Here is a 57,671-nt window from a genome sequence, read left to right as displayed (position 1 = left end):
GAAATGCAATTAAATTTTTTGCCTTAACAACTTTCTTCACGAGTGAACTCCTTGTGTATATGGGTACATTGCAGTATTAAATTAATAATAGGGATGCAGATTTTTTTTTAAAGGGTAGCTTTGTGTGGTTTTTTATAAAATAAATAATTTGTATTTTATATCAGCAATAATTGAATAAATAATAGCTAAAATTGAAGATGAAATTAACCCGTATATTGAAATGAATATTCACATATCTGTCTGATTTTTATTTATTTTAATTGAATTTTTTAGGGTGTTTGGAGATAGAAATATTTATACACAATTTTCAATGTAGCTTAAATGTTTCTATATTTGAGCTGTTTTTGGGGGATTGTTTAGAAATACCGAGCTGAAGCGGGAAATCATTATCATTTTATAAGCGACTAAGGATGAGTCAAAAAAATCGCAATGCTTCCGATATTAAAAAAAGATAAACTGTATTGCACCCATGCAGGATGAATGTTTTGTATTTTGTCTGCTATGCAATGTTTATTAAGATGATGATTAGATTGAAATGACGACAGAAACCATTGAACAAAATGTATTGAATCAAATTCAAAATATGCAGCAACAAGATTTAGTCCCTGTTGCTGTCATGTTAGGACATGAAGATTGGCTGATCTTCGCGGAACAATCAAAAGTGTCTTATACGCCTTTTGGCAGTGCTCGCCGTTATCAACCTGCTTTAGCTGGCTTGCTATTGGTTCGTGTTGATGAAATGAATATGACCCGTGTGGTGACTCAAATTGAGCTGGATGCTTATGCTCAAACGCATCAGATTTTATAAAGCTTCCATATTCGCTCCATATTAAAAATTATCTTTTAACTCTCGTAGGCGTTGGAATTCATCAACGCTTTCAACTCTTAAAAATGGATTGGTATCTAACTCTAACTCAATGGTACTCGGTAGTGTGCATTGACCGAGCATACGTTGTGCTTCGACTTTTTCGAAACGCTGTTGAATCGCCAGATTGTCGGGTTCTGCCTGTAATGCAAATTTTGCATTTGAAAGGGTGTATTCGTGTGTGCAATACACTTTGGTTCGTGCAGGTAAAGCGGCTAAGCGATTAAGCGAATGATACATTTGCTCATATGTGCCTTCAAAGACTCGCCCACAGCCCATCGCAAAAAGCGTGTCGCCGCAAAAAACAACATCTAAAGCATCAATAAAATAGACGATATGTCCCAGTGTATGACCAGGTACAGCAATAATCTCAACATCTAAATCATGGAAAGTAATGTGGGCTTCATGTTGCAGGGGATGGCTAATAAAAGGAACTTTAGTTAATTCTTCACGTGGACCATAAACAGGAATATTGCGATTGAGTAAAAGTGCAGGTACGCCACCGGTATGATCTTTATGCCAATGAGTCAGCCAAATCTGACTCAGCTTCAAATTGTTTTCTATACAGTATGTTTCTACCAAATGCGCTTCGGTGGGATCAATTGCGACCACTTCCTTACTCGGTGTATGTTCTAACAACCAGATATAGTTTTGTAATTGATTTTTGACATCAATCATGTGAATTTGAAAAGTCATGAGATAGGCGATCAATGAGAGAGATATGGATAAGCTATCGTTAAAGTCGATTTTTTTCTAGTGCAAGAGCGAAAATCTATACGGATGATTAATTTTCAACAAAGCCGTGAATATGGGGGATGTCAAAAAGTGATCTATAGAAAATATTTTTAAAATCTTTTTCTCTATTCAAGTTTTTCAATCGCTAAAATGGCGACTAATAAAATGGGATAAATTGATATGAAAATGTATCAGGTGGATGCGTTCACAAATGAGCTGTTTAAGGGCAATCCTGCAGCGGTGATTGTGACCGAGCAATGGCTGGATGAAACATTGATGCAAAATCTTGCCTTGGAAAATAATTTGTCTGAAACGGCATTTGTGAAAATCATGGATGCAGAGAATTATGAAATCCGCTGGTTTACGCCGACCACAGAAGTGGACTTTTGTGGACATGCCACTTTAGCCAGCAGTTTTGTGCTGTTTAAAGATTTTACATCTGCAAAAGTCATTCAATTTCATGTGAAAAATCTGGGCATCTTCGTAGTTAGCCAAGAGGCTGATGGAAAAATCAAAATGAATTTTCCTATTCGTCGTGCGGAGAAAGTTGAAACTTATCCTGAAATTTTAAATCAAGCTTTAACCAAGCCCTTTAAAAATGTCTATCTGAATAGCCAAGCTTATATTGTGGAATATGAAAACCCGCAAGATATTGTTGATGAAACTCCAAATTTGGAATTGCTCAAACATTTGGGGCGAATTCGAACGGCAATTACAGCGCAAGGGACATGTGTGGATTTAGCCTTAACTGCACAAGCTGAGCAATATGACTGTGTTTCGCGTTATTTTGCACCCGCCAATGGTATTGATGAAGATCCGGTAACGGGTTCAATTCATACCGCTATTGCGCCACTTTGGGCTGAAAAGCTGGGTAAAAGTGAAATTCTGGCTTATCAGGCATCAAAACGTGGCGGAGAATTGCATTGTGTTATGCTTGAAAATGAACGTATTGAAATTTCAGGTTATGCAAAGTTGTATATGCAGGCAGAGTTGTATCTATAAAATCTGTAAATAAATTTGCTACAAAGCCGTTGAAATAAACGGCTCTTTTTTCAAAAAACTACTACTAAAAATCAAAAGCATTTCCTAAGATGTCGTGGGTTATAAAAATTCATATTGTTGAATAAAATTGGAATAATTATGTTAATGCGGTTTAAACAACTTACCATCTCTTTATTATTTGTCGGAATTAGTGCAACCGCTTGGTCACAACCTATTTTAGTAAAATCTCAACAAAAGATTGAAGAATATAAATTAGATAATGGTTTGCGTGTGCTACTTGCGCAAAATGACAAAGAAAATAAAGTGTTTATGAATACCGTTTATCTCACGGGTTCATTAAACGATCCACAAGGTAAAGGGGGATTAGCGCATTTATTAGAGCATTTGGCTTTTAAAGGGACACAGAATATTAAAGGCGAAGAGTTTCAGCGCCGTCTGGATCAATACACCTTAATGACCAATGCCAGCACCGATTATTACTCGACTAAATATACCAATATTATTCGTCCAGAACAGAATGCAATAAATGAAATGATTCATCTTGAAGCGGAGCGGATGGATAAACTGGTGTTGCAAGAAAAGTTTGTACCTTCTGAAATTTCAATTGTGAAACGCGAACGTGAAGTTCGGATGGATCAGCCTTTTTCCGTGATGATGGATCAAATGTGGAAGTCGGCTTATGGCAATCGATATCTGGGACGTCTGCCGATTGGCGACTTAAACGAATTACAGTCGATTAAAATGGACGAATTGAATAAATTTTACCGTACCTGGTATGCACCGAATAATGCCGTGATGGTGATTTCAGGTAAATTTGATAAAGCTGAAGTGTTAAAACAGATTGATAAAAACTTCAGTCCGATTGCAGCACGCCAAGTTCCAGCGCAAACTAAAGTTCCAGTACTTGATTCAGCCAAAATTCAGAACAGAAACTTTCTGGTACAAAAGGGCAGTGATCTGGCCAAATTCAATATTTACCTGAATGGCAAGAATGAAAAGATTAAATCTACACTCGCCTTAGCACCGTATTTATATACCATGCAGCCGAGCGGACATCTTTACCAAAGTGTGGTCGAAACAGGGGTAAGTACCGGGGTTCAGTCCACCACGTGGTTAGATCAGGACTTTAATTTGGTTTTCATGGGTGCTGTTTATGCCCCAAATCATGATGCGAAGAAAGTTCAATCTGAATTGGTTTCAGGGGTTGAAAAAAACAAGCCATTTAATGAAACCGAGCTGAATCGGGTAAAAAATCTGATTCAGAATCAGGCAGACAACATTCAGAGTAATGCCGCAGCATTGGGTGGGCGTTTGAGTGATTATTATGTCTCTTATCAAGGGAATTGGTCACAATATTTTACTGATCTGGATAATGTGAAAAAACTGAAGCTCTCTGAGGTCAATCAAACTTTAACCCAGTTTTTAGTCCCCGAACATCGTATTTCCGGGGATATCAAACCGACACCTGAAGATCAGAAAAAAGCACTAGAGCAGAAGCAAGCATCTGAACAGCCTAAGACTTTAGCTCAAAATGAGATTAAAGAAGAACCTTTAAAAGATAGTAGCGTCTATAAAAAAGAGGTTGCCGAATATGTCAAAATCTCAAAACAGTATTTAGTCGATACTGAAAAGAAAATTCAACGCGGAACATTGAAGAATGGCATTAAATACGCGTTGTATCCAACATCGACACGTGATGACAAAACCTATGCCACCATTTCTGTCGATTTTGGTACGGAAAAATCCTTATTTAATAAAGGTGAAGTACTCGATTTGATGGCGTATTTATTATTACGTGGATCAGACCAATATAGCTTGCAAGACATTGCCGATAAATCTATTGAAGCAGGTGGTGGCGCGACTGCAACAGCATCAGCCAATAGTATTACCATTCAAATTGTTGCGAAAAAAGAAAAGTTTGATGATTATTTTAAATTTATGATGCAGGTTTTGAAAAAGCCGAAGTTTGAACAGTCACAATTTGATTTGATTAAATCGCAAACTTTATCTGCATTGGATCGTCCTTATACCGAGCCGGAAACTGTTGCTGCGCTGACCATGACCCGATTACTGGAAACCTATCAACCGGGTGACTTGCGTTACCATTTTGAGCCGGATCTTGCCACGCAACAAATTAAAGCGGCAACAGTTGAGCAGGTGAAGAAGTTGTATCAGGATTTCTTCGTCAGCAACCATGCACAAATCGCGATTACGGGTGATTATCAAGCCAAACCGATGCTCAACTTAGTACAAAAGGAATTTGCGGGTTGGAAAGCACAGTTGCCATATCAACGTCTAAGCTCCGATTATCAAGCGTATCCAGCACAGAAAATTCATGCTTTGTCCGAACAGCGTGAGTTCGGCAGTTATCAATCTATTTTGACTTTCCCTGCGGGTGCAAATCATGCTGATGCTACAGCGTTAATCGCATTCAGCTATATTTTAGGGGATTCACAACTTTCTTCACGTTTAGCGCAAGAATTACGTGAAAAAAATGCACTGGTTTATGGTTTTGGCAGTGATGTTGAACTGGATGATTGGGTTGATTCAGGTGCATTAACCATTGAAGCCAATTATACGGCAGGTAAATCGGCACAAGTTTCACAAGGCGTGCGTAAAGTCTTAAATGACTTGCTGACAAATGGTGTGACCGAGCAAGAACTGGAAGCAGCAAAAGCCAATATTTTGAAAAAACGGGTCACCACTTTGGAAGATGAGCGCAATATTCATCAAATGTTAACGCCACAATTAGAACGTAATCGTGATTTATTGTTCCGTGAGAAACGTGATCAGGCGCTCGCAAAATTGACCAAAGCCGATGTGGATACCGTGATCAAGAAATACATGAAGCTGGATCAACTGGTTGAAGTCATGGCGGATCAGTATGGTAAAAAAGTAAAATAAAATGCTCGAACTTTTCTTAAGTGAAAATTTTAAAATCCTCCATGAGTGGGGGATTTTTTTATTCTTGTTTCAATATACTCAATTACGTTGCCCGATAGCTAAAGCCAATTCCACCGATGATGCCTGCAAGAACTGCCAATTGAGGATGCCATCCGTAGATTAAAAATAAGAATACATAGACACCGAAGCCCATTAAAATAGAGCCAATGGCGATGTCTGTATCAAATGGATGTTTGATGATTTGTTGATAATAGTAGGAAGTAATCCAACCACAACTTAGGATTAAACTAACACACCAAATTTTTTGACTTAAGCTGATATCGGTAATCTCAAACATGATGGGGTGTTCTTTAAAGCCGATAAAACTGCTTCGCATTGTGATGAAAGACTTGTTCTAATGCATTCGGGTCATAGGCTACAACTGCATCGCTAAAGGCATCAATAATATTCACCAATGATGAGCTGACACGATCCATCGGGAAGTTGGAAGCAAACATCACCCGATATGTACCAAAACAGTTGAGTACATGGCTAATCAGTGGCATGGCTAAATCATAAATTTCCTGTTTGCTGGCTAGACGATCCTGCTTATGGAATTGATGACCTAAGACAGGCATCAACAAGCCTGACATCTTGGTATAAACATTTGGACAGGTAGCCAGTTCAGCCATATCTTCTCGCCAGCGAATGAGAATGTTTTCCCGGGCTATTTTTGTCATTCCTGTCAGTGTTCCGACTTGACCAAAAAGCCCTGCAGGTGTTCCAAAATGATCCAGCACAATCGAGGTTTCAGGGAATTGTTTGGCTAAGGCAATCACATCACTGAGTTGAGTTGAATAGACCCAGGCATCAAAAGTTAAATTGGATTGTGCCAAGGCTTCGAAGCCTTTGAGAAACTTTTTATTCAAATATAAATGCGGCTCATCTGCCCAGGCATGAATGTTTTTGTCTTCATGCACTGCTGCCATTTTACGAATGCCTTTAAAACGCGGTGAGGCTTTTTGGTGTAGCTGTAAAATCTTTTTAAAATTACTGTCTCGTGGATCTGCTGTTGCAACAATACCGCCCAGTTTTACCGTCCCTAGGTCAAAGGGCAGAGATTCAATGAATTTTGTTTCACCTATCACACCTTTGCCTTTATTTTTATGCCAGTTGGCTTCTACATGTACCACTTGTTCGACCTGATAATGCCCAATATCTTGCATATAATTTTCAGGTAAATAAGGAGCGGTAATATGATTGGTGAGTCCGACCGTTTCAATGAGATCATCCGATTTCACCAGACGAACGAATTTATCGAGCAAGTAAGGATGCTTGCCCAGTAATTTAACTGCCAAAGCCGCTGCATGGGGCGTGTTATAGGGATCCCATTGGTGAATATGCGCATCAATAATTGCAAAATCCAATTGTCGCATGGGGTTATCCTTAATTCGGCAGCTCTCTGTTATAACCATACTGCAAAGTGGCATGGCTTTGAATGACCTTTTATCCAAAAGTAGCGGCGTAAAAAAAGCCCTTACGGGCTTTTCATTACATGATCAGTGTTTATGATCATCGTCATGCTTGTTGGCATGAAATTCTTCGTTATGACGGAAGCGAAGATAGTTTTCAAACTGTTCGCAGTATTCGTCATAGTTATCATCAAGCATCATCTGGAACTGTTGCATGATGTAAGACATGACTTGGTCTTTGGCATCACGCATTTCATTGCCATCTTTAAAGTTGTTGGCTGCCACCCAGGTATTAAAGCGGGCAGTACCAAACAACATTGCAGCACTGACTTGACCGCGCATTTCAGCTGGTTTGACTTGTGAACCTTTTTCAACACGACAAAAGTCATTTGCTTGTTTGATAAATTCATCAGCACGTTCAAAAAAAGCAGCATTTAACGCTTCTTCTTCGGTTACATCTGTTGCTTCAATCTTTTGAACCATGAACTTTTCCTGCAAAAACGATCTAATGGCATATTATAGGCAAAGCCTTGCAGAAACTAAACCTTTGGATTAATCTAAAAATAGCCTAAGCATAAAAATGGATAATTCAATGCAAGATGCCATTGCGGTACAAAGTCTAAAAAGTGACATTGCCTTATTGCGTCAAAACATTTGGCCACCGGCAAATTTGGCCAATGTGGAAGGCTTGCCGATTTATTATGGCTCGAAGTCAGAAGTCGAAGAATATTACCGGCAATGGACGGGCTTGATTGAAAGGGCGCAAGATTTGTTTCAACCCTTTATGGAAGATGAAACACTCGATGCAGTTCATTTACCCAGTCATTTAAATTTACCGTTGTTTTATTTTCATGTGGATCGAATCCGGATTAATAAAACCCGTGCCAAAGAGTCGAAAACCTTTCGCGGCATTGCTAACCTGATCGACAAGTGCGGACAATTTGAGCCTGAACAAATTCAAGCCATGAGACTCTGGTTAGACAGTGATGATACCGCTGCCTTGGTTGCACACCGTGAATTTGTTGATTTGCGTACCTATGTGTTTCAGCATGGGCAAAGTGAATATACGCGTACACGGTTTTATGTGAATGGCATTGTGTTAAGCACCGAGTCGCATTTTGAATTGGTCGATGCCCGAGATAAGCCTCGCAAACAGCGTAATGACAGTTATAGCGATCCACTGGCGGATAACAATACCTGGAAAATCTTTGGCAAATATCGCTAAGCAAATATGATATCGGAAATTTAAATTTCCAGTGTTACCAGAAAGTATCGGTTTTAGAATAAGTCTCTAAATGTTCTTGAGCTTGTTGCAGAATGTATTTCTTCTCATTCGCAATCCAGCCCAATATAAACCACACTTTTTGTTTGCGTTTAACCAAGTCTTGAAACATGACTTCAGCCACATTTAAATCATTAAATTGCCCCAAGCTTTCTTGAGCAGGTTTTAAATCTTTCAAGTAATTCTTTACCTCTTTGCCCGGATAGAGCGAAGCAATAAATTCGATGCAATAACGTAAGCGTTTGACCCGTTTACGAGTGCGATGCTGGGAGGGAATATCCAGATCCAGAAATTGATCGGCATCTTTGCAAATTTGTTGATGCAATTTCTGAAGTTTTTTTGCGATATCTTTTTTTAATCCAGATTTTTTCTGGTCTTTACTGGGCTGGTGTACAAATTGCAGTAAAACCAAGATTAAGTTGATCGAGTCTAAAGAACGCAAAGACTCCTCAATAGGAATGCTGTTTTCTTCAGGGGCATCCGGAAGTTGTAAAAAAGGCGCACCTGCTTGTTGCAGCTGAGGTAAAAGTCCTTCACTTAAAGCATCGCGGTCTCGGGTTGAACCGAGTTGACGAAACAGGGTGGTGAGTTGTTCTTGCCAATCAGGATCGACATCTGTTGACCAATCGCCGAAAATACGTAAGGCACTTCTTAAACGACGAATTGCGACGCGAGTTTGGTGAACATGCTCGCTATTATACTGTTCAGCTGCAATAGCTGTCGCATTCGGCAAAAGGTGTTGCAAGGCATTATTGACGATCTGTTTTAATGCACTATCTGTTGAATCTTTTTGATTTAGTTGTAATGGCATTGCAAATTGAGTGGGAAAAATCTCTAAATTTTGTGCCAGTAAATCTCCGCGTTGAGCTTTGCTTCTAACATCTAGCCATAAATGATATTGTTTAACCCAGGGCTGAATAAATTTGATTAGGTCTTTGATAGATCCTTGTTTTAGCTCAAATTCAATCTCATAAATTGCTTGTGTTTGATTGTCATGACGGATTTCACCGCGATCTAGACTGACTTCAATTTCGGCACGATTATAATGAACCACATACACCAGACGTTCTACTTCTGTTTCAAATTGCTTGATTAAATTTTTGGCCTGTTTGCCTAATACCTGTTGCAGCAATTTTTTTGCCTGAGAATTGGATTGATAAACCTCAAGATCTAAAGCAGGATGATCTAATTCACCTAAATCATTTTCTAATTCAAAACGTTCTAAATGATGACCGCTCGGAGCTTTTAAAGTTTGTATCCAGTGCGTGTCTTCAAGGCGTTGACGCAATGAGATTTTTTGCTCGGCTAGGTGCCGTTCTGGCGTATCGTAGTATTTTGCATATAAAGAAATCGGGCGAGCGTTCTTGGACAAAAATAATTGATAGATTTGTTTTTGTTGAGACAGCGGGATCTGAAATTTTAATTCTACTTCGAGCATGTCAAAACTCCTGGCGCTTTATCATTTCTGTTGTTATGACACTAATTGTAAGCCAGTTGTATAAAAAGAGCAGTGTGCGCTTGTAAAGAGATAAAGCGTATGCCTGAGATATAATGGAGATCATTAAAATATCGTGCAATACGCTTTGATTTAACTCTTTTATTTATTACTTAATAAATTTACGACTCACTAAAAATTGTTCTGTCGCTTCAAGTAAATTTTGTGCATAAACTTCCTGTTTCGCCGTCAGCCAGCCCAAAACGAACCAGTCACTGGCTTCAAGTTCAGTTTGCTGAATATAATCCGCAGAAGATGCCAAAATTTGATATTCACTTGCAGCGAGTTGTGCATCATTCAAAGCTTTGCTGTATTTCTGCAAATTTTTGACATCATAAATAGAGGTTAGAATAGGGAAGCTAAACTTTAATTCATGAATCTTGGTGGCTAATTTATCCAGGCTCTCAAAGTCAGCAATGTCGGCACTATTTAAACTGTCCTGCAATTTTTTGTATTGATTCTGCAAGGTATTTTGCGCAAACCATCTTAAGTCGTGAGATTGAGTTTTTTCTTCGGTGTCTAAACTAAACATCAACAATTCTAAATAGTGATGTACATTTTGAGTTGAGCGAACCAGGTTAGACAATTTTTCTTTGGCATATAAAATATCTTTGGTTAAGTTTGATGCGGTATTGGGGTTTTGTAAAAATACACCCAAAGTCGTCTGCATATGTTCCAAATGCTGTAAATGATCAAACTGCTGTTTAAATGCCCCCAGTTGCATGGCCCATTTGTCTGAAACAGCCTCATTCCAATCTTTAAATAACGATAGCGTTAAATTCAAATGATCTAGGGCAATTTGCGCTTGTTGAATATGTTCCTTTTCAGAAACCCCAGCTGAAATAGCGGCAATATTAGGCAACAAATGCTGTAACTGTTGGGCAATCAGCAAGCGTAAATTTTTATTGGCTGGATCTTTTTTGCTTAAAATAAATTCGTTGGCAGATTTTGCCGGACTGACTTTTTGAGTCGTCGCCAAAAGATTGCCGATTTCAGCTTTACTGCGGACATCGAGCCAAAGTTGGTATTTTTTAACCCATTCAAAGCTAAAGGCCAAAAGTGATTGTACCGAACCGGACTTTAATTCAAATTCTACTTCATGCACTTCACGCTGCGAAGTTTCAGTCCGTACTTCACCGACATCTAAACTCACTTCAATGTCGGTTTCTTCAAACTGAATCACGCGAAAGGTGCGCTGCATATCCGTCTCAAATTGTAATTTAAGTTGCTCTTGTGAGTCACCCAAAGCACCTTTTAAGATTTGCTGTGCTTCCGCATCTTGCTCATAAATACTTAGATCAAGCTGTGGGGCTTGTTCAAGTTCACCCAGGTCATAATTATGCTCAAAGCGGTGTAAATGGCTTTTTCCCGCAGCTTTTAAGGTTTGAATCCAGCGTGTACCTTCCAGTCGTTGGCGTAGGGCAACACCATGTTGGGAAAGCAGACGCTCTTCAGTGTCATAATATTTTGCTTTAAGTTGAATAATTTCCGATTTTTTAGGATCTAACGCTTTCAGTAAAGCATTACGTCTTGCTTCAGGAATTTGAAATTTTAATTCAACTTCGACCATGATCTTTCATCCTAATTTTTGATGCTATTTCAGCAATGAAACGCGTCATCTTTACGGTACAAATGCGTTATGAAATCTATTCTTTTATAGCGCTGGAATTGTATTCTTGATTTTAAGTCCCCGATTGTAACGAAAATGATTTTTCATGTAAGACTTGACGAAGCAATTCTTAAGTAATTGCTTTTGAAATGAACAAAAAGTAAGAGTAAACTAAGCTTTTATTTGTGCAAAATATACGCTAACGTAAATAAAAATAATCGGGATGATGACAATGAATGGACTTATCAAGCTAAAATTTGAACACAACCCAGAACCAGAATTTCAGCTTCCGATTCAAAACTATCATGAATTTTATCGGTTTTATTTGACCGAGCACCGCAATATCACCAGTCGCCGTTTGCATGTGTTTGGAAGTAGCGTCGGTGTGTATTTCTTTACTCAGGCCATTCGCCAAAGAAAACCCAAATATTTGGCTTATGGTTTATTGTCTGGCTATGCCTGTGCATGGGTAGGACATTTTATGTTTGAGAAAAATAAACCAGCCAGTTTTAAACAACCCCTGTATAGCTTTATTTCGGACTGGCGTATGTTATCTGACGTATTACGTGGAAATCTGAGTTTAAATGATCGTTCACTGGATAAAATTCCAAGTTAATGAATTAGGTATTTTTGTGGATAACAGTTGCTGTATCAAAAACCAAGTTTTACTTTCAGATAAAATAATACAGAATTTTTAATAACTAAGGCTTGCAAAAATAGAGTGTATATTCTATTAATGATTTTGTGCTTATTTAATTCATTTCTCAGATTGAATAAACAAAGTAATCTTAAAGTTTTCCAAGCCTAGAGCGACCTTTCTCTGGGCTTTTTTTATTGATTTATTTAAGTTGAATTTGATCGTGAATTGAAAAAGAGAGTGACTCTCTAATCCTTCGTTCGCTTCCCCAAGCGCGTTTTATAACAAAGAATTAGAAAGTCAGATCGTAGCTCCAAGTTTTATTCTTATATTGTAGTTGTTGTTTATTGTTATTCTGTAGACTAATTAAATCGTTTAATTCACACATGATCTATCACTGAAAATAGGTATTTTTTCACTTAATGGTAAAAAATATGAGAACTGTGACTATTTTCTAATTTTTTTAAAATTTATCAGTAACAATCCATTTGTATTTGCTTGAGATGAGCTGAATCTTGCTCTTGATATGCATATAATAAGACAGTTCTAGTTTTGGCAGCTTTTTTATGCGCGGTTTATATTTAATTACCAATGATGATCCTTTAGAGCTTTTATTGGCGAAGTTGGAAGGTGCAATGGCCAATGGCGGCATTGCGGTCTTGCAATATCGTCGTAAAAAAATCGCCAAAGAGGATCAAATTTACGAAATCGAGTATATGAAAGCCATGTGTGCTGAATACCGTGTGCCTTTTGTCATTAACGATGATCTTGAAATGGCGGTCAAATACGGGGTAGGTGTGCATTTGGGCCAGGATGATGGCTCTATTGTCGATGCTGTTGCGCGTTTGCCTCAAGGTGTGTTGATTGGCCGCAGCTGTAATAACTCACTTGAGCTGGCTGAACAGGCGATTGCAGATGGCGCAAATTATGTGGCATTTGGTGCGATCTATGCCACCGACAGCAAACCTGAAGCAGGTAACATTGGCTTGGAAACCTTAAGAATTGCCAAAGAAAAACTCAATGTACCCCTCTGTGCGATTGGCGGTTTAACCGTTGAAAATTCCAACGAAGTCATTGAATCAGGTGCAGATTATTGCGCAGTGATTAGTGATATATTGGGACTTCCTATGCATGCCATTCCTGAACGTTTAGATGAATGGTCTGCGCTTTTTCAAGCTACAGCATAAAATATTTTTGATAGATTTAATTTTTAGTCGAGTGCCTTCATGAGCTTATCTCCAAAGCAAGAACAATTGTTCAAACAAGCCAGCAAACATATTCCAGGTGGTGTGAATTCACCTGTACGTGCTTTTAATGGGGTGGGTGGTACGCCTGTATTTATTGAAAAAGCCAAAGGTGCGTATTTGTTCGATGTCGATGGTAAACGCTATGTCGATTACGTGGGTTCATGGGGGCCGATGATTTTAGGACATGCACATCCAGCAATTATTAAAGCCGTTCAAGATGCTGCTGTAGATGGTTTAAGCTTTGGTGCGCCAACAGTTCATGAAACCACACTGGCTGATATTATCTGTGAAATTATGCCATCAATTGAGTTGGTTCGTATGACCAACTCAGGTACGGAAGCGACCATGACCGCGATTCGTCTGGCACGTGGTTATACCGGTCGTGACAAGATTGTAAAATTTGAAGGCTGTTACCACGGTCACTCAGACTCGCTTTTAGTTAAGGCAGGTTCAGGTATGTTGACCAGTGGTGAAGGTGAAGCGACTTCTGCGGGTGTGCCTGCAGATTTTGCCAAGCATACGCTTACGCTTCCATACAATGACATTGCGACTTTAAAAGAATGCTTTGCCAAATTTGGTCATGAAATTGCCGGGGTGATTGTTGAACCGGTTGCAGGCAACATGAATTTGGTGAAACCGATTGATGGTTTCCTGCAAGCGATTCGTGATGTATGTGATGAACATGGTTCAGTGTTTATTATTGATGAAGTCATGACAGGTTTTCGTGTCGGTCTTGGCGGTGCGCAAGCACATTATGGCGTAACACCTGATTTAACCACATTGGGTAAAATCATCGGTGCAGGTCTGCCGGTGGGTGCCTTTGGTGGTAAACGTGAAGTGATGGAATGCATCGCGCCATTGGGTAAAGTTTATCAGGCAGGGACATTATCAGGTAATCCGTTGGCGATGCGTGCCGGTATTGAAATGTTCAAACATTTACGTGCCGAAGGTTTTTATGAAAATTTAACCGCACAATTAGAAAAATTGCTTGCCGGTTTGCAAGCGGCTGCGGATGAAGCAGGCATTCCATTCAAGACTCAACAAGTGGGCGGTATGTTTGGTTTGTACTTTACAGATCAAGAAGACATAACCAGTTTTGATTCAATGTTGAAATGTGATGTTGCTGCTTTCCGTAAGTTTTTCCATGGCATGTTAGACCGTGGTGTGAACCTTGCACCATCTGCATTTGAAGCAGGCTTTATCTCAAGTGCACATTCGGATGAAGATATTGCCTATACGATTCAAGCTGCTAAAGAAACCTTTGCAGAAATGAAAGCTTAAGTTTTAAATCCTCCCTAACCCTCCTTTTCAAAGGAGGGAATTTTAAGTTTCTTAATTTTGAAATTTCCCCTCTTTATTAAAGAGGGGTTAGGGGAGATTTGTAATTCAAAATTTATAATTTACTTATAATACTTTGTATAAATTAGGGATATTTACTTATGCAAACTAAACATTATTTAACTTTGACTGATGCAGAGTTTTTATTAAATCACGCACATCAATATGCGATCGAAAATCAGTTTAATGTCAGTATTGCCGTGGTTGATGAAACAGGTACTTTACTTGCGATGAAGCGTCTGGATGGGGCTTCACCGATGACTGCAAATTTATGTTTAGAAAAAGCCAAATGTTCAGCCATGAGTCGCCGTCCATCTAAGTTGTTTGAAGATATTATTAAGGGCGGTCAAATGGGCTTTCTAACGATGGATAGCTTTTCAGGCATGCTTGAAGGTGGTGAGCCGATTATGTATGAAGGGCAGTTGGTGGGTGCGATGGGTGTATCGGGCGTAAAATCGTTTCAGGATGCGGAGATTGCACAGCAGGCGATTGAGAAGTTTTTGGCACAACTTGGCTAATATTTATGATTTGATTTTGTATGGTTTTCCAAGTTTAATTTAATAAAATCCCGGAAAGTTATATGAAAACTACTCATGGAATGTGATAATTCACAAGAGAAACCCAATTGGGTATGATTGGGTTTTAGTTGTAGGGTTAAGTTGATAAATAAAAATAAGTTGTATGAATAATTCGTGTAATGACCATTATGTTAATTTTAGAACAATTAAACAAATAACAGTATTAACTAACTATTTCGATATCTTTTGAGTTTCGTTTTGCAAATTGATCATCCCAAGTAATCCTAACAGTAAACTTACTTGGAAAATCCATACCTCTTGAATATGAAAGTTTTCCTGAATGTCCTGAGACAATATTCATAGGGAAAATTTCATCGATATCCCAAAAACATCCACGATAAGCACTACCAATTAAAATTTCTAAATAGACATTTTCAGCAGTAGCCTTGCCAGTATTAGTTATTATCAACTGATAATTGCCTTTTGCTCCTATTTTGTATGCTCTAATCTCAGCCTTGTTTTGTTCATTAGAGTGCTCTTTTTCTTTAGTAATCAAAAGACTATTAATCTCTACCTGCTGTTCTAAAATTTTCTTGTTAAGCTTTTTAAAAGAGAAAAAGCTATAAATCGAAAATATTATTGATATACCTGCAAAAATTGCCGAAATTCCAGCTATTGTAATTTCCCAATTAATATTCATTAATTACTTATTTCCATCCTTTACCTTTGAATATATTTTTCATTTTTTTAGCTAAATCTTTTGCTATCTGATTAGTATCTATCTTGTCTGCAATATTATTTTGTTCAATTAGTTCATCTTTATGAAGCTTTAAATCACAAGTACCACACGTAACTATTTCATTTTCATCAATAGAAAAAAAGGTACTATCACAATTTGGACAAACTAAAGTAATCTGTTGATCTGGAATATTGAGTTTCATTTTTATAATATCTTGAATTAAATGATAAATTTATAAAACTTATCCTTTAATAACAAGAGGAAAGTAAAAGCGATACGACATTAAATGTCGTGCATAATATTCTATTTAACATAATTGTCGTTATAAAAAACTATTTTAATGTATCACTCTATAATCATTTGTATCACTACATAAAAGATGAACTAGAATATGAGCAAGTAAGTTGTATCTGTTCCTTTATTTCTAAGAGTCTCCCATGCTGTACCCAATGCCCAAGAAAATTCAACTTGCACCCTCCCAAGCCAAATGGCAACTTGCTGCTGCAAATTCAGTATTGGTACTTGTCGGATTGCAAAATTTGCGGATGCAGGCAGCGATTCAAGATACAGACCTGATGGCAAATCTGATCCAGATCAGCAATAAAGCCAAAGCATTAGACATTCCGATTGTTGATTTGTATGGTGATGACTTGATGCAAGGTATGCAGCAACTTGGGGAATATGCATCATCGAATCCACAAATGATATTTGCAGGACAGGTGAGTCCGATGCTCAAGCAGATATTGCCGCATTTACAAAGTGTGACTGAACATATTTGTGTGGTTGATGATGCAATTTTATTGTCGAATCACGATCAGCATATCCAGTGGATAGAAAATATCTCGGCACAAGGTTTGCACCACATGAATAGCTATAGTTTGGCTCGGCTATGGGATTTAAGTGCGCCGTCAAATTATGTGCTTTCAACCAAGGGGATTATGCTTGCCGTTGCAGAGCAGTTGAACATGGATGCACTTGAAATTGATCCTTATGTCGATTTGAAACAATATGGTTTGGATTCTATCGCCATTGTGACTTTGGTGGGTGTTTGGCGCGTGCATGGTGCAAATGTAGGTTATGAAGATGTTGTAGAACATGCTTCTTTGCATGATTTGGTGGGTTTTATATTGCAATCAGCACATTCATAACGCGAGATTGAAATAATTTTTGAGCAAAATCGGAAAATCCGTCGCCAATTGTAGTATTGCGCATTGTAATTCTGCGCCAAGCTTTCTATCATTGCCGGCTTGTTTTCGCGATCAGCCTGGGATTGAACATTGAGTAATTTTCTAACCGAACACCTGATACATTGTGACGAAGATTTTATGGTGATCCATAAACCTGCAGGTGTACTCACCGTTCCCGGTAAAACTGAAGATTTACAAGATTGCGTGATCAACAGATTATTAAAAATAGAACCCAAAACCTTACTGATTCATCGTCTGGATCGTGATACTTCAGGTATCCTGGTGTTTGGTCTGACCAAATGGGGACAAAAAACCATTTCCCGTCAGTTTCAAGAACGCCAAACAGAAAAAACCTATCAGGCAGTTGTTGCCGGACATCTTGAAGGCGAAGGCACGGTTGATGTCCCAGTGATTTACGATCCTGAACATCCGCCTTTACATATTGCCGCTCCAGATCACAACAAGCCTGCACTCACGCATTGGCAAGCCATCGAACATTTTGAAATTCAAGGGCAGACGGTGACGCGTGTCAAACTTACTCCCGTTACAGGTCGTTCACATCAGCTTCGTGTACATATGCAGTATCTTGGTCATCCGATTGTCGGTGATACGTTATATGCAACACCAGAGCAGCAACAGTTGATTCCTCGACTGTGCTTGCATGCTGAACACTTGAGTTTTTACCATCCTCAAACAGAGGAACGTGTGGAGTTTTATTATCCTGTTCCTTTTTAAGGTAAAAACTTTTTAATCGTCATCGATTTTGCGCACTTTTTAGTGGGCTTTATGTCAAAATATATTGCTTAAAGACCTGTTTTCTTGCTCAAATACTAAACAGGTTTTGAGTTTAAAAATAAGTCTCCTCATTTTTAGATAAAGGTGGAAAAATTGCATCAGTTTGCTATTGGTCAGCGTTGGTTATCAGATACAGAAACAGAGCTTGGATTAGGGGTTCTCATTGATGTAGATGAACGATCGGTTAGCATCTTATTCCCGAAGAGTGATGAAACACGTGTTTACGCACGTAACAATGCACCTTTATCGCGTATTGTTTTTAACATTAAAGATGAATTGCAGGATCAGGAAGGCACCAAGTGGCTGGTTGAGTCTTTTGAAGACCGTCATGGCGTAGTGCGTTATAACGTGATCCGTACCCTGGAAGATGGTACTGAAGAACGTAAAGCTTTAAATGAAACCCGTGTTGGTGCACATATTCAGCTTTCAAAACCGCTGGACCGTTTGCTTGCCAGCCAGGTGGATTATAAAGAATGGTATGACCTTCGTATTGAAGCCTTGATGATGCAAGCCAATATGAAATCTAGTCCATTACGCGGCATGGTAGGTGCGCGTGTGGGACTGATTCCACATCAATTGTATATTGCCCATGAAGTTGGTCAGCGTTTTGCGCCGCGTGTTTTACTTGCCGATGAAGTAGGCTTGGGTAAAACCATTGAAGCAGGCTTGATCATTCATCAGCAGCTTAAAACCGGTCGTTCTGAACGTATCCTGATTTTAGTTCCAGATTCACTGCAATATCAGTGGATGATTGAGATGCGCCGCCGTTTTAATCTACAGTTCTCGTTATTTGATTTAACCCGTACTGCATCGATTAAAGAACACGATCCAGATTTAAATCCATTCCTGACTGAGCAATGCATTATTGCCAGTGTGGATTTGATGGTCGATCATGAAGATTTACGTGAACAAGCGTTAGAAGCAGGCTTCGATCTTCTTGTCGTGGATGAAGCACATCACTTGATGTGGAGCGAAGAAGAAGGTGGTAACGACCGTTACGATCTGGTTGAAGAACTTGCTGAAAAAACTCCGGGTGTGTTACTGCTTACAGCAACACCAGAACAACTGGGTGTAGAAAGCCATTTTGCACGTTTACGTTTGCTTGATCCGCAGCGTTTTAGTTCACTCGACCGTTTCTTGGATGAAGAAGAGCAATATCATCACACTGCGAAAATTGCTGAAGTGTTGATGTCAGATCTGCCTTTGGAACCAGCACATTTGGCTGCAATTGAAGGTTTATTGGGGCATAGCATTCAGGATGAGCCAGAACAGCGTTTCCGTGCTATTCATGAATTGTTGGACCGTCATGGTACAGGTCGTATTTTATTCCGTAATACCCGTGAAGCCATTCAAGGTTTCCCGGGTCGTGACTGTCAGCCTGCTGCTTTACCTGCACCAGCAAACTGGTCGAAAGACGGCAAGCTACGTGAACAAATGTGGCCTGAAGAAGCACAGCTTGATGGCGCCTGGATGGAACATGATCCGCGTGTGATGTGGCTGATGGAAATGCTGCGTACCCAGCTGAAACACAAAAAAGTGTTACTGATCGCGCGTAGTGGTCCAGTGGTTGAAGCTTTAGAAAGTGTGCTTCGTTTACATGCAGGCATTCGTACTGCCATGTTCCATGAGGGTATGAGCTTGCTTGAGCGTGACCAAGCTGCGGCTTATTTCGCTGAAGATTCTTACGGTGCACAAATCTTACTCTGTTCTGAAATTGGCTCAGAAGGACGTAACTTCCAGTTTGCCTCTGACTTAATCCTTTTTGACTTGCCAGCAAACCCAGATATTCTAGAACAACGTATTGGTCGTTTGGATCGTATTGGTCAAGAAAACCGTATTCAAATTCATGTGCCTTATTTAGCTGGTACAGCGCAAGAGCGTATGTTCCGTTGGTATAACGAAGGTTTAAATATCTTCAGTAATATTTCACCAACTGCGCAAACCTTGCAAGAAAACTTCATTGCTAAATTAAAAGGCTGTTTATTGTCCGATTTGGGTCAACAGTTTGAAGATTTGCTTGAAGAAGTTAGTGTTCAGCGTGAAGCTTTAGAAGCCGAATTACAGGAAGGTCGTGACCGCTTGCTTGAATACAACTCATGTCGTCCAATCGTGGCGCAAGAAATTGTTCAAGCGCTTGAAGACTATGATGACAACACCACTTTGCCAATGTTTATGAAGCGCTTCATGGCATCGACAAATATCGATTTTGATGAGCAAAGCAATGGTACCGTGATCATCAAGCCAACAGATCAAATGCAAGTGCAAGGTTTGTCTTTGGATGAAGAAGGCATGACTGCGACTTTCTATCGCGATCAGGCACAAGTTCGTGAAGATGCACAGTATTTAACTCTTGAACATCCATTCACTGAAAGTGTGATGGAAATGATTAATACCCAGTCATTTGGTAGTACCAATGTTGCACTGTTAAAATCGAATGCACTTAAACAGGGTTCTTTGTTGTTAGAAGTGTGGTTTAAAGTGGATGTCATTGCACCGAAAGCATTGAACCTGCCTTCAAGTTTGCCTCAACAGTTGATTCGCGTATTGCTCAGTGAAACCGGTCAGGACTTGTCTGCCAAGATTGATCCAAGTATCTTAAAACCGTATTTGCATCATTTAGATAGTAATAGCTGCCGTCAGGTAGTGAAAGCACGCCGTGATGTGATTGAACAACGTTATGCACAGGCACTTGATATTGCTAAAACAGCATTACCTAACTTCAAGCAACAAGCCAAAGAAGTGTATGGTAATAAATGGCAATATGAAATTGATCGTTTAACTTACTTGAAGCAATTTAATCCAAGTATTCGTGAAGATGAAATTGCACGCCTGCAAAAATTTCAATCGGAAGGCATTAGCTTGCTTGATGGTTTATCTGTAACACCAGAAGCGATTCAGGTGTTGGTTGTGGTTAAACCATAATCTTAACACTGATTTAAAAGCACCTTAGGGTGCTTTTTTATTGCTTAAAATTCTCTAAGTCTGATTTGTGTGAACAATGGAAGATATAAAGCCTAGAAGTAATCTCATGTTAAAATGGCGCATAAATTTTATAAATCAAATTAGAATAATGATGGCTAAATCTTTAGTGACCATGGGTTCTTTAACCTCACATGGCGGCATTGTCTCAGAATGCGAAAAAACATTTATCATTAATGGAATTGCAGTGCATTTGCATGGAATGAAACATTACTGCCCTAAATGCCAGGCTGTGGTGTCTGCAATTGCAGCAGATCAATCAAGCGTAGTGCAAGGAAGAGGGATTGTTATTGCCGGAGATAAAACGACGTGTGGCGCAACTTTTTTAGGTAATCAGGCTTTAGTTGTTTCAAAGAAGTAAGCGTGAGCGCGTTAAAAAATATTTTTGATGGAAAGAAAGACTGACTTAGAAGTCAGCTTATCCATGATTTAGTGATTTGAATCAAGCAGGCTTTTCCTTAAGCTATCAGCACATGAATAGGTTTAATCAGGGAAGAGCAGAGCGATATGAAGGATTTATCATTTAAAAAGACTGCGATTCATTTTACCCATGCCAATGGAATTCCTGCGCCAAGTTATCAAAAGTTTTTCACTTGCTTTGAAGATGAATTTGATTTGAGGTCCATTCCGATGATTGGACTGAATCCGCAATATCCCATAACTCATGACTGGCGTTATTTAGTCGATCAAATTATTGATGATATTGAACAGAAATTTCATGGAAGAAAGGTCATAGGTCTGGGGCATTCTTTTGGTTCATTACTCACGCTCATGAGTGCCTATAAGCGTCCTGATTTATTTTCACAATTGGTGATTATGGATCCACCGTTTGTGATTGGTTCGAAGTCCCCCATGTTTGAAATTGCAAAAAAATTAAAACTCAAAGCAATCGATCAATTGACCCCGGCAGGCATCACCCTGAATCGAACCGATCACTGGGAAAATCATGAGCAAGCCTATGCTTCCATGCGGCATAACCCGTTATTTAAACATTTTGATCAAAGCTGTTTTCAGGATTTTTTAGCCTGTGGTTTGCAACCAGATATTCAACGTGGAGGCTTAACTTTGGCAGTGCCCAAAAGTATTGAAGCCGAAATTTTTAGAACGGTGCCTGCATGGTGGTGGCGTACGCCGAGGAAAGCACCGGCTGTGCCTGTGCATTTAATTAGTGCGCAGAATAGTCCATTTTACAAGCAAGGTTTTCCGCAAGGGATGCAAAAGACCTATCAGATTGATTATAGCTTGATGCAAGGCGGGCATATGTTCCCATTGGAACAGCCTGAAAAAACCGCTGAACTGGTTAAATATATTATTGCTCAACAGAAAAGCATTTAAAGATAGAGGAAGGATTCAATATGTCAGGATTGAATCCTTAAATATTTGAGCATTAGCGAATTTTCGCTTCATCCAAATGACGTGCACCTTCTAAAAGCATGCGAATCATAATCATGGTTTGTTCTGCAATTTCTTTGCGTTCAATCATAGGCATATCAATCACTGTCGCACCCATATTAAACACCAATTGGGTAATCGCTTTTGCAACAATGTCAGGATGAAACAATTTACTGTGATTCAGACGTTCTAAGCGAATGAGATCTTCTTGTAGTTCTTGCTGGAAATAATTTAATTGACGCTCTACTGCTAATTTGTATGAAGCAGAACCGGTATAGGCTTCACGAAGCAATAAGCTTAAATTTCCTTCATCGGCATCTAACTGCTCAATAAAAATTTCAACTGAACTTCGAATAATACTGTTTTGTTTGGAGGCCTTTAAGCGCGCTTGGTGCAAAATTTGACGTAATACAATCCCGGCACGATCAATCAGCTCAATCGCAAGTTCATCTATATCTCTGAAATGCCGATAAAAACTGTTGGGCGCAATGCCAGCTTCACGCGCAACTTCACGTAGGCTCAAGGAAGAAATGCTTTTTTGCGGTCCAATTAAGTTCAATGCAGCTTGAAACAGCTCTTCTTTGGTAATGGTTGCTTTTCGTCCTACAGTACGGACGGTTACCGGTTCATGAACAACATTCTGTTTATCAACAGGAGCATCAATATTTTTTTTGATTGAAGACGGGTTCATATTTTTCAAGGGATTAGAGATACGAAAACATTATAACGGTTGCATTGCAACTTGGGAAATGAATAGAAACAATACAAATATATATACAAGTATATATACATGTGTATAATAATTAAAAATCGATCGCGTGGTACTGACTATGCATGTTGTAGAAAAAATGAAAAAATCTCCCCTAAGTTCACTGGCTGAAAGCGTTATTGACCAGTACGCAGCTGATTTCTGGTTGCAAAAAATCAATCCCCTTTGGTCAGTCAATCAGGCCTTGGGTAAAATTGTCCAAAAAGAAAATTCTGCGCAAAATATGATGAGTTTAACCATTCAGGTGAACCGTCATTTTAAAATGGGGCAAGCAGGGCAGCACCATCCGGTTTTTGTGGAAGTCAACGGTGTTCGCTATGAGCGTAGCTATAGTCTGACGCAGCTTGATACTCAACATGTCTTATTAACAGTTAAAAAAGTTGATCAGGGCAAAGTCAGCTCCTGGCTGGTTGAACATGCTCAAGTTGGCGATATTCTTGAATTTGGTCAGCCTTATGGGGACATGCTGTTACCAGAGCAGGCTCAACCGATGATATTGCTTGCGGCGGGTAGTGGTATTACCCCAATGCTAAGTTTACTCAAAGCACTCTCTAAAACAGATCGCATGACTCAAGCACCAATCCAGCTGTTGTATTGGGTTAAGCAATATGCTGATGTTGCTTTTAAAGCACGTTTTGAACAACTGGCTGAACAATATCCGAATTTTTCTTTTCAGGTTTTTTATACTCAGGAAGAAGATGCGGGCAAACGCTTAAACCAGGACCATTTGGCTTTGGTGAATAATATTGAAAATAGTCTGGTGTATGCTTGCGGTCCATCCGGATTTGTTGCACAGGCGGAACAGCTGTTTGCAAATGCACAGAGTTTCAAAAGTGAAGCTTTCAGTATGACCCCGGTTGAAAATTCGGATATTGGCTTTGTTAACATAACCTTATTGAAATCCAATAAAGTACTGGTCATCCCTAAAGGTCAGTCTATTCTGAGCAGTCTGGAACAACAAAATATTAAACCTACTCATGGTTGTCGCATGGGCATTTGTCATAAATGTGTGTGTAATAAAGTTGAAGGTTCAACTAAAGATCTAGTGAATGGTAGTCAAAACTCCGAACCTGGTAATTTATTAAAAATCTGTGTCAATTCAGCACAGTCTGACCTTGTCATTGATTTATAAGTGAGATAAATATCATGAATATGCCTGTTAAAATAGAATATTTTAAAAATCCGAAAAATGGTGAGCTCACACAATCTCAATTAGATGATTTGGCTCGTGAACTGGATGCGATTAAACAAGAAGTGCTTGATGATATCGGCGAAAAGGATGCGGAATATATCCGCCGAGTTTATTCAACCATCCGTTATGCTTCCATTGCCGGACGTGCCTGTTTATTTGCAGGCTGGTTCCCGCCAGCATGGGTATTAGGTACCGGTTTACTGGGCTTTGCCAAAATCATGGAAAATATGGAGCTGGGGCATAATGTCATGCATGGTCAATATGACTGGATGAATGATCCTAAATTCTATGGTCCAACGTTTGAGTGGGATATTGTCGGGACAGCAGATAACTGGCGCCAAACCCATAACTATAAGCACCATACCTATACCAATATTAAAGGGATGGATGATGATATCGGTTATGGTTTACTTCGTCTGTTTCCTGAGCAGCGCTGGAAGCCGGGTTATTTATTGCAGCCAATTTATAGCATTCCATTTTGCCTGCTGTTCCAGTGGGGCGTAGCCATCCAGAATCTTGAAATTGGTAAGGTTTGGAAAGGACGTAAATCTAAGGAACAGGCCAAGAAAGAATGGCAACCCATGCAGAAAAAAATTGGCAAGCAATTGTTTAAAGATTATGTATTCTTCCCGTTGATTGCCGGTCCAGCAGCTTTACCTGTATTTACAGGTAACCTGGTGGCGAATGGTATCCGTAACATCTGGACATTCAGTATTATTTTCTGTGGTCATTTTACTAAAGATGTGGAAGTGTTCCCGAAATCGGTACTGGAAAATGAAAGTCGCGGTCATTGGTATATGCGCCAGATTCGTGGCTCATCAAACTTGACAGGTTCAGAAGCATTCCATATTTTGACAGGTCACTTAAGTCATCAAATCGAGCATCACTTATATCCGGATATTCCGGCGCGCCGTTATCGTAAAATGGCGCCTAAAGTTCAGGCAGTTTGTGAAAAATATGGTTTAAATTACAATAACGCCAGCTTGGTTAAACAGTATGGCAGTGTGCTTAAACGTATCGTTAAATATGCTTTTCCATTCAAGAAGTAAATAAAATTTAAATAGATGGGAAGATCATTTAAGTTGTGAAAGCGATTTGAACTGCGATAAGACGCGATTTTCTCATCTAGCCAAATTCTTAACTAAAAGTGACTTTGAAAGAGCCACTTTTTATATTTGAGGAATAGGTCAAACATTTAACTCATACAGTAGACTGTTTCAAAAAAATACTTTTTTTAATTTATTGTAAAAATTTGTTTAATTTTTTTCAAAAAAAACATGAAATTTCTTATTTTGAGCATTTTTGCTATTGTTAATATTTGAAAATTAAAGTTAATAAAAAAAAATTTCTTATGCACATCTTGTTATAAAAATACTTGCAAACTATTTAGTTAAAGAATTTATATATTTTTTATACATTTTTTTTATCCTTTTGAAAAATAAAATAAAATTATTGATTTAACATATTTTATGAGAGCTAAATATAAGTAATTATTTAATATTAAATGTAGTTTAAAATAATAATCATTATTGATAGTGTTAATAAAATTTTGTTTGTAAAACAAAAAATGAGCATTTCTACAAATTAAACCTTAATTGTTTTATGGTATTTTTACAGATAGTTACAGACTGTAAGAGATTAATAAAATGTATATAAATAGAAAGAATACTCATCAATCTACGCAGGTCGGTTTCACACTTATCGAATTAATGGTCACTGTTGCAATTATTGCGATTTTAGCAGCGATAGCACTCCCAAGTTATACGAAATATATTGTGGCAAGTCATCGTACAGAAGCGCAAGCTGCAATGCTTAGTGTGGCACAATATTTAGAAAGTAAATATAATGCGAGTTTTAGTTATCCAGCGGAAGCGAATATTCCTGCAAGTCTAAAGAATCCTAGTAATGTGTCCACCTATTATACGATTTCAGTCAGTATTGCGAATGCCTCGCAGACTTATACCATTACAGCAACTCCAACCAGTGCACAAAATGATACATTGTGCGGCACGCTTACGCTAACAGAAGCTGGTGTGAAAACCCCCTCAACTTCAGGGTGCTGGAAATGAAACGACAAAGCGCATTTACCCTGATTGAATTGATCGTTACGATTGCGATTTTGGCGATCATCGCCACTTTGGCAGCACCAAATTTAAGTCAGATGCTCCACAATACTAAAGTTAATACAAGTAGTGGAGATATTTTGAGTTTTCTACAACAATCGCGAACAGAAGCGATTCGACTTGGTAAAACAGTGACTGTATGTGGGAGTTCTGACGGTTCAAGTTGTCTATCAGCAAACAAAACAAATTGGTCAACTGGTCTGATCGCTACGCATTCTGGTTCAACTACTCCTATTCAAAAATTGACTTTTGATAGTTCTCAACTTTCTGTTACTGGTCCTGAAATAATAACCTTTAACACCTTCGGATCAACAACTGCTGAATATGAAATAACAGTCACTATTCCAGATGCAAATACCTATTCTGTGTGTGTAGAAGTCATTGGTAGAGCGTTTAAAAGTAAATCGGGGTGCTAACTTATGCAAAAAATGAACTTACAACAAGGTTTTGCACTTTTGGAAGCATTAATTGCGATGTTTATTACCGCTGGTGTGCTATTGGGGCTTGGGGTGTTACACATAAAATCTGTGCAGCAGAGCGCGCTTACAACACAGCGCACGATCGCGACCATTCAAGCCAATGATCTGATTGACAGGATGTGGGCGAGTGTTTGTTCTTTAGATGACAGTACTACAGGACAACCTGCCTCAGGAAAAGTTGGTAATATTAAAACGCAATGGGAAAATCGTTGGAAAGTGACGGGGAATACAAGTGACTTTATTGGTGGGTTGACTACCGAGCAAATTGCTTTACATAACCGTATGAATGGCTGGTCTGGAAATCTTGAAATAGATGATGCAACCAAACGACGTTATAAAATAACGATTGAATGGGAAAATAAAAAAGCGAAATGGTATGAAGCTAACCCAGCAGATAAAGAAAGCTTTATCTATTATTTTTCAGTACCAAAATGTGAAGTTTAATTGGGGGAACATCGTATGAAAAGAAAAATAGCAAGTCAGCGATACTCTCAAGCGGGAGTTTCTCTGATTGAACTTATGGTGGGTTTGACGGTCGGTTTGATTATTACCGCAGGTGCATTCACAGTTTTATTTTCCAATCAGAAACTTATTCTTGAAAAAGATGTGATGGACCGTTCACAAGAAAATTTTCGCTTTGCTTCGACAACGATTACGCGATTAGTAAGACAAGCCACTTCATTTGGATTTCCTGCAAATAATAATGAGTTGGTTGTATATTTTGATAGTTCACAAAGGGATTGTTTAGGTGAGACAAATCATTCCTCTGTAAATACATTTAAGCTAAATACAGACAATGAACTTATTTGTGAACTTGTTTTGAATGATGGAACACCACAAACCGTTACGTTAGCAAAAAATGTCTCGGGATTAAAATTTGCTTATGGGATTCAAAATGGAACAGCTTATCAACCTTATTTTGCTAATGGTACAGCCAATACCGCTGTTAGTGATGTGTGGGGAACTGTAACGAGTGTACTATCTCAAATAAGTGTTTTTAGTGGTAGTGACAAGCAGCCTACTACTGATTTTATTTCGACTTCACATTATTTAGCAATGACAAAATTGGCTTCGACAGGGGGTACGAGTCTTGTCAATCCACCAAGTACTAATCCTCCCGTAGTCACGGATCCTGTAGAAAAAGATCCTGTAGAAAAAGATCCTGTAGAAAAAGATCCTGTAGAAAAAGATCCTGTAGAAAAAGATCCTGTAGAAAAAGATCCAGAACAGCCTCAAACACAATGTTTAAACACAATGTTGGATAACATTAATTTGAGTTTCTCTAATACTAGTAATAATGGTACATGGGGGATCGTCTTGGGTAAAAGCAGCAAGACTGATCCATTTAAAGCCAAAAAAGATAAGAGCATGACTGTGACTGTAAAAGCAGGTACTGATATTACAGGTTGGACAATAAGTCGAGATGGTGGTGCTGCCGCTGATCTAACATATACATCTATCCCTTACATACTTCCAAAATCTAGTGGTGTAGGAATGAACCTTACTATCCATTGTGATGCGAGTAAAACAAGTGTAACGAATGATGTAGATATTAGCAGTACAATTTATTTTATTAGTGAGTAAGTTTGGGGACATGATATAATGAAAAAACAACAAGGTTCGGTCCTTATTATTACCGTGGTAGTGTTATTTGCAGCGACCATGATAAGTCTCTACGCTATGCGTGGCACGATCATCCAAGACAAAATGACTGCAAATATAAACAATAAAGTCATTACGACAAATACTGCCGAAGATGGTGCGACACAATTTTTAAATTGGTTTGGTGGCCGTTTTAAAACAGGTGGGTCTGGATGGCCATCCTCAGAACAATCAACAGTATGGCAAGGTAAGATTACAGATAATTTGATGCCCTATACCAATCCTGAAAATGGAGTGGATGCAGACAATGTTCAAAATGGTCGATATTATTGGATAAATCCAAAGTCTACTATTGCTGGTTGTTCAACAGTAGAAACTAATCCATGTTGGGATAATGATAATCACCAAGTTACGGTACAAATTACTGGGAACTTAATCAAAGGCACTGGAAAGGATATTAAAGTCTTAGGTGAAAGTATTTATCAAGTAAAACTTGCTGCACCAAATGCTTTAAGGTTACCTGATTTACCTGCTGCGTTAACACTCGCAGGAAACGTGGCCTCTGGGAAATATGAGGCAAATAGTAATAACTTTGCGATTGATGGAAAAAATAAACTTGCAATAGCAACCATGAACTCTGATTCTAATGCTTCCGTAATAGAAGCAATTAAAGCTACTAATTCTGGTAATGGTAATGGTAATGGTAATGGTAATGGTGGCGGTAAAAATAAGGAATCAGATTATACTGGAGGAAGTGAATGCCCGAGTTCAGGAGCATGCGTTAAAAATGCGAATTTAGGACTTTGGGGGGATGCAAATGAAGTTATGAAATTGGTGAAATCGATCGTTCCTTCCTATCCTACCCCCCCATCTACTCCCATACCAAATGTTACTTATATTCAGGGGGATGTAAGTAAAATACCTGCTTGTACCGGTATAATAATTATTAAAGGTGATGTTACTGACGGTAAAACTGATTGTGGTGAAATTCGAGGAATTGTCCTCATATTAGGTGGTTTATATCATATACAGGGGGGAGGAAATACTGTTATTAATGGTGCGCTGTACGTAGCAAATATTGAAGCTGATGGTGCAGGATATAAATTTGGTGATACCCAATTTACAGTAAACGGAGGTGGTAACATGGAAATTAAGTACAATAGTGAATTGATGAATACTGGTACTGGTACTGGTACTGGACTAGGCTATACCTCTGGAATCTCTGTCCTATCTTGGAATGAAGTTAATCCCGAAAATATAGAATAATAAAAAAAGCCTGCATTTGCAGGCTTTTTATACTTTATATGATCTTAAGTTTATGTTGTGAAGTATCTTCAGAGAACTGCATCATGGCTTCTGTATCAGGTTCCACTGCGATAATATGCAGTGTATGTCAGTTAATCTATCAACTATTTTTGAAACGAGATGTTGAAATAAATCGTGGTTGCTTTCCGGTTCTTGCATTGTTAAGCGCGACTGTAAAATAAAATACTTTTAAACCCACAATAAATTGTGGGTTTTTTTTATGAAGCTTAAATAAAACTAAGCCAATTTTTTATGATTTAAAATGTTTGGCAGATCATCGGCTCCACCAACCATGTAGCCATGATCAGCAAGCGAGAGCATCTCTTGATCTTCATGACTATTACCATAGGCATAAATTACAGCATAATCAGTTAAATGATATTTTTCTAAAATTCTTTGTCTTTTCTGTTCCGAACTGCAATCAGGTGTGATGTATTGTCCCGTATAGACATCATTGACTTGTTCAGTATGGGTACAAATTAAATCAATATTTAATAACTCACAGACAGGCTTGAGATAGACATCGACCGATGCCGAAACCAATACAACATCATCGCCTAAGGCTTGATGTTGTTTAAGCTGCTTAAGCAAAGGCTGATTTAATTGATTTATTAAATTTGCTGCATATTCCTGTGCCATTTGTTGCAGTTCTAAGGCATTGGCATTACTAAACATGGCACGAAACAATTTGGAACGCATGGCTGGTGCAGAATAGACATTCAAATAATAAGCTTGAATCCAGGGCAGAATTTTTATGCCTTGTTTGACAATATGACGTTTAGATAAGGCGTAAAAGATAAACCCTGTAAAACTGTCCTTTTTACACAGGGTTCCATCAAAATCAAAGAGCGCTAAATTTTTATTCTTTTTGCCCGTTGCATACATGATTGATATCTTCCGTTTACGCGTGTTGCAAACCAGTTGGTATTATAATCACGACTCAGTTTAGGACCAGAAATGACTACTTCAGGCATGATAGCATAAATTGGATCTTTGCCTGTTTTCTCTTGGTAGAGCTTGGTTACAGCACGATAAGTTGCTGTATCTTCGAAATCTTTCTCTTTTTCTTTTTTTAGGTCAGAACGGATTTGTCGTGGTGTAACCAGAATATTGTTGGCTGCAAATACACTGATCAGTTCGCGTTCGGACTGACTGGCTGCTGAACGGACTGAGCCATCTTTCGTGTAAAGTAACAAATCACCATCCAGGTCAAGCTCTGTTGCCGTCAAGTCATTGAGCATGCTTTGAAAAGCTGCGTTGCGACTTGAATACATGCCAGAGTTATAATCCGCAAAACGATAAATCGCTTTATCATAATCGGCAGGGTACATCATCAAGCGGTGGATACCGTAATACAAGCCACCATATTGACTATATAAATCAGTACGTAATTCGGCCATGTTACCACCTTGACGTTTATGTTCTTTGGCATAGCCAATATGAACCTGCATGGAACCTAAAGTGGTAATCGGATTTAATTTTTCGCCCATGTCTTGACCGACCAGTTTGGCCGCACCAGTTAAGGCACTGACATGATAATGTTTTGACATATAGTCAAAAATTTCACGATAGAGTTCATCTAATTCACGCTCGGTTTTCACGCGACGCATTTGACTTAAATAATTATTTTCAGGGGTGGGCTGATTTTTCAGAACCTGCTCAAAATAACCGGCCATGGTTCCGCCCAGAGTATCGCCCAATTTATCTTTAAATTTTTCATCCAGCCGATCTTGAACTTCTTTCACCGCTTTTTCACCTAAACCGGGAACTTGCGGGTCAGCAACGAAGTTGGATTCCTGATCTACCACAGCCACAATACTGCAAATATTTTCTTTGGTTTGAGGAATACCGAGCTGATCGGTAATGTCGTAAATGTCTTTGGCCCAAGAACTACGTTCATTAACACGGGGTGGAATAAGACGCTTGACTTGATCTTCTTTTAAGGTGGGTTCATTGTTTTTTGACCACCATGAGTTATCGCCACAGGCCATCAGGCTCAAAGACAAAGCCAGAATACTCAAAGATTTAAACCGAGATGAAGTAAAAAGAGTTTTTTTCATAATGATGAAAACATGTTCCAAAAGGATGAGCCCATACAGCAGATGCAGTATACTATGCCGGTCGAAAAAGTGATGAATTTATATGTATATTGGTCCATATCAACTGTCAAATAATTTAATTGTTGCTCCCATGGCAGGTGTTACGGATCGTCCTTTCCGGACGTTGTGTAAATATTTTGGTGCAGGCCATGCCGTCAGTGAAATGATGACTTCGGACCAGACCTTACGCATGAGCAAGAAAAGTCTGTACCGTGCCAATTTTGACGGCGAACTGGCGCCTATCTCTGCGCAGATTGCCGGTTCTGAACCATGCGAGCTGGCAGAAGCGGCACGCTATCAGGTGGCGAATGGTGCACAAATTGTTGATATCAATATGGGATGCCCGGCCAAAAAAGTCTGTAATAAATTAGCAGGTTCTGCATTATTAAAAGATGAAGATCTCGTGGCACGAATTTTAGATACGGTGGTTGCGGCAGTAGATGTTCCTGTGACTTTAAAAACCCGTTTAGGATATCTAAATGGGCATGAAAATATCCTGCGGGTTGCCAAGCGTGCTGAAGAAGCCGGGATTGCTGCATTGGCACTGCATGGCCGTACCCGTGAAGATATGTACTTGAATACAGCACGTTATTCTTTGATTAAAGAAGTCAAACAAATGCTGAATATTCCCGTGATTGCTAATGGGGATATCGACAGTCCTGAAAAGGCTAAATATGTGCTCGATTATACGGGGGCGGATGCAGTGATGATTGGACGTGCAGCACAAGGTCGTCCCTGGATTTTTCGTGAAATCTCTCATTATTTAGCCACAGGCCAGCATTTAGCTGCACCGAATATTCAAGAAGTGAAAGATGTATTGTTAGGACATTTGTCTGAGTTGTATGATTTCTATGGCGAATACTCAGGTTGCCGTATTTCTCGTAAACATATTGCCTGGTATACCAAAGGTTTACGTTCAAGCAATGAATTCCGCCAAAATATGTATAAGGTTGAAAGCACGGCCGAGCAGTTTAATGTCGTAGAAGATTATTTTAACCAGCTTCTTGCTCAAGGTGAAATTATGAGTGACGTACAGGTGGAGCAGGTGAATTTGCTCGAAACCAGATAATTTTTATTGCTCCATTTTAAATAGATTACTGCTCTTTATTGCAAAGAATTTCAGCAAAAAAAGAGTAGTAACTTTTTCTTTATCAAAACTTTTTTTCGTAATTTGTATAAAACAATATTCAAAGAATTACATTCTACAACATCTCATCACCCATTCAGGACACTTATAAGACATAGCTTATTCAGAAGTGCTTTATGCTGAATTTTTCTACAGCTTAAATAAGCTGCTTGTCTAAACATTTTGTATATAGATAGGATAGAAGGAGAAAGCGAATGGTCAATATAAATCGTCCTATGACGGAAGCTGATCTTACTCATCCAAATAAACGTCCAGAAGAACCAAGAACAGATGTGCACGCTGATCCTATTAACGATAAGGGAAGTAATCGGGTTCCTGACATGAATGAAGCAAATGATCACCCTGTGGGTACAAGTATTGGTACAGTGGGTGGTGTAGCAGCTGGTGCTGCCCTTGGATCTGCAGTTGGTCCTGCAGGTGCGGTAGTTGGCGGTATTGTCGGGGGCATTGTTGGTGGAATTGAGGGTAATGACATCGTAGAAACAGCGAACCCGGAAGAGGAAGATGCCTATTGGCTCGAACAGCACCGTGATAGACCTTATTTCCATGAAAGCCTGAATACCTATGGGGCTTAGATTATGAGCGCGATTACCGGAGTGCTTATCAGGTCGGATATGGCAGCCGATTTCAATACTACAGTAATGTCGAGTTTGAGCATGTTGAGCCGGACTTAAGAAGCAAATGGGAAACTACCAAGGATCAGTCCCGTCTCAGCTGGGAAGAAGCCAAATATGCAGCTAAAGATGCATGGCTTCGTGCTCCATGCTAGATGAATGTTGAACAAAAAACCTCTCAACTGAGAGGTTTTTTATCGAATATATACGCCAGTAAATTAGGCTTGACTAATTTCCAAAACCAGCTGATTAATTAAATCCGCAGCTTCCATCTCCCGAATTTGGGCGACATTGGTTCCCGCCCAAAATGCTCCAAAACCATGGTCACCTTGTGCAGCGGCTGCGGCATGCAGTTGTTTACCCAAGTCATAGCAATAGGGGTAAGTGGCAACTGGAGGACGTTCAGGTCGATCGATTTGGGTATGCCAGTGGTTAATTAGACCGCGAGCAGGTCGTCCCGAAATGCTTGCAGTCATTTGGGTAATCGGTTTGCTAAACAGGGCTTGTCGATAGGCCGTGTTGACATTGGAACTTTTGCACTGTACGAAAGCGGTGCCCAATTGAACAGCTTCGGCACCTAACTGGATTAGGAGCTGAGCCTGGGTGCCATTCATGATTCCGCCCGCAGCTACAACAGGCTTGCTACAGTACTGTTTTAACAATTGTACCAGATCAGAAGTTTTGACTGAGCTGTCAAATGTTTCATTAAAAATGCCACGGTGCCCACCGGCTTCAATGCCTTGCGCAATAATGATATCAATCCCAGCCGCTTCAATCTGCAGTGCTTCAGCCAGATTAGTCGCTGAAACCATCGTCAGGATACCGGCCTGTTTTAAGGCCTGAATTTGATGAGGATGCGGAATGCCGAAGTGAAAACTTACTGCCTGAGGTCGAGTTTCTAAAACCAGATTTAAATAGTCATCGTTATCGAGAAAGCTGGGATAGATACATTTTAATTCTGTCGGCGGAGTTGCATGATACTTCTGAAATTGAGGGGATAAATATTTAATCCACTGATCTGCTATATTTTTGTCGAGCGAGGCGCTTTGATGACAGAAGAAATTGACCTGAAATGGTTTATGCGTAAGTGCTTGCGTTTCTAAAATTTGTTGACGTGCTGCCGCAACTGTACTGGCACCCAAACCCAATGAACCCAAACCGCCTTGATTGGAAACCTCAGCTGCCAGTTGGGGAGTAGAAACACCTGCCATCGGTGCAAGGAAAATAGGATGTTTAATTTCAAGTTGTTCTAATAAAGTCATATTTGGCTCCTATGCATCTCATCACTTTGCCCAAGCCCTATAAATTAAGCAAATAATATTCGTTATTTTTTTATGAAATAAAAAGTTTTTTACACCTAAAAATAAATGAAAATGCAGTGATAAATAAAGCGTCAAACCATGTCGCATAAAAGACCGCTGCCCATGTAGTTTGAGTTGAAAATTTTATAATACAGATTTATCTTTTTAGCGCTGTTTATCCATGTCTGATCGTATCCGTGAAAAACTGCAAATTTTAGCCGATGCTGCCAAATATGATGTCTCCTGTTCCTCAAGTGGCAGTAACCGAAAAAACAAAGACAAAGGGCTAGGGAATACCGGCTCCGGTATTTGTCATAGCTATACCGAAGATGGTCGCTGTGTATCTTTGCTTAAAATTCTGTTTTCCAATGTGTGTATTTATGATTGTGCTTACTGCGTGTCACGTCGCTCCAATGATGTAAAACGGGCAGCTTTTACCGTTCAGGAAGTAGTAGATTTAACCATGAACTTCTATCGCCGGAATTATATTGAAGGTTTGTTTTTAAGTTTAGGGATTTTTAAATCGGCAGATTACACCATGGAGCGGATGCTGCAAGTGGTGAAAAAATTACGTCTGGAAGAAAATTTTAACGGTTATATTCATTTAAAAACCATTCCTGGAGCATCGCAGGAAATCATTACTGAAGCGGGGCTGTATGTTGACCGGATGAGTATTAATTTAGAAATGCCGACTGAGGCAGGCTTGCAGAAATTCGCCCCCGAGAAAACCCATGCCGAAGTTCAAAAAGACTTGGGTATTGTGCGTGACCGTTTAATCCAGTTTAAAGATGAACGTAAGCTGATTCGCTCAGTTCCTAAATTTGTTCCGGCAGGGCAAACCACGCAAATGGTGGTGGGAGCATATAGCGAAAGTGATCAGGATATTATTTTGATGGCAGACCGGCATTACAAAGAGTTTAAACTGAAACGGGTGTATTACTCGGGTTATATTCCAATTAATGAACAGGAAAAAGCCTTGCCTGCGATTGGTTCAGCACCCCCCTTATTAAGAGAAAATAGGCTTTATCAAAGTGACTGGTTGATGCGTTTTTATGGTTTTGAGGCGACAGAACTGGTCGATGAAAAACACCCGAATTTGGAGCTGGATGTTGATCCCAAGCTGGGATGGGCATTAAGGCATCCTGAACAATTTCCAGTGGATCTGAACCGGGCGGATTACCGCATGATTTTACGTGTTCCGGGTATTGGTGTGCGCTCAGCGAAAAAAATTGTCCAGGCGCGTTGCTTTGGCAAAATTTATATCGATCAACTGAAGCGTATGGGCGTTGCATATAACCGTGCGCAGCATTTTATCCGCTGTGCCGATACGCCAAAATTTATTAAGGAGCAGTTGCCAGGCCAGATTCGAAGTCAGATTTTTCAGTCGGGACAGTCCAAATATGTGCAGCAGTTATCGCCACAATTGGGTTTTGGTTTTTAATGGCAACTTACTGTTTTGATAGCAGCATGACTGGTCTGTTGAGCTGCGTGTTTCGTGCCTTTCAATTTAAAGAGTTTCGGGTGCAGGTGACGAGCAATCCACATGCGCAAAAGGGTTTGTTTGATGATTTTATACAGGTCGCATCGAATGAAGAGCATGCACAGCGGGTCTGGCGGGGATTGAAGAAAAAAACATCGGGCCAGAGTCAGCGTAATTTTTACTATACTTTTCTATCTGAAAATCAAACTGCTTATCAACATCTGTTTAACTATTGCCTCTATGTTTTTCAAACTCGCTACAAGGTCGATGAAAACTATGGGCATGCTGATGTGCTGGCTTTATCGCAATGGGCAAAGCAGGTTGGTCGTGAAAAGCATCGTATGGAAGCCTTTGTACGCTTCAAGAAATGTCAGGACGGTCTGTTTTTAAGTCTGGTTCGGCCTGATTTTAATGTATTGCCGCTGATTGAACGGCATTTTAGGGCACGTTATCAAGATCAACGCTGGCTGATTTATGACGAAAAGCGTAAATATGGCATTTATTATGATTTGCAACAGCTGCATCAAATTGAAATGGATGCTCATCAGGTCGATGCCACATTCGCGAGTGGTTATAGTCAGGCGTTTACTGTAGAACTGGATGAACAGGAATTACTGTATGACCAGCTGTGGAAAGATTATTTCCGCAGTGTCAATATTCAGGTTCGGCAAAATATGAAACTGCATATTCAGTATGTGCCGAAGCGTTACTGGCGTTATATGAATGAAAAATCAATATAGCTGCATATTTCAGGCATACTATTGCAAGATTTAGTGATGAGGACAATTTATAATGAAGCCGTTCGTTTTGGCGACTTTAATTTTAAGCGTAGTACTTTCAGCATGTTCATCTTCCGAACAGCAAAAAATCCAGATTGATCCTCAAAAATATAAGGTGCAGGATGCAGCCAGATTGCAGCAGCGCTTTGAAAGCTTAAATCAACAATTATCTAAAGATTATCAGGCTTTTAAAAAAAGCAACAATATTGCCTTTTCAGACCAGTCGCTACTTGATGTGAATCAATTACAGACTTTAAATCTGCATGCCGTGAGCAGCACTTCCTTAAAACCGGTCAAACAGGCATATTGTCAAATGATGAATGGCTATTTTGCCGAAATGTATCAGTTGGGTCATCAAAATCTGAATATCATTGGACAGGTGAAATTCCCCCATGCGCAGGGTGAAAACTTAAGCAAAAAATTTGCGGATGCAGACCAGTTTTATGATTTTATTTTAAACCATTATACCTCATACCGTCAGGCTCAAGAGATTATGGGTTTTGGCTGTAATTTAAAAGCGGCGCTGCATTAATTAAAAATAGGATAAACAAAAAAGCCCATTCAGTGATGGGCTTTTTATAGGCTGAAATTCGGATTTAACAACCAGTTAATTTTCCAGGTTGTGGTCGTTTGTCCGGGAAGAAAACTGGACGAAGTTTGATGCCAATACTGTTACCCAGTAAGGCAAAGATCAACCATAACCAGCCATGCAAACTCCTTGAAGCAATCCTGCTGAAGTAAGCACCAGATATACAGTCATATGTGAGACGAACACCGTATCCGAGCAGTAATTCTCCAACTAGCGCAGCAATAAAGTATGTAGATATACACTACTGATAGCCATACCCATAATTAAGCTGGTCACGGAAATAATTCCGTCATTTGCTCCTAATACTACAGTACGTAATAATCTACCTGTTCTTTGAACATAATATTTTTCATGAAGATATGAATATGGTATGTGAACATGCTTTGAATCATTATTTCTTGCAACTATCATCGAAGTAATGTGCATAAAAAAGTCAGATTTTTCAATAAAAAAGCTCCTTTTTAAAGGAGCTTTTTTATTTCAACCATTCACATTATTGTTGAGCTTTTTCTCGAACATTTGAAGCACCTTCTTCCACAGCACCGGCAGTTTTTGCAGTAGCTTCTTTCGCTGCATTTTTAATATCTTTTGCTGCGGCTTCAGTTTTAGCAGCAGCTTCATCACCTGCTGCCTCAATTTTAGAGGTAGCTTCATTAGCAGCAGCTTGAGTTTTCGCTTCAGCTTCCTTTGTGGCATCAGAAATATCATGACCTGCTTGATTGGCTGCATTTTCAAGATGTTCGCCAGTAGTTGCACCTGTTTCTGGTGCTTCTTGTTTATTACAACCCACCAGGGCAACGCTAGCAGCAAGACCTAAAGCAATAAGCAATTTATTCATTTTCATTTCCTTTTAATTGTGGCACCCACCTAAATAGGGGTATTTTGAATATAGCTAAAAAAATGCACAAATTATGAGCTAAAATTGTTAATTAAATGTAATTATTTTTTATGAAAAAATGAGGGAAAAAAAAGGCTTATACCACATTGTGATATAAGCCAGATCAAACTATTTATGCTGAATATAGATTACTGTCCCGAACGGATAATGTAATCAAAGGCAGATAGCGATGCCTTGGCACCTTCACCTGTAGCAATGATGATTTGCTTGTACGGTACGGTAGTACAGTCACCGGCAGCAAACACACCCTTCACGTTGGTTTCGTTGCGCTCGTTAATCACGATCTCGCCACGATTGGTCAGTTCAACAGCGGTTTCTTTCAGGAAATCGGTGTTTGGCAACAAACCGATCTGTACAAAAATTCCCGCCAGTTCAATCGTATGTTCCTCATCCGTTGCACGGTCCTTGTATTTCAGTGCAGTGACCTGTGAACCGTCACCGACTACTTCAGTCGACAGCGCATTCTTGATCACGGTGGTATTTGGCAAGCTGTTGAGCTTGTCTTGTAAGACCTGATCGGCACGCAGTTTGGTGTCAAATTCCACCAAAGTTACATGCTCGACAATCCCGGCTAGGTCAATCGCCGCTTCCACACCCGAGTTACCTCCACCAATCACCGCAACGCGTTTGCCCTTGAACAGTGGACCATCACAGTGCGGACAGTATGCTACACCACGGGTTTTGTATTCCTGCTCACCCGGAACGTTCATCTCTCTCCAGCGTGCACCAGTCGATAGAATGATGGTTTTCGATTCTAACTTCGCGCCATTTTCCAAAGTGACTTCAACTAGGCCATTCGCCGTTTCATCTGCACCTTTAATGTTAGCAACACGTTGCAGGTTCATGATGTCCACACCATACTCACGTACATGCGCTTCCATTTCGGCGGCAAATTTCGGACCCTGGGTTTTCTGTACGGAAGTGAAGTTTTCAATGTCCATGGTATCCATGACCTGACCGCCCATGCGCTCCGCCACGATTCCGGTTTTAATGCCTTTACGCGCCGCATAAATCGCTGCGGTGTTGCCGGCAGGGCCGCCACCAATCACCAGTACATCAAACGCGTCTTTGGCATTTAACTTGGCGGCGTCTTTGGCTGCAGAATTGCTGTCCAGTTTGGCAATGATCTCTTCCAGGGTCATACGGCCCTGACCGATGTGGGCGTTGTCCTGGAACACCATTGGTACCGCCATGATCTTGCGCTGTTCCACTTCATCCTGGAAGAAAGCACCGTCAATCATGGTGGCCGTGGTGCCCGGGTTATAGATCGCAATTAAGTTTAGGGCTTGAACCACATCAGGACAATTATGGCAGCTTAACGATACAAAGACATCGAAGTCCGCTTTAAGGTCAAGACCTTTAATGCTTGCAAGCACTTCATCTGACACTTTTGGGGCATAACCTGACACTTGTAACAAGGCCAGAATCAGGGAAGTAAATTCATGTCCCATCGGCAAGCCGGCAAAGAAGACACGCGGTTCTTCACCTTGTTTTGCCACCCCAAAGCTTGGGGCACGTTTATTTGTACCGTCGAAGCGTGCAGTGACTAAATCAGATAAGGCTGCAACTTCAGTCACCAGTTCTTTAATCTTGTCAGATTTATCTGAACCATCTAGAGTTGCGACCAGTTCAATCGGGCTTTCCAGACGTTCCAAGAGTGTTTTAAGTTGTGCTGAAGTATTTTGGTCTAACATGGCTAACGTCTCCAAGGGAGTAAATGCTGATTTAATAAAGCTATAGTAGGCTAAATATTTAAATAGGTAAAACATTTCATTTTTATAAAAACAATCGGTTTAATAGATTGATGGGTTTTTTACAAAAATACTGTCTTAAGTAAATGCTGATTTAGTGTGAATATTCAAGTATTAAGTTGAAATTAGAGCATTTTTAATAAATTGCTGCATATTTCTGGGTAATTTTGATTATGATGACCCTATGTTTTAACAAGGTTATAAAAATGCAATTCAAAGTCGGGATTTATCAACACTATAAAGGCAAGTTATATCAGGTCTTTCATGTTGCTACGCATAGTGAAACAGCTGAGAAACTGGTGGTATATCAATGTTTGTATGGCGATTATTCAATGTGGGTACGTCCCCTGGAAATGTTTCAGGAAATGGTCACACTCGATAATGGTACAGTTGTTCCACGATTTAAATTAATTCAAGCAACTTCATGAACTAGATTAACGACATCAATAAACGCTAGACTCAACAGAATAACAAGACAGGAATAGCTGTGATGAGCATGAGTGAAATATTCCAGAAGCGAATGCAGGAGTTGCATCAAAGTTTTATTAAATTTGATGCCTTACAAAAAGACCGTATTCAACGTTATCGAAATATAGAACCGGATTCTGCATTATTTTTAGCCATGCAAGTGCGCATCCAACAATCTAAAAATATTTTGGAGATTGGCACTTCAACAGGTTATTCGACTTTATGGCTGGCGAATGCAGCACAGACTTCACAAGGTCATGTCACTACTTTGGAAATTGATCCGGCACGTACCCAGCAAGCTCAGCAATATGCCAATGAACTACAATTGAGTGAAGTGATTGATTTTTGGGTAGGGGATGCACAAAGTTTTCTTGAAAAGGCCGAACAGCAATATGACTTTATTTTGTTAGATGCTGAACGGGATGCCTATATGGATTACTGGCAGTATTTGCCGCATATGCTGCATCCTAAAAATGGCGTCATATTTGTCGACAATGTCATATCACATGCAGCAGAAGTTCAGCAATTTATTGCACTGGTGAAAAGTGATGAACGTTTTATGAGTATGACTTTATCGATTGGCTCAGGTCTGTTGATGCTTTGCTATAAATAAATTTGTATGAATAAAAATATCTGTGAATCAGGGCAGAGCCCTGATCATTCAAGCCATGGAAATGCGAGTAAAATGTAAGTCATATTCTAAATATTTATGTACAAAAGCAGCCTTGTCATGACATCGGAGCATGTTGTTATAAATAAATTCCGGAACTGGATGGTACAGTTCTGCTGAACCATTGTTATAAAAAATTTTAAGATAACGTGATGAAGAACTGTAAGTATAGGAAGTTACAGTAAGTATTGATCCCATAAGCACTCCTTTTTTATATTATGTTTCACAGATTTTGTCTGTCATTTGACGTGAAGCTATAGAGGTTATGCGCTGTAGAGCAGCCTTGTAAAACATTCGTCACAAACCTGTATAAGACTTACATTACAATAAAAAGTGACAAAATATAATAGAAATAAATATATTAAATTGATGAATTATAGATAGATATATTTTGTATTGAAGAATAGGGCTGTACGCTATTCAGCTTTTTATTGTTGAAGTAAAAAATATAAATTCTGTTATGTTGACAATTATAGGAAATACTAAAGATATTTGAAAACAGTGTTTTATTCAAAATGTATAAAACCACGCAAAAGAGCGTGGTTTTTTACATCAGTTCAATCTAAATAGAGATTAGATTTTACCTACTAGGTCGATTGAAGGAGCTAGAGTAGCGTCGCCTTCTTTCCATTTAGCTGGGCAAACTTCACCTGGGTGAGCATGAACGTATTGAGCTGCTTTAACTTTACGAAGAAGTTCTTGAGCATCACGGCCAACACCACCAGCGTTGATTTCAACGATTTGGATTTTGCCTTCTGGATCGATAACGAAAGTACCACGGTCAGCAAGACCGGCAGCTTCGATTAATACGTCGAAGTTTTTAGCAAGTGTCCAGTTCGCATCACCCACCATTACGTATTCGATTTTTTTGATTTCTTCAGAAGAATCGTGCCAAGCTTTGTGAGTGAAGTGAGTGTCAGTAGAAACTGAATAGATTTCAACGCCTAATTTTTTGAATTCAGCGTAGTTGTCTGCAAGGTCACCCAATTCAGTTGGGCAAACAAAAGTGAAGTCAGCTGGATAGAAGAATACTACAGACCATTTGCCTTTAAGATCAGCTTCAGTTACTTCGATAAATTGACCATTTTGGAATGCAGTTGCTTTAAATGGTTTAACTTCTGTATTAATTAAGCTCATCATTGTCTCCATGATTGAGGTTTGTAATTGATTTCCAAAAGGATAGCGAATTTTTTCTTATTGCTGAAACAGTATTTTTACATTATTGAAATCGGAAAAACCGAATTAACTAATATAAAGTCTACAATTCCACCAAATCTGATTCTTTCATCTATTCAGCTACATAAAAAAGATGACTGAATGACAAAATATCAGTTTTTCAGCTTGCCTAAGAAGATGAAGGTTCAGGGACTAAAATTCAAGGGTAAATTTTTTTTAAATTAAATTTCTTTTTGAAGCTCGAATCATTTTTAGGCTGAATAATGGTGATAACAAGAAGTATGTGAACATTATTAAAGAATATAAACAGCCGATTTAGCTTTACTAGTAATCTATTTTCCATGCTTTTGAATATTCTTTACCTCAAACGCCATGAATAAATATTTGCCTGTCTTTCTCTCTGCGACGTTACAGCGTAAAATATTCAGTTCAATTTTTTGTTTTGGGATAAATTATCTGTGTTAAGTCATTTAAATGTAGATCAATGGGTCATGGCACGTGACCGTCATCGTTTAAATCGACTACGCAAAGGTAAAGATGCGAACGAAAAACAGTATCAGGAATTATTAGAAAAATCGAATTACAAAGTGCGTGAGCGCTTGTCCCGTGTCCCGAACATTAAACTCAATCAAGACCTACCTGTTACCCAATATAAAGACAAGCTGATTGAAGCGATTCAACAGCATCAAGTGATTATTGTGGCCGGTGAAACCGGTTCGGGTAAAACTACCCAGTTACCGCAAATTGCCATGCTGGCCGGACGTGGTTTAACCGGCATGATTGGTCATACCCAACCGCGTCGACTGGCTGCACGTAGCGTATCGCAGCGTATTGCTGAAGAAGTCGGTGAAAAGCTGGGTGAGTCCATCGGTTTTAAAATTCGTTTTAATGAACAAGGTTCGCAAGATTCTATTGTCCGTTTAATGACGGATGGTATTTTGCTGGCTGAATTGGCAAATGACCGGTACTTAACTAAATACGATACGATTATTATTGATGAAGCGCATGAACGTTCACTCAATATTGACTTTATCATGGGCTATCTCAAACAGCTTTTGCCCAAGCGTCGTGATTTAAAAGTCATCATTACTTCAGCCACTTTAGATGTAAACCGTTTTAGCAGTTACTTTTTTGATGCCCCAGTTTTTGAAGTTGAAGGACGCAGTTTCCCGGTAGAACTTCGTTATCGTCCGATTTCAGAAATGACCATTGGTGGCAGTGATGACGATGAATTTGATGACTTTGAAGAAAACCTGCCGCGTGCAGTGGTTCAGGCGGTCAATGAGTGTTTTCAGGATGCTCAGGAAAAAGGTCATCCCGAACATGCCGACATTCTGATTTTTGCCAGTACCGAACAAGAAATTCGCGAATTGCAAGAAACCCTGCAAAAGCATGGTCCACGGCATACCGAAATTTTACCTTTATATGCACGCTTGGCTTTAGTGGAACAGCAAAAGATTTTTAATCCGGGTGGCAGTGGGCGACGCATTATCATTGCTACCAACGTGGCTGAAACTGCCTTAACTGTGCCAAATATCCGCTATGTAATTGACAGCGGTTTTGCCCGTATTTCACGTTACAGTTACCGTTCACGGGTACAGCGTTTGCCAATTGAAGCCGTGTCGCAAGCGGCAGCCAATCAGCGTAAAGGACGTTGTGGCCGTATTGCACCGGGTGTTTGTATTCGATTGTATTCTGAAGAAGATTTCCAGAGTCGTCCTGAATTTACCGAACCAGAAATCAAGCGTACCAATTTAGCCTCTGTAATTTTGCAGATGCAAAGCCTGAATCTGGGCGAATTGGAAAGTTTCGACTTTATTGAACCGCCAGATCATCGTTTGGTGAATGATGGTCGCAAGCTGCTGATTGAACTTGGGGCGATGAATGAGAAAAGAGAAAATCCTCCTCTTGCAGAGAAAAACTCCTCATCCTTTAATAAAGCAGGACTTCAAAGCAGTGGATTAACTAAAATTGGTCAGCAAATGGCGAAGATGCCGATTGACCCACGTTTGGCTCGCATGATTTTGGGTGGCGCGCATTTTGGTGTGCTCAATGAAGTGCTGATTATTGTGGCTGCGCTTGCAGTACAAGACCCGCGTGAACGTCCGGCAGATAAACAAACCCAAGCCGACCAGAAACATGCTTTATTCAAAGAAGCAGATTCTGACTTTCTGTTCTACATCAAGTTATGGGAAACCTTGCAAAATAATCGTGCGTCGATGAATGAAAACAAACGTCGAAACTTTGCACGGCAGCACTTTTTAAGCTGGTTACGTTTGCGTGAATGGAAAAAAACCCATGAACAGTTGACGGAATTGGCGCAAGGTTTAAAGCTGTCTTTTAATGATAAAAAAGCCAGTTATGAAAACCTGCACCGCGCTTTACTGACCGGTTTGCTTTCGTTTATTGCCAACAAGACCGATGAGCGTAATGTGTTTATGGCAGTACGCCAACAAAAAGCACGGATTTTCCCGGCTTCGACTTTGCATAAGACCAATACGCCGTGGGTGATGGCTTTTGAGATGGTGGAAACCTCTCAGGTGTATTTACGTACGCTAGCTAAAATTGAACCTGAATGGATTCTGCTTGCAGCGCGTGATTTGCTGAAACATCACTATTTTGAGCCACATTGGTCGAAGAAAGCCGGCATCGTCAATTGTTATGACCAGATTTCATTGTTTGGTTTAATTATTGAACCGAAACGTTTGATGGATTATGAAAAAGTTGATCAGCCTGCGGCACATGAAATCTTCCTGCGTGACGCTTTAACCACAGGTCATTTGGGCATTACACCGCCGTTCTTAAAGCATAATTTGCTCAAGCTTGAAGAAGTGGAGCGGGTAGAAGATAAGCTGCGTCGCCGTGATTTGGTGGTCGATGAAGAAACCATTTATCAGTTCTATGCATCAAAAGTTCCTGAAGAAGTGGCGAGTCGTCGAACATTTGAAGACTGGCGTGCCACAGTTGAACCGCAAAATCCGCGTTATTTATTCGTCGATGATGATGCATTGTGGATGAATGACCGTCCTACGACACAGCAATTCCCAGACTATCTACACAATGGTTCATTACGTTTGGCAGCGAGCTACCGTTTTGACCCAAGTCATGATGAAGATGGTGCAACGGTTAAAATTCCGGTGCAAGCATTGCCGCAGGTCGATGAAAATGTCTGGTCATGGGGCATACCCGGCTGGCGTCAGGATTTGATTGAAGCCTTATTGAAATCCTTGCCTAAAGACAAACGTCGTAATCTGGTTCCGATTCCGGATACTGCACGTAAGTTGATTTCCCGGATCGATGCAGTCAATTTACGCGAACATATCTTTGCTTTCTTGGCTTTCCAGTTACGTGGTGAACAAATCACTGCAAAAGATTTTTCTTTTGAACGTGTAGAGCAGTATTTGTTGCCGTTCATTAAAGTGATTGATGAGAAAGGTCGTGTGCTTGAACAAGGCCGTGATTTGGCGGAACTGAAAGCCCGTTGCCGTACCGAAACGCATAGTCCGGTGAAGCAGCTCAAGGGTGAGTTTAAAACTTTCCCTGACAATTTTACATTTGAAGCCTCGCAAAAAGTGACAGGGGTAATTGTTAAGCAATATCAAGCCTTGGTACCGACCAAAGCATTTGCAGATCTGGATGCCAAAGATGAATCGGGTGTAGTGATTCAAACCTTTAATGATCAGGCTGAAGCCATAAAACAGCATCGTGAAGGGGTGATTCGACTGGTTTATATGCAGTTGGGTGATCTGGTTCGACAACTGAAAAAACAGATTTCAAAACCGCTGGCTTTGGCTTATTCACCGCTGGGTGACAAAGCTAAACTGGAGCAGATGTTAGTTTATGCCACACTGCGGATGACAATAAAGGAGCTTCCTGTCAATGCTGAAGAGTTTCAAAACTTGATATTAAATGTAAAAAAATCTTTCCTAACGCATGGGCAAGTGGCATTATCTGTACTCGGTGATATTTATATCCAATGGCAGGATATTCGTCGGAAATTATTGGTTTTAGACGACTCCCTGTTTGGAAAAAATATCGATGACATTGAAGATCAGCTTGATCTGATGAATCTTTCCGACTTTGTGTATGTGAAATCTTCGGACATCTGGCAGGAATTCCCGCGTTATTTAAAGGCATTGGTGCTGCGTCTGGAACGCTTGCCAAATAACCTGCAAAGGGATAATTCTGCTATTGATCAAGTTGACCCATGGATGGAAAAAGTATTTAAGTTTAAAAATGACGCTCGTCTGAAAGAACTGTACTTCATGATTGAGGAATTTCGCATTTCTTTGTTTTCACAGCCAATGAAAACAAAGATGCCAGTTTCTCCAACCAGATTGCAAAAAGTATGGAATCAATTGGGCATCAGTTAACATAGCGCGAAATTAGCAGGAGTTTTACATGGGCATTCGTATTACCGGTACTGGCCTTTATCATCCAGAAGAAGCCATTAGCAATGAAGAATTAGTGGCAAGTTTAAATGCTTATGTGGAACAGTTTAACCACGACAATGCTGATAAAATCGCTGCTGGTGAAATTGAAGCGCTTCGCGGTTCAGATGCAGAATTCATTGAAAAGGCATCCGGTGTTAAAAGTCGTTACGTTGCTGAAAAATCAGGTGTGCTCGATCCTAAACGTCTTTATCCACGTTTACGTGAACGCAGCAATGATGAACTTTCCATTCAAGCGGAATGGGGTGTTACAGCGGCCAAACAGGCGATGGAAAATGCCGGTGTGACTGCAGCAGATATTGATGTGGTCATTCTGTCATGTTCGAACATCCAGCGTGCTTATCCAGCAGTTTCAATCGAAATTCAAACCGCTTTGGGCATTCAAGGTTATGCCTATGACATGAACGTTGCCTGTTCTGCTGCAACCTTTGGTTTAAAGCAAGCGGCTGATGCGATTAAATGTGGTGCACGCCGTGTATTGTTGGTAAATGTTGAAATTACTTCGGGTCATACCGATTTCCGTTCACGTGACTGTCACTTTATTTTCGGTGATGTTGCAACAGCATCAATTATTGAAGATACCACCACTAAAACCGGTTTTGACATTGTAGATACGCATTTATTTACTCAATTCTCAAACAACATTCGCAACAACTTCGGTTACTTGAACCGTAGTGAAGATGCGGTTGTAGATGACAAACTGTTCCGTCAAGACGGTCGTAAAGTCTTTAAAGAAGTTTGTCCGCTGGTTGCGAAAATCATTACCAAGCAACTTGAGAAAAATGAAATTGCACCGACGGATGTAAAACGTTTCTGGTTGCACCAAGCCAACGCCAGCATGAATGACCTGATCTTGAAATATGTAGTCGGTAAAGATGCTGACCGCGCGCTTGTGCCAATTATTTTGGATGAGTTTGCCAATACGTCTTCTGCAGGTGTGATCATTGCTTTACACCGTACAGCACATGAAGTGAATGATGGCGAGTACGGTGTACTTTGCTCATTCGGTGCAGGTTATTCAGTCGGTTCGATTCTTGTACAAAAACACGTTGTTGCATAAGGAACAATGCATTGCAGGTTGAGCATGATGCAAAATGGATTAAACGTTTAAGTACGTTATCCAAACTGTATTTCACGCCAACCTTTTTAGGTGCGGAATATATTGATGCATCCAAACCTGCAATGTATGTAGGTAATCATACTCTGTATGGTGTGCTCGACTCACCAATGCTCATTGATTACCTCTATAACCAACATAAAGTGGCTGTGGTCAGTATTGCTGATCATGGCCATTTTTATTTACCGTTTTGGCGGACTGTGTTTAAAAAATTCGGTGCGGTCGATGGCGAGAAAGAATATATCCGTGCCGCTATGCAGCAAGGTTATTCAATCCTGGTCTTTCCGGGTGGCGGTCGAGAAGTCTTAAAAAGAAAAGGCGAGGCTTATCGGTTGATTTGGAAGGAGCGTTACGGTTTTTTAAAACTGGCGCAGGAATTTAACTACGACATCGTTCCATTTGCAGCTTTGGGTGGTGATGAAGTCTTTGAACTCGGTTTTGATGCAAACCTGATTATTGAAAGTAAATGGTTTCAAAAACTGCTCAAGGTTCCACAACTGGATAAATTACTCCGGCATGGTGACGTGATTCCATCCTTGCCTAAAAATATTATCCCGAAACGTGTGCCCTTTTATTTTCAGTTTATGCCACGACAAAATTTAATGCATATTGAAAATGCGGAACAATTAAAAGATTTCCGTGATCAGATTCAGCAACAAATTTATGCAGGATTAGAACATTTAAAACAACAACGTGAAGTTAAGAAAGTTTGAGTAGCCTTGGGTAATATTTTATTTCTAGAGTTTTTATAATGGATGATCAAATAATTAAGCCTGGATAACTTGCAGGGCAGGTTTGATTAAATTTTCAAGTCAGCATACAGTAGCTTCAGTATATGATTAAATTCATCTTGGGATGGATGTTTAATTTGAGGCGAGTATGGAACAGGATCGTTTAGTACCGCAGTATCAATGGGTTGCGAAACAGTTACTCAGAATTTCTAAAAATCTAAATGAAATTTTTCAAGATCAGCTGAATGTTGCCGGTGATCTGAATGCACAAAATATGTTTCGTATTGATCAAGAGCGGCATGTTGTACAAATAGCCAATGGTTTATTTCAACTCGAATTTCATGCACCAGAATCAGATATGAAAAGCATATTGCAGTGTGATTTTCATTATTTGGGGCAAAAAGCAGAATCAGTTGAAGAATTTATTCTGCATGACCTGTATTTTTTAACCGGTGATTTAAAGCCGCAACATTCGCTTTTTCTGCGTCAAAAAGCCCAACAATTACGACAGTTATTACTCGAGCAGATTTATGTCTGGGTCAATGGAGCTGAACGGATCAGTACGTATTTAAAATGTCTGTGCATAGATGAAGCTGAAATTATTGATCAGCTGATGATGAATGCAGAGCTTTATCACTCGAAGATTCTGAGCGATTATGTACTGAATAAAACGGCATTACCTGAAGCTGTTGTTCAAATGTTGCAAAAGATTTGTTCTATTCAAGTGCTGTGTGGTGATGAGTTTTTACCCCTGCAACCCTTGATGGAATGTCTGGATGAATTCTGTTTTAGCGCCTCGCAGTTTTTACCTGCTGCCATGTATCGCATTATGGCATTGTCATTTGAAGAGCGTTTTAATTTAAATGAGTTAATGGAGCATCAAGATGATATCCAGTTGCTATATCGTCATGCACAAGAAAAAACACAATTATTAGGCTTTGTCCGGTTAATGCGACGCGAACTTTGGCAACGTGATGATTTATTGTCAAAGCATAATTTTCTTCATGCGACTTCTACGGTTTGGCAGAAGAAAGTCGCAAAACTGCCAGTATTTGATTATCCACGTGCGGTGAACTGGTTATTTAAACAATCCAGTGAAGTGCTGGATTGGCTCAGTCTCCATATTCAACACAGTAGTGTCAGAGTGGCTGTGACGGCTTTAAGTTTTGTGGATACCAGTCGGGTTCACCCGCAGGTGATTTTAGCCAGCTTGCAGTATTTTCAGCATTCTTCAGCGCGCATGTTCATTCATAGTTGTCACTATTTTGCAATGCAAGAAGCTTGGTTTGATCATGAGAATAATCATAGTGTGGTGTTAAAGGGGCAACTGCAAGCTCTGGATGATCATCGGATCGCGATTAGTCCTTCTATTTTGTATTTAGATGAATGGATGGAGCTCATGCGGAATGTCGCGAAAGGGAATGAGCAAATCGTTAAGAAAATTTATTTAGGTTTAAGTCGGGTGATGCAGGCTTATATGTTGCATCTGCAGAAAATAACCCAGGCATTACCTGAAGAGCTCATGTTTTATATCCGTCCGGAAACCCATCAGAACCGTGATTTTTATACGGTATTACAGCGTTATAAAATACCGCTGGATGAATTTAGGCAAACCTTTTATTTACGTGATCGGCATACCCGAGTGTCGGTCTTTGATTCCTATGTACGCGATTATTTGGTCGATTATTTTACTCACAATAAAATGGTTCTGAAAAGTACCACCTGGATGGGGCTGTTTCATCAAGCGATTGATTGGCATGATCAAATCCAGAAACAGGAAATTATTGCGCAGTTAAAGAAAAATTATGCTGAAACTGTATGGCAACCGCTGATGGTTGAGAAAAAGATTCAGTTTGCAGGCTGGAGTTTTGAAGAGCTGGCAGATTTAGAGCGAATTATCGAGGAATCCAAACGATGTCATCATTGCCTAGCAGTAAGCTATGCACAACGTATTATTGATGGGGAATATGTGGCTTTTCATATGGCATCGCTAACAGGTACACACCATATGACTTTAGGCTGTAATCTGCTAGATGGGCAGTTGGTCTATGAGCAGTTGGAATATCCACATAATCAAAAAGCTGAATATCTTTTTGTGAATATCGCGCTGCAATTTATCTCCTGGTTAAATTTACGGTTAATCGCGTTTAAGTGACAGTTGCTGTCGTTAAACTTTTTTCTGTGCTTAACTTTTAGGGAAAAAATCGGTAGGCTATAGCCGTTAATTTACGGTTATAGGTCTTATGAAACAAGAAACTGCACTCAAGCTTTTAAAAGCGGGCGAAAATGTCTTTTTAACAGGTTCGGCTGGTGCAGGGAAAACCTATACGCTCAATCAGTACATCAATTATTTGAAAGCCCGTAAAGTACCGGTTGCGATTACCGCTTCGACTGGTATTGCTGCAACGCATATGAATGGCATGACTATTCATACCTGGGCGGGAATTGGCATCAAGGATTTTTTATCCGATGCTGACCTGAAAAATATGAAAGAGCGCAAATACTTAAAAGAGCATTTAGAAAATGCCCAAGTGCTGATTATTGATGAAATTTCAATGTTACATGCCAAGCAGCTGAATCTGGTGAATCAGGTTTTAAAATATTTTAAAGAAAGCGACGAAGCCTTTGGTGGCATTCAAGTGATTGTCGCAGGTGACTTCTTCCAGTTACCGCCAGTCGGTAAAAATGACGAACGCAATCGCGATAAATTCTGCTTTATGTCCGATGCATGGGTCGAAGCGAAATTCCGGGTCTGTTATTTGACTGAGCAACATCGTCAAGGTAACGATTATTTAAATGACATTTTAAATGCCATTCGTAGTCAAAGTATTACCGCTGAACATTTACAGGCTTTAGAACAAACCCGCAAGCAGGATATTGGAGAAACCTTTACCCGTTTGTATACCCACAATATGGATGTGGATGCGATCAACTTTAAGCATCTGAATGCCATTGAAGCAGATGAGCGACAGTTTGAAGCGGTATGTGATGGTAATGACAAACTGATTGAAACTTTAAAATCTTCGGTTCGTGCGCCTGAAAATCTCACCTTAAAGAAAAATGCCAAAGTGATGTTTGTGAAGAACAACTTTGATATGGGTTATATCAACGGCAGTTTAGGTGAAGTCATTGGCTTTGAAGAAGACGATGATCATGGCATTTTACCTAAAGTGAAGCTCACCGATGGCACAGTGCTGGTTGTGGCACCTGAAACCTGGTCGGTGGATAACGATGCCGGTAAAACCATTGCCAGTTTTCAGCAAATTCCACTACGTCTGGCCTGGGCGATTACCATACATAAATCTCAAGGCATGACCTTGGAAGCGGCTGAAATTAATCTCGCCCACACTTTTGAGAAAGGACAGGGTTATGTTGCGATATCACGTCTAAAAGCCTTAAGTGGCTTAAAGCTGCTCGGGATTAATGAACAAGCTTTGGAACTGGATAGTTTGGCGATTAAAGCCGATCGACGTTTTCAGGAATTGTCCGATGAAGCAGAAAATCACTTTGAGTCGATTGATTTAGCACCGCAACATAAAGCTTTTATTCGTCATTGTGGCGGTACCTTGAATGAAACTGAAATTCAGCGCAATGAAAAGAAAATAGCGAAAAGTGGCGGCAAAACCAATTATGCCACTGCAACCCTTGATGAAACGCGTGAGCTTTTTGTCGAAGGCTATGAAATTCAGGATATTGCGGTTGAACGTGGATTAACCCCTGCAACGATTATCAATCATTTGGCGAAATTGCATAAAGAGCAGGGTCTGGATATTTCTGTAGCACATCCGGGTGAAGAAGTTGTTGAGCAAGTACGGAAAATTTATAAACGCTTAATGAAGCGTCAAAGTCCTGAACATTTTAGTGAAGATGGTGTCATTAAGCTGCGTCCAATTGTGGAAGCGACTACACCTCGTATGGGTTATGATCAGGTGCGTTTGGCTTTACTTTTTGTTGAATAAGCCTCAATACTTCGATCAAAAAAGGACATCATTTGATGTCCTTTTTATTTGATTTTTTGCTGTTATATGAATGTTTATGACTTAAATGTTTATGCTTTGGGTTGCGCAGTCATCATGCCCATGCCGGCAATCCATTCCTGAATCGGTTCATAATAGTGTACTTCTGAATTATATTCGCCACTTGCAGAAAGTGCTGCGAAAGCTGCAATCCAGGCACGGATTTCCTGACCACCACGTCCGCCATCGCGACGAATTTCGTCATTGCTCATGTTGGCTAAATAATCAAAATCCGCATTTTTAAAGCGCTGTAATAAATCTTTATCCCATTCCGGGTTCAATGGTAGTGCGGCTGATAAGTCACCACTAGCAAGGCGTTGACCCACGGCAATGACTTTGGATTGACGGTTCTCACGTGCTTCTGCTGTCGGGTTACGCCCAGCAATTAAGAATTCCTGAACTTCGGGTGCTGCTGTGCTAATTTGCGGTGTCGGTGGATCATGCGATAAACCACCGGAGCCAATAATTAAAACGCGTTCATCTAGGGTTTTAAGATATGCACCAATCACTTTACCTAGTTCAATCACACGTTTGGTACGGGGCATTGGTGCAGCAGCGCCATTAATAAACACCGGAATCACCGGATAACGATTAAGCTGACCTTCGCAAAGTAAATCAAGTGGTTGGGTAAAACCATGATCGGCCTGCATCCGATAGGAATAGGAAATATCAATATCGTGATCTAAACAGTGTTCAATTAAACCGAGTGCTTTATCTTCTGGAACGTCCAATGGTGCAGGTCCATAGTTCCAGTCACCCGCAGCAGTTGCACGCACACCGACACAGAAACTCGGCATCAGGTCATAAAAGAAGCCATTAAAATGGTCTGGACCAAAGACCACAATCAGCGTGGGATCATAGGCTTTAACCTGTTCCGCCAGTTTTTGAAATGTTGCGCGTGCAGCGGCTTCAATCTCTGCAGGAGGAGATGCAAAATCCAGTAACGGCGTGTGCGAGACACATATGAGTTTTATGGGCATTTTTTCTCTCAAATCTGCATTTATGAATGATTTGAGCTTAAATATAAAGGGACTGGTAAATACAATATTTATCTTTGATCGAGCCATAGTAAAAACATTCATATTAACCAGATGTCGTTAGGTTTATTATTTTTAGCGGATTGAAATATATTTGTTTATTTTATTTTTGATGGGTTTTAGATAGATGGTTTTGGAAAGATCTTAGTCAGTTTGGTTTTAATTCCTGCAAGGCTAAGACCAAAGTTCTAAAGAGGTCTAGATTTCTCAGTTGGGGATTGTGGGAAAGATTATTTAAAGTTAAATTTGAGGCATTATAAAAGTAATACTTTAAGTTGAAAAAATAATTTGTTATGTTGTTTTTGAATAACAACAATTTGAATAAGTTTTAAAATAGAAAATAGGATGACTTTTCTATCACTCAAAACAATTAAAAAAATAAAAGGGAAAATTTATGAAACAGTATCAGAGAGCGGCACTCGCTTTAGTGGTAGCCAAACTGGAATTTGGAAACACTAAATCTAATATTTATGATTATAACGAAAGCACATATCCTCAAATAAGCGGCGATGTAAATCAACATGAAGCCAAACTTTATGATTATCAGCGATCAGTCATGTTTGAGGGGCGACATACCGGTCGAGAGTTCAATTTATATGATTATGGTCATAGTGAATTTATCAGTTTAAAGAAGAAAGGTGTAAAAAAATACGAAGGTTATCATTATGGAAATTCGAGTTATTTCGAGATTACGATTTCAGGTTCTAGCCTAAGTTTTTATGACTTTGGTACCGGGCAATATTATCACTTTTCATAATAGGTGATTTTTTATCTCATATAAAAATAACCCCTAAAAATGGGCTATCTTTAATCTGTGCTTGCCAGTTGTTTGCTTCAACTGTAACTGTTTGGGCTTTAGTCAAAAATTCGACTTGGGTAGATTCACCTTTCCGATATGACTCGCAAGCAAATTTAAGTTCACGCTTTGCCCCAACACGTGGATAGCCAAGAATGTGAGAAGTAATCGTCATGATGTTTTTCCTGCAAGGAGATTCTTTTTGTTGAAAACATCATCGAATAAAATTAAACATGAAATAAACTAATTAATTTTATGGTATATTGAATTTAATTCATTATTTTTCTTTTGAAAATTTATCTGCGTGTTTGTCTTTAAGTAGAATTATTTTTTATGAGATTCTCTCACATGTAGCTTTGCTGCATGTCTTGCACTCGGACAAAGTTTCATTTTGCGGATCCTCCTTTACATGTTAGAAATTCGTCATTTAAAAACCTTAACTGCCTTGCGTGAGCATGGTTCATTGGTGGCTGCAGCCAACGATTTGTGTTTAACGCCCTCAGCAATTTCTCATCAACTGAAAGAACTGGATCATTGGTATGGGGTAGAGGTGGTGAATCGCCGTAGCCGTCCGGTGACTTTTTCTAATGTTGGACAGCGTTTACTCAAATTGGCTGATGATGTCTTGCCACAAATTCAGATTACCCAAACCGATATTACCCGCATTGTACATGGTCAAACCGGGCGTATTATTTTCTCATCAGAATGTCATAGTTGTTTTGACTGGTTGATGCCTTTGCTGAACCAATATCGTCATTTATATCCAGATGTGGATCTGGACTTTGCTTCAGGTTTTGAATCCAATCCACATGAACTTTTGCAAAATGCGGAATTTGACCTGTTGATTACCGCGGATCCGATTGCGTTAAAAGGCATCGAATATTTCCCGATTTTTGAATATGAATCACGTCTGGTTTTATCGAATACCCATCCATTGGTACGTGCCGAACGTATTACCGTTCAAAAGTTGGCAGATGAAACCCTGATTACTTATCCGGTCGATAAGCACCGTTTAGATATCATGGCGAAACTGTTTATTCCTGCAAATATCCAACCGAAGCACATACGCACCACAGATTTAACTCAGATGCTGATTCAGTTGGTGGCGAGTGGTCGAGGTATTGCGGCACTTCCAGATTGGGTGGTGAATGAATATGAGCAAAAAGGCTGGGTGACTTCACGCCGTTTAGATTGTGTCTCTTCTACAGGCTTGCGCCGTACTCTGTATGCGGGCTATCGAACCGAAGAGAAAGAGAAAAGTTATTTTGAAGGCTTTTTAAAGCAATTAGCTAAATTCTCGCAAAAGCGTAATCAGTATTATTCTGCTTAAAAGAGCGTGCTGAATTTTGCACAAGTTCACAGCTTTAGACGGAATTTTCTCATGGCCTGAGTCAATACAGATTGATTGTTCTCAGCTCTTATTTTATCTAAATCAACGATAAATAACCATTTTTATTCTTGCTAGTCTAGTGCTGGAATCGCTAAAGGAGAAGGTTGTGAGTTCCGCGCGTTGGCTCAACAAAGATTTATGGATTATTGCAGCAGGATTTGTCGCTGCCATGCATGTCGGGAAGTTGCCACCTGCGGTTCCTGTCCTGCAAGCCGAGTTAGGCATCAGTTTGGTGCAAGCCGGTTTTTTATTGTCCTTAGTGCAAGTGGCAGGTATGTGCATGGCATTATTATTGGGCAGTTATACCGCTAAAATTGGCTTGAAACGCTGTGTATTATTCGGATTAAGTTTACTCGCAATCGCCAGTTTTATTGGGGGTTTTGTCCAAACGTTCTCAGGGTTGCTGGCACTGCGTGTAGTAGAAGGTTTCGGATTTTTACTGATTACCTTAAGTGGTCCTGCTTTTATCCGCCAACTGGTTCCCGTCGAGCAGTTGCAAGCCAAGATGGGGTTGTGGAGTGCCTATATGGGGGGCGGAATGGGAATAGGCTTGCTGTGTACCCCATTCCTGCTCAATAGCATAAGTTGGCAAGGGGTTTGGATTTGCTTCGGGTTATTATCACTTGCCTTGGCAGGTGTGATTTACACGATTATTCCCACAGCGCAAACCCATACCCAGTCGGTTGCAGTTTTTGATTTAATTAAACTGACTTTAAAACATCCTCCAGCCTGGATTCTGGCGGCTATTTTTGGCGTATACGCCGGACAATGGTTTAGTCTGGTCGGTTTTTTACCCAGCATTTATCAACAATATCAAATTTCTTTAGCGGTGGCAGGGGGCTTAACGGCTATTGTGGCGATTGCCAATGCCATTGGCACCTTTGCTTGTGGCTTACTGTTACAGCGTGGTTTTCGGCCTCAAACTTTAGTCCAAACCGGTTTTGCTACCTTAATGGTCTGTGCCCTGAGTTTTTATCTATTACGCGAATTCTTGCCCTTTGGTCTGCAATTTATATTGGTTTTGAGCTTTTCATTATTTGGCGGTCTGGTGGCAGCGGTCGTGTTTTCTCAAGTGTTAAATTTTTCTGCAAAGCCGATTGCCATTAGCACCACGATCGGGCTGGTGTTGCAATTTTCAGCCACCTCACAATTCCTGTTGCCGCCTTTGATTGCTTCAATTGTACTGGCTACAGGTGGATGGATTTGGGTGGGAATTTTAATGGCAACCCTATCTCTGATTGGTATGCTTTTAACCAGAATTTTATTTCGAAAAGCTGCATAAATCGTGCAGAATAAGCCTGCCAAGTGTCAGGCTTAAGATTAAAAATTCAAGAATGACCGATAAACAAAGTCAATATTCCGGCAGCGATCAAAGGACCCACAGGAACACCGCGCAATACCGCAACACCTGCAACTGTTCCGATGAGTAAGCCTGCAACTACATCCGGTTGATTGCTCATCAGCTTAACCCCACGTCCACCCAGCCAGGCGACTAAAACCCCAATTGCAATGGCCA

The 57,671-nt window shown here is 39.8% G+C and carries 54 protein-coding genes and 3 pseudogenes (2 of these 57 cut by a window edge); 35 read left to right on the top strand and 22 right to left on the bottom strand.

Annotated elements, in window-relative coordinates:
- On the bottom strand, window positions 1-40 hold the 5' end (the start) of the coding sequence (locus E0409_RS04590) for a hypothetical protein (RefSeq protein ID WP_067723371.1). 164 nt of this gene lie to the left of the window's left edge; only the first 40 of its 204 coding nucleotides appear in the window; the start codon lies at window positions 38-40; its stop codon lies off the left edge, out of view.
- Window positions 41-535: 495 nt separating this feature from the next.
- On the opposite strand from E0409_RS04590, the gene E0409_RS04585 reads away from it, so the two are divergent.
- Window positions 536-808, top strand: coding sequence for a hypothetical protein (locus E0409_RS04585; RefSeq protein ID WP_131288231.1), 273 nt, complete (start codon window positions 536-538; stop codon window positions 806-808).
- 21 nt (window positions 809-829) lie between these two features.
- Here E0409_RS04585 and gloB read toward each other — a convergent pair whose 3' ends face one another.
- Window positions 830-1,561, bottom strand: a complete 732-nt coding sequence (gene gloB / locus E0409_RS04580) for a hydroxyacylglutathione hydrolase (protein WP_131288228.1) — start codon at window positions 1,559-1,561, stop codon at window positions 830-832.
- A gap of 219 nt (window positions 1,562-1,780) precedes the next feature.
- Between gloB and E0409_RS04575 the strand changes: the two genes are divergently transcribed.
- Together E0409_RS04575 and E0409_RS04570 are read left to right on the top strand one after the other, a co-directional pair.
- Window positions 1,781-2,602, top strand: a complete 822-nt coding sequence (locus E0409_RS04575; protein ID WP_131288224.1) for a PhzF family phenazine biosynthesis protein — start codon at window positions 1,781-1,783, stop codon at window positions 2,600-2,602.
- Window positions 2,603-2,740: 138 nt separating this feature from the next.
- Window positions 2,741-5,506: a M16 family metallopeptidase gene (locus E0409_RS04570; protein WP_131288222.1), complete on the top strand. Its 2,766-nt coding sequence runs from the start codon at window positions 2,741-2,743 to the stop codon at window positions 5,504-5,506.
- Window positions 5,507-5,588: 82 nt separating this feature from the next.
- Here E0409_RS04570 and E0409_RS04565 read toward each other — a convergent pair whose 3' ends face one another.
- From E0409_RS04565 to E0409_RS04555, 3 genes are all read right to left on the bottom strand, one after another.
- Window positions 5,589-5,843, bottom strand: a complete 255-nt coding sequence (locus E0409_RS04565) for a hypothetical protein (protein ID WP_131288218.1) — start codon at window positions 5,841-5,843, stop codon at window positions 5,589-5,591.
- A gap of 13 nt (window positions 5,844-5,856) precedes the next feature.
- Window positions 5,857-6,921 (bottom strand): amidohydrolase family protein, encoded by a 1,065-nt coding sequence (locus tag E0409_RS04560; protein WP_131288215.1) that lies wholly within the window; start codon window positions 6,919-6,921, stop codon window positions 5,857-5,859.
- Between the two features lie 123 nt (window positions 6,922-7,044).
- The gene (locus tag E0409_RS04555; protein WP_131288212.1) at window positions 7,045-7,440 is read right to left on the bottom strand and encodes a DUF3144 domain-containing protein; all 396 of its coding nucleotides are present in this window, start codon (window positions 7,438-7,440) and stop codon (window positions 7,045-7,047) included.
- 109 nt (window positions 7,441-7,549) lie between these two features.
- Between E0409_RS04555 and E0409_RS04550 the strand changes: the two genes are divergently transcribed.
- A complete protein-coding gene (locus E0409_RS04550) occupies window positions 7,550-8,182 on the top strand; it encodes a hypothetical protein (protein ID WP_131288209.1) in 633 nt (210 codons plus the stop codon).
- Window positions 8,183-8,216: 34 nt separating this feature from the next.
- Here E0409_RS04550 and E0409_RS04545 read toward each other — a convergent pair whose 3' ends face one another.
- Both E0409_RS04545 and E0409_RS04540 read right to left on the bottom strand, forming a co-directional pair.
- Complete coding sequence (locus E0409_RS04545) at window positions 8,217-9,677, bottom strand: CYTH and CHAD domain-containing protein (protein ID WP_131288206.1); 1,461 nt, start codon at window positions 9,675-9,677, stop codon at window positions 8,217-8,219.
- Window positions 9,678-9,843: 166 nt separating this feature from the next.
- Window positions 9,844-11,304, bottom strand: coding sequence for a CYTH domain-containing protein (locus tag E0409_RS04540; RefSeq protein ID WP_131288202.1), 1,461 nt, complete (start codon window positions 11,302-11,304; stop codon window positions 9,844-9,846).
- Window positions 11,305-11,575: 271 nt separating this feature from the next.
- Between E0409_RS04540 and E0409_RS04535 the strand changes: the two genes are divergently transcribed.
- The 4 genes from E0409_RS04535 to E0409_RS04520 all read left to right on the top strand — a co-directional run bounded on the left by E0409_RS04535 (window position 11,576) and on the right by E0409_RS04520 (window position 15,083).
- Window positions 11,576-11,959, top strand: coding sequence for an Mpo1-like protein (locus E0409_RS04535; protein ID WP_131288199.1), 384 nt, complete (start codon window positions 11,576-11,578; stop codon window positions 11,957-11,959).
- A gap of 587 nt (window positions 11,960-12,546) precedes the next feature.
- Window positions 12,547-13,167 carry a thiamine phosphate synthase gene (thiE, locus tag E0409_RS04530; protein WP_131288196.1) on the top strand — a complete coding sequence of 207 codons (621 nt, stop codon included), beginning with the start codon at window positions 12,547-12,549 and terminating at the stop codon, window positions 13,165-13,167.
- Window positions 13,168-13,206: 39 nt separating this feature from the next.
- Entirely contained in the window at window positions 13,207-14,508 is a 1,302-nt protein-coding gene (gene hemL, locus E0409_RS04525; RefSeq protein WP_131288193.1) for a glutamate-1-semialdehyde 2,1-aminomutase, read from the top strand.
- Between the two features lie 158 nt (window positions 14,509-14,666).
- Window positions 14,667-15,083, top strand: coding sequence for a GlcG/HbpS family heme-binding protein (locus E0409_RS04520; protein WP_131288190.1), 417 nt, complete (start codon window positions 14,667-14,669; stop codon window positions 15,081-15,083).
- A 223-nt stretch (window positions 15,084-15,306) separates the two neighbouring features.
- On the opposite strand, the gene E0409_RS04515 is transcribed toward E0409_RS04520, so the two are convergent.
- A complete protein-coding gene (locus E0409_RS04515) occupies window positions 15,307-15,783 on the bottom strand; it encodes a DUF8453 domain-containing protein (RefSeq protein ID WP_131288187.1) in 477 nt (158 codons plus the stop codon).
- Window positions 15,784-15,790: 7 nt separating this feature from the next.
- On the bottom strand, window positions 15,791-16,024 hold the full coding sequence (locus E0409_RS04510) for a hypothetical protein (RefSeq protein WP_131288184.1): 234 nt from the start codon (window positions 16,022-16,024) through the stop codon (window positions 15,791-15,793).
- A gap of 235 nt (window positions 16,025-16,259) precedes the next feature.
- On the opposite strand from E0409_RS04510, the gene E0409_RS04505 reads away from it, so the two are divergent.
- The 5 genes from E0409_RS04505 to E0409_RS04485 all read left to right on the top strand — a co-directional run bounded on the left by E0409_RS04505 (window position 16,260) and on the right by E0409_RS04485 (window position 22,118).
- Window positions 16,260-16,970 carry a phosphopantetheine-binding protein gene (locus tag E0409_RS04505; protein WP_131288181.1) on the top strand — a complete coding sequence of 237 codons (711 nt, stop codon included), beginning with the start codon at window positions 16,260-16,262 and terminating at the stop codon, window positions 16,968-16,970.
- 129 nt (window positions 16,971-17,099) lie between these two features.
- Complete coding sequence (locus tag E0409_RS04500) at window positions 17,100-17,744, top strand: RluA family pseudouridine synthase (protein ID WP_131288178.1); 645 nt, start codon at window positions 17,100-17,102, stop codon at window positions 17,742-17,744.
- Window positions 17,745-17,888: 144 nt separating this feature from the next.
- A complete protein-coding gene (gene rapA, locus E0409_RS04495; protein ID WP_131288175.1) occupies window positions 17,889-20,726 on the top strand; it encodes an RNA polymerase-associated protein RapA in 2,838 nt (945 codons plus the stop codon).
- Window positions 20,727-20,877: 151 nt separating this feature from the next.
- Window positions 20,878-21,144 (top strand): PAAR domain-containing protein, encoded by a 267-nt coding sequence (locus tag E0409_RS04490; protein ID WP_131288258.1) that lies wholly within the window; start codon window positions 20,878-20,880, stop codon window positions 21,142-21,144.
- A 146-nt stretch (window positions 21,145-21,290) separates the two neighbouring features.
- Window positions 21,291-22,118 (top strand): alpha/beta fold hydrolase, encoded by an 828-nt coding sequence (locus E0409_RS04485; RefSeq protein WP_131288172.1) that lies wholly within the window; start codon window positions 21,291-21,293, stop codon window positions 22,116-22,118.
- 52 nt (window positions 22,119-22,170) lie between these two features.
- Here the strand turns inward: E0409_RS04485 and fabR are convergent, their stop codons facing one another.
- Window positions 22,171-22,866: an HTH-type transcriptional repressor FabR gene (gene fabR / locus E0409_RS04480; protein WP_131288169.1), complete on the bottom strand. Its 696-nt coding sequence runs from the start codon at window positions 22,864-22,866 to the stop codon at window positions 22,171-22,173.
- Window positions 22,867-23,005: 139 nt separating this feature from the next.
- Here fabR and E0409_RS04475 point away from each other — a divergent pair, with 139 nt between their 5' ends.
- From E0409_RS04475 to E0409_RS04445, 7 genes are all read left to right on the top strand, one after another.
- Entirely contained in the window at window positions 23,006-24,076 is a 1,071-nt protein-coding gene (locus tag E0409_RS04475; protein ID WP_131288166.1) for a ferredoxin reductase, read from the top strand.
- A gap of 14 nt (window positions 24,077-24,090) precedes the next feature.
- On the top strand, window positions 24,091-25,185 hold the full coding sequence (locus E0409_RS04470) for a fatty acid desaturase family protein (RefSeq protein WP_131288163.1): 1,095 nt from the start codon (window positions 24,091-24,093) through the stop codon (window positions 25,183-25,185).
- Window positions 25,186-25,845: 660 nt separating this feature from the next.
- On the top strand, window positions 25,846-26,205 hold the full coding sequence (locus E0409_RS04465; protein WP_502699789.1) for a type IV pilin protein: 360 nt from the start codon (window positions 25,846-25,848) through the stop codon (window positions 26,203-26,205).
- Window positions 26,202-26,675: a GspH/FimT family pseudopilin gene (locus E0409_RS04460; protein ID WP_131288156.1), complete on the top strand. Its 474-nt coding sequence runs from the start codon at window positions 26,202-26,204 to the stop codon at window positions 26,673-26,675. The genes E0409_RS04465 and E0409_RS04460 overlap by 4 nt, the downstream gene beginning before the upstream one ends.
- Window positions 26,676-26,678: 3 nt before the next feature.
- Window positions 26,679-27,182 carry a type IV pilus modification PilV family protein gene (locus E0409_RS04455; RefSeq protein WP_131288153.1) on the top strand — a complete coding sequence of 168 codons (504 nt, stop codon included), beginning with the start codon at window positions 26,679-26,681 and terminating at the stop codon, window positions 27,180-27,182.
- Between the two features lie 15 nt (window positions 27,183-27,197).
- Window positions 27,198-28,322, top strand: a complete 1,125-nt coding sequence (locus tag E0409_RS04450) for a PilW family protein (protein ID WP_131288150.1) — start codon at window positions 27,198-27,200, stop codon at window positions 28,320-28,322.
- An 18-nt stretch (window positions 28,323-28,340) separates the two neighbouring features.
- Entirely contained in the window at window positions 28,341-29,606 is a 1,266-nt protein-coding gene (locus E0409_RS04445) for a pilus assembly PilX family protein (RefSeq protein WP_213073357.1), read from the top strand.
- A 276-nt stretch (window positions 29,607-29,882) separates the two neighbouring features.
- On the opposite strand, the gene E0409_RS04440 is transcribed toward E0409_RS04445, so the two are convergent.
- Window positions 29,883-30,530: an HAD-IB family hydrolase gene (locus tag E0409_RS04440; RefSeq protein WP_131288147.1), complete on the bottom strand. Its 648-nt coding sequence runs from the start codon at window positions 30,528-30,530 to the stop codon at window positions 29,883-29,885.
- Entirely contained in the window at window positions 30,497-31,705 is a 1,209-nt protein-coding gene (locus E0409_RS04435) for a DUF1615 family protein (protein ID WP_131288144.1), read from the bottom strand. The genes E0409_RS04440 and E0409_RS04435 overlap by 34 nt, the downstream gene beginning before the upstream one ends.
- Window positions 31,706-31,787: 82 nt before the next feature.
- Between E0409_RS04435 and dusB the strand changes: the two genes are divergently transcribed.
- Together dusB and E0409_RS04425 are read left to right on the top strand one after the other, a co-directional pair.
- Complete coding sequence (gene dusB, locus E0409_RS04430) at window positions 31,788-32,813, top strand: tRNA dihydrouridine synthase DusB (RefSeq protein WP_131288140.1); 1,026 nt, start codon at window positions 31,788-31,790, stop codon at window positions 32,811-32,813.
- 272 nt (window positions 32,814-33,085) lie between these two features.
- Window positions 33,086-33,660: pseudogene (locus tag E0409_RS04425) on the top strand (glycine zipper domain-containing protein).
- Window positions 33,661-33,723: 63 nt separating this feature from the next.
- Here the strand turns inward: E0409_RS04425 and E0409_RS04420 are convergent.
- Entirely contained in the window at window positions 33,724-34,767 is a 1,044-nt protein-coding gene (locus tag E0409_RS04420) for an NAD(P)H-dependent flavin oxidoreductase (protein ID WP_131288134.1), read from the bottom strand.
- 220 nt (window positions 34,768-34,987) lie between these two features.
- On the opposite strand from E0409_RS04420, the gene E0409_RS04415 reads away from it, so the two are divergent.
- From E0409_RS04415 to E0409_RS04405, 3 genes are read left to right on the top strand one after another with little or no spacing between them, the layout of a single operon-like run.
- Window positions 34,988-36,247 (top strand): putative DNA modification/repair radical SAM protein, encoded by a 1,260-nt coding sequence (locus E0409_RS04415; protein WP_131288131.1) that lies wholly within the window; start codon window positions 34,988-34,990, stop codon window positions 36,245-36,247.
- A complete protein-coding gene (locus tag E0409_RS04410; protein ID WP_131288128.1) occupies window positions 36,247-37,026 on the top strand; it encodes a TIGR03915 family putative DNA repair protein in 780 nt (259 codons plus the stop codon). The genes E0409_RS04415 and E0409_RS04410 overlap by 1 nt, the downstream gene beginning before the upstream one ends.
- Window positions 37,027-37,078: 52 nt before the next feature.
- Complete coding sequence (locus tag E0409_RS04405) at window positions 37,079-37,597, top strand: putative periplasmic lipoprotein (RefSeq protein WP_131288125.1); 519 nt, start codon at window positions 37,079-37,081, stop codon at window positions 37,595-37,597.
- A 64-nt stretch (window positions 37,598-37,661) separates the two neighbouring features.
- On the opposite strand, the pseudogene E0409_RS04400 reads toward E0409_RS04405, so the two are convergent.
- From E0409_RS04400 to ahpF, 4 genes and pseudogenes are all read right to left on the bottom strand, one after another.
- A pseudogene (locus E0409_RS04400) lies at window positions 37,662-37,877 on the bottom strand (YeeE/YedE thiosulfate transporter family protein); the annotation flags it as partial.
- Window positions 37,871-38,026: pseudogene (locus tag E0409_RS16675) on the bottom strand (VIT1/CCC1 transporter family protein); the annotation flags it as partial. The pseudogenes E0409_RS16675 and E0409_RS04400, both read right to left, overlap by 7 nt.
- 121 nt (window positions 38,027-38,147) lie before the next feature.
- The gene (locus E0409_RS04390) at window positions 38,148-38,492 is read right to left on the bottom strand and encodes a hypothetical protein (protein WP_131288119.1); all 345 of its coding nucleotides are present in this window, start codon (window positions 38,490-38,492) and stop codon (window positions 38,148-38,150) included.
- A 188-nt stretch (window positions 38,493-38,680) separates the two neighbouring features.
- Complete coding sequence (ahpF, locus tag E0409_RS04385; RefSeq protein ID WP_131288116.1) at window positions 38,681-40,246, bottom strand: alkyl hydroperoxide reductase subunit F; 1,566 nt, start codon at window positions 40,244-40,246, stop codon at window positions 38,681-38,683.
- Window positions 40,247-40,509: 263 nt separating this feature from the next.
- Between ahpF and E0409_RS04380 the strand changes: the two genes are divergently transcribed.
- Entirely contained in the window at window positions 40,510-40,731 is a 222-nt protein-coding gene (locus E0409_RS04380; protein ID WP_131288113.1) for a DUF1653 domain-containing protein, read from the top strand.
- Window positions 40,732-40,793: 62 nt separating this feature from the next.
- A complete protein-coding gene (locus tag E0409_RS04375; RefSeq protein ID WP_131288110.1) occupies window positions 40,794-41,384 on the top strand; it encodes an O-methyltransferase in 591 nt (196 codons plus the stop codon).
- A 48-nt stretch (window positions 41,385-41,432) separates the two neighbouring features.
- Here E0409_RS04375 and E0409_RS04370 read toward each other — a convergent pair whose 3' ends face one another.
- Window positions 41,433-41,639, bottom strand: coding sequence for a KTSC domain-containing protein (locus E0409_RS04370; RefSeq protein ID WP_086195511.1), 207 nt, complete (start codon window positions 41,637-41,639; stop codon window positions 41,433-41,435).
- Window positions 41,640-42,014: 375 nt separating this feature from the next.
- Window positions 42,015-42,578, bottom strand: a complete 564-nt coding sequence (ahpC, locus tag E0409_RS04365; RefSeq protein WP_086195510.1) for an alkyl hydroperoxide reductase subunit C — start codon at window positions 42,576-42,578, stop codon at window positions 42,015-42,017.
- 530 nt (window positions 42,579-43,108) lie between these two features.
- On the opposite strand from ahpC, the gene hrpA reads away from it, so the two are divergent.
- The 5 genes from hrpA (at window position 43,109) to E0409_RS04340 (ending at window position 52,875) form a co-directional block, all read left to right on the top strand.
- Window positions 43,109-46,990 (top strand): ATP-dependent RNA helicase HrpA, encoded by a 3,882-nt coding sequence (gene hrpA, locus E0409_RS04360; protein WP_502699790.1) that lies wholly within the window; start codon window positions 43,109-43,111, stop codon window positions 46,988-46,990.
- Window positions 46,991-47,018: 28 nt separating this feature from the next.
- Window positions 47,019-48,128: a beta-ketoacyl-ACP synthase III gene (locus E0409_RS04355; RefSeq protein WP_131288104.1), complete on the top strand. Its 1,110-nt coding sequence runs from the start codon at window positions 47,019-47,021 to the stop codon at window positions 48,126-48,128.
- Between the two features lie 11 nt (window positions 48,129-48,139).
- On the top strand, window positions 48,140-48,898 hold the full coding sequence (locus E0409_RS04350; RefSeq protein ID WP_131288101.1) for a lysophospholipid acyltransferase family protein: 759 nt from the start codon (window positions 48,140-48,142) through the stop codon (window positions 48,896-48,898).
- Window positions 48,899-49,064: 166 nt separating this feature from the next.
- A complete protein-coding gene (locus tag E0409_RS04345; RefSeq protein ID WP_131288098.1) occupies window positions 49,065-51,071 on the top strand; it encodes a hypothetical protein in 2,007 nt (668 codons plus the stop codon).
- 88 nt (window positions 51,072-51,159) lie between these two features.
- Complete coding sequence (locus tag E0409_RS04340; protein ID WP_131288095.1) at window positions 51,160-52,875, top strand: DEAD/DEAH box helicase; 1,716 nt, start codon at window positions 51,160-51,162, stop codon at window positions 52,873-52,875.
- Between the two features lie 89 nt (window positions 52,876-52,964).
- On the opposite strand, the gene E0409_RS04335 is transcribed toward E0409_RS04340, so the two are convergent.
- Entirely contained in the window at window positions 52,965-53,912 is a 948-nt protein-coding gene (locus E0409_RS04335) for a 3-carboxyethylcatechol 2,3-dioxygenase (protein ID WP_131288092.1), read from the bottom strand.
- Between the two features lie 451 nt (window positions 53,913-54,363).
- On the opposite strand from E0409_RS04335, the gene E0409_RS04330 reads away from it, so the two are divergent.
- A complete protein-coding gene (locus E0409_RS04330) occupies window positions 54,364-54,726 on the top strand; it encodes a hypothetical protein (protein ID WP_131288090.1) in 363 nt (120 codons plus the stop codon).
- 16 nt (window positions 54,727-54,742) lie between these two features.
- Here the strand turns inward: E0409_RS04330 and E0409_RS16670 are convergent, their stop codons facing one another.
- Window positions 54,743-54,940 (bottom strand): hypothetical protein, encoded by a 198-nt coding sequence (locus E0409_RS16670; RefSeq protein WP_131288087.1) that lies wholly within the window; start codon window positions 54,938-54,940, stop codon window positions 54,743-54,745.
- A gap of 234 nt (window positions 54,941-55,174) precedes the next feature.
- Here E0409_RS16670 and E0409_RS04320 point away from each other — a divergent pair, with 234 nt between their 5' ends.
- On the top strand, window positions 55,175-56,095 hold the full coding sequence (locus E0409_RS04320) for a LysR family transcriptional regulator (RefSeq protein WP_131288084.1): 921 nt from the start codon (window positions 55,175-55,177) through the stop codon (window positions 56,093-56,095).
- A gap of 166 nt (window positions 56,096-56,261) precedes the next feature.
- Window positions 56,262-57,437 carry an MFS transporter gene (locus E0409_RS04315; protein ID WP_252151769.1) on the top strand — a complete coding sequence of 392 codons (1,176 nt, stop codon included), beginning with the start codon at window positions 56,262-56,264 and terminating at the stop codon, window positions 57,435-57,437.
- Window positions 57,438-57,483: 46 nt separating this feature from the next.
- On the opposite strand, the gene E0409_RS04310 is transcribed toward E0409_RS04315, so the two are convergent.
- On the bottom strand, window positions 57,484-57,671 hold the 3' portion of the coding sequence (locus tag E0409_RS04310; protein WP_086192808.1) for a DUF441 domain-containing protein. 265 nt of this gene lie beyond the right edge of the window; only the last 188 of its 453 coding nucleotides appear in the window; its start codon lies beyond the right edge, outside the window; the stop codon is at window positions 57,484-57,486.

This window comes from Acinetobacter sp. ANC 4862 (assembly GCF_004336635.1).
GTDB lineage: Bacteria > Pseudomonadota > Gammaproteobacteria > Pseudomonadales > Moraxellaceae > Acinetobacter.
Note: the sequence above shows the minus strand (reverse complement) of the source record. Positions and strands in the feature narration are given on the sequence as shown.

What these genes read in the sequence shown, in the direction of transcription:
- E0409_RS04445 (WP_213073357.1), top strand. Translation starts at nt 28,341, where the DNA reads ATGAAAAAACAACAAGGTTCGGTCCTTATTATTACCGTGGTAGTGTTA.
- E0409_RS04330 (WP_131288090.1), top strand. Translation starts at nt 54,364, where the DNA reads ATGAAACAGTATCAGAGAGCGGCACTCGCTTTAGTGGTAGCCAAACTG.
- E0409_RS04375 (WP_131288110.1), top strand. Translation starts at nt 40,794, where the DNA reads ATGAGCATGAGTGAAATATTCCAGAAGCGAATGCAGGAGTTGCATCAA.
- E0409_RS04585 (WP_131288231.1), top strand. Translation starts at nt 536, where the DNA reads ATGACGACAGAAACCATTGAACAAAATGTATTGAATCAAATTCAAAAT.
- E0409_RS04550 (WP_131288209.1), top strand. Translation starts at nt 7,550, where the DNA reads ATGCAAGATGCCATTGCGGTACAAAGTCTAAAAAGTGACATTGCCTTA.
- E0409_RS04475 (WP_131288166.1), top strand. Translation starts at nt 23,006, where the DNA reads ATGCATGTTGTAGAAAAAATGAAAAAATCTCCCCTAAGTTCACTGGCT.
- E0409_RS04390 (WP_131288119.1), bottom strand. Translation starts at nt 38,492, where the DNA reads ATGAATAAATTGCTTATTGCTTTAGGTCTTGCTGCTAGCGTTGCCCTG.
- E0409_RS04435 (WP_131288144.1), bottom strand. Translation starts at nt 31,705, where the DNA reads ATGAAAAAAACTCTTTTTACTTCATCTCGGTTTAAATCTTTGAGTATT.
- E0409_RS04340 (WP_131288095.1), top strand. Translation starts at nt 51,160, where the DNA reads ATGAAACAAGAAACTGCACTCAAGCTTTTAAAAGCGGGCGAAAATGTC.
- E0409_RS04450 (WP_131288150.1), top strand. Translation starts at nt 27,198, where the DNA reads ATGAAAAGAAAAATAGCAAGTCAGCGATACTCTCAAGCGGGAGTTTCT.
- thiE (WP_131288196.1), top strand. Translation starts at nt 12,547, where the DNA reads ATGCGCGGTTTATATTTAATTACCAATGATGATCCTTTAGAGCTTTTA.
- E0409_RS04380 (WP_131288113.1), top strand. Translation starts at nt 40,510, where the DNA reads ATGCAATTCAAAGTCGGGATTTATCAACACTATAAAGGCAAGTTATAT.
- E0409_RS04560 (WP_131288215.1), bottom strand. Translation starts at nt 6,921, where the DNA reads ATGCGACAATTGGATTTTGCAATTATTGATGCGCATATTCACCAATGG.
- E0409_RS04460 (WP_131288156.1), top strand. Translation starts at nt 26,202, where the DNA reads ATGAAACGACAAAGCGCATTTACCCTGATTGAATTGATCGTTACGATT.
- E0409_RS04440 (WP_131288147.1), bottom strand. Translation starts at nt 30,530, where the DNA reads ATGTATGCAACGGGCAAAAAGAATAAAAATTTAGCGCTCTTTGATTTT.
- E0409_RS04535 (WP_131288199.1), top strand. Translation starts at nt 11,576, where the DNA reads ATGAATGGACTTATCAAGCTAAAATTTGAACACAACCCAGAACCAGAA.
- E0409_RS16670 (WP_131288087.1), bottom strand. Translation starts at nt 54,940, where the DNA reads ATGACGATTACTTCTCACATTCTTGGCTATCCACGTGTTGGGGCAAAG.
- E0409_RS04485 (WP_131288172.1), top strand. Translation starts at nt 21,291, where the DNA reads ATGAAGGATTTATCATTTAAAAAGACTGCGATTCATTTTACCCATGCC.
- hemL (WP_131288193.1), top strand. Translation starts at nt 13,207, where the DNA reads ATGAGCTTATCTCCAAAGCAAGAACAATTGTTCAAACAAGCCAGCAAA.
- E0409_RS04520 (WP_131288190.1), top strand. Translation starts at nt 14,667, where the DNA reads ATGCAAACTAAACATTATTTAACTTTGACTGATGCAGAGTTTTTATTA.
- gloB (WP_131288228.1), bottom strand. Translation starts at nt 1,561, where the DNA reads ATGACTTTTCAAATTCACATGATTGATGTCAAAAATCAATTACAAAAC.
- E0409_RS04570 (WP_131288222.1), top strand. Translation starts at nt 2,741, where the DNA reads ATGTTAATGCGGTTTAAACAACTTACCATCTCTTTATTATTTGTCGGA.
- E0409_RS04415 (WP_131288131.1), top strand. Translation starts at nt 34,988, where the DNA reads ATGTCTGATCGTATCCGTGAAAAACTGCAAATTTTAGCCGATGCTGCC.
- E0409_RS04465 (WP_502699789.1), top strand. Translation starts at nt 25,846, where the DNA reads ATGGTCACTGTTGCAATTATTGCGATTTTAGCAGCGATAGCACTCCCA.
- E0409_RS04565 (WP_131288218.1), bottom strand. Translation starts at nt 5,843, where the DNA reads ATGTTTGAGATTACCGATATCAGCTTAAGTCAAAAAATTTGGTGTGTT.
- E0409_RS04455 (WP_131288153.1), top strand. Translation starts at nt 26,679, where the DNA reads ATGCAAAAAATGAACTTACAACAAGGTTTTGCACTTTTGGAAGCATTA.
- ahpF (WP_131288116.1), bottom strand. Translation starts at nt 40,246, where the DNA reads ATGTTAGACCAAAATACTTCAGCACAACTTAAAACACTCTTGGAACGT.
- fabR (WP_131288169.1), bottom strand. Translation starts at nt 22,866, where the DNA reads ATGAACCCGTCTTCAATCAAAAAAAATATTGATGCTCCTGTTGATAAA.
- dusB (WP_131288140.1), top strand. Translation starts at nt 31,788, where the DNA reads ATGTATATTGGTCCATATCAACTGTCAAATAATTTAATTGTTGCTCCC.
- E0409_RS04345 (WP_131288098.1), top strand. Translation starts at nt 49,065, where the DNA reads ATGGAACAGGATCGTTTAGTACCGCAGTATCAATGGGTTGCGAAACAG.
- E0409_RS04540 (WP_131288202.1), bottom strand. Translation starts at nt 11,304, where the DNA reads ATGGTCGAAGTTGAATTAAAATTTCAAATTCCTGAAGCAAGACGTAAT.
- E0409_RS04370 (WP_086195511.1), bottom strand. Translation starts at nt 41,639, where the DNA reads ATGGGATCAATACTTACTGTAACTTCCTATACTTACAGTTCTTCATCA.
- E0409_RS04410 (WP_131288128.1), top strand. Translation starts at nt 36,247, where the DNA reads ATGGCAACTTACTGTTTTGATAGCAGCATGACTGGTCTGTTGAGCTGC.
- E0409_RS04505 (WP_131288181.1), top strand. Translation starts at nt 16,260, where the DNA reads ATGCTGTACCCAATGCCCAAGAAAATTCAACTTGCACCCTCCCAAGCC.
- E0409_RS04510 (WP_131288184.1), bottom strand. Translation starts at nt 16,024, where the DNA reads ATGAAACTCAATATTCCAGATCAACAGATTACTTTAGTTTGTCCAAAT.
- E0409_RS04490 (WP_131288258.1), top strand. Translation starts at nt 20,878, where the DNA reads ATGGCTAAATCTTTAGTGACCATGGGTTCTTTAACCTCACATGGCGGC.
- E0409_RS04515 (WP_131288187.1), bottom strand. Translation starts at nt 15,783, where the DNA reads ATGAATATTAATTGGGAAATTACAATAGCTGGAATTTCGGCAATTTTT.
- E0409_RS04320 (WP_131288084.1), top strand. Translation starts at nt 55,175, where the DNA reads ATGTTAGAAATTCGTCATTTAAAAACCTTAACTGCCTTGCGTGAGCAT.
- ahpC (WP_086195510.1), bottom strand. Translation starts at nt 42,578, where the DNA reads ATGAGCTTAATTAATACAGAAGTTAAACCATTTAAAGCAACTGCATTC.
- E0409_RS04420 (WP_131288134.1), bottom strand. Translation starts at nt 34,767, where the DNA reads ATGACTTTATTAGAACAACTTGAAATTAAACATCCTATTTTCCTTGCA.
- E0409_RS04555 (WP_131288212.1), bottom strand. Translation starts at nt 7,440, where the DNA reads ATGGTTCAAAAGATTGAAGCAACAGATGTAACCGAAGAAGAAGCGTTA.
- E0409_RS04355 (WP_131288104.1), top strand. Translation starts at nt 47,019, where the DNA reads ATGGGCATTCGTATTACCGGTACTGGCCTTTATCATCCAGAAGAAGCC.
- hrpA (WP_502699790.1), top strand. Translation starts at nt 43,109, where the DNA reads ATGGCACGTGACCGTCATCGTTTAAATCGACTACGCAAAGGTAAAGAT.
- E0409_RS04470 (WP_131288163.1), top strand. Translation starts at nt 24,091, where the DNA reads ATGAATATGCCTGTTAAAATAGAATATTTTAAAAATCCGAAAAATGGT.
- E0409_RS04335 (WP_131288092.1), bottom strand. Translation starts at nt 53,912, where the DNA reads ATGCCCATAAAACTCATATGTGTCTCGCACACGCCGTTACTGGATTTT.
- E0409_RS04575 (WP_131288224.1), top strand. Translation starts at nt 1,781, where the DNA reads ATGAAAATGTATCAGGTGGATGCGTTCACAAATGAGCTGTTTAAGGGC.
- E0409_RS04405 (WP_131288125.1), top strand. Translation starts at nt 37,079, where the DNA reads ATGAAGCCGTTCGTTTTGGCGACTTTAATTTTAAGCGTAGTACTTTCA.
- E0409_RS04545 (WP_131288206.1), bottom strand. Translation starts at nt 9,677, where the DNA reads ATGCTCGAAGTAGAATTAAAATTTCAGATCCCGCTGTCTCAACAAAAA.